Source organism: Pseudomonas sp. IT-P258, from assembly GCF_949767825.1.
In the GTDB taxonomy this organism is placed as follows: Bacteria; Pseudomonadota; Gammaproteobacteria; order Pseudomonadales; family Pseudomonadaceae; genus Aquipseudomonas; species Aquipseudomonas monachiensis.
On sequence record NZ_CATKPU010000054.1, the window covers coordinates 286,718 to 344,388 of the forward strand.

The 57,671-nt window shown below is 59.1% G+C and carries 43 protein-coding genes (2 of these 43 running past the window's edge); 15 read left to right on the forward strand and 28 right to left on the reverse strand.

Features of this window, described 5'->3' with window-relative positions; genetic code table 11:
* Both ACM6G4_RS19885 and ACM6G4_RS19890 read right to left on the reverse strand, forming a co-directional pair.
* On the reverse strand, window positions 1–273 hold the 5' portion of the coding sequence (locus ACM6G4_RS19885; protein ID WP_056724711.1) for an ATPase domain-containing protein. Its footprint begins 1,230 nt before the window's first position; only the first 273 of its 1,503 coding nucleotides appear in the window; it begins with the start codon at window positions 271–273; the stop codon falls past the left edge of the window.
* Between the two features lie 116 nt (window positions 274–389).
* The gene (locus tag ACM6G4_RS19890) at window positions 390–1,445 is read right to left on the reverse strand and encodes a tetratricopeptide repeat protein (protein ID WP_056724713.1); all 1,056 of its coding nucleotides are present in this window, start codon (window positions 1,443–1,445) and stop codon (window positions 390–392) included.
* Between the two features lie 184 nt (window positions 1,446–1,629).
* Here ACM6G4_RS19890 and ACM6G4_RS19895 point away from each other — a divergent pair, with 184 nt between their 5' ends.
* From ACM6G4_RS19895 to ACM6G4_RS19905, 3 genes are read left to right on the forward strand one after another with little or no spacing between them, the layout of a single operon-like run.
* The gene (locus ACM6G4_RS19895; protein WP_056724715.1) at window positions 1,630–3,765 is read left to right on the forward strand and encodes an FUSC family protein; all 2,136 of its coding nucleotides are present in this window, start codon (window positions 1,630–1,632) and stop codon (window positions 3,763–3,765) included.
* Entirely contained in the window at window positions 3,755–3,955 is a 201-nt protein-coding gene (locus ACM6G4_RS19900; protein ID WP_056724717.1) for a DUF1656 domain-containing protein, read from the forward strand. The genes ACM6G4_RS19895 and ACM6G4_RS19900 overlap by 11 nt, the downstream gene beginning before the upstream one ends.
* 4 nt (window positions 3,956–3,959) lie before the next feature.
* A complete protein-coding gene (locus ACM6G4_RS19905) occupies window positions 3,960–4,907 on the forward strand; it encodes an HlyD family secretion protein (RefSeq protein WP_056724719.1) in 948 nt (315 codons plus the stop codon).
* A gap of 201 nt (window positions 4,908–5,108) precedes the next feature.
* Here ACM6G4_RS19905 and ACM6G4_RS19910 read toward each other — a convergent pair whose 3' ends face one another.
* Genes ACM6G4_RS19910 through mexE form a run of 3 tightly spaced genes read right to left on the reverse strand, consistent with a single transcriptional unit; the run spans window position 5,109 to window position 10,975 of the window.
* Complete coding sequence (locus tag ACM6G4_RS19910; protein ID WP_056724721.1) at window positions 5,109–6,530, reverse strand: efflux transporter outer membrane subunit; 1,422 nt, start codon at window positions 6,528–6,530, stop codon at window positions 5,109–5,111.
* Window positions 6,530–9,709, reverse strand: coding sequence for an efflux RND transporter permease subunit (locus ACM6G4_RS19915; protein WP_414914441.1), 3,180 nt, complete (start codon window positions 9,707–9,709; stop codon window positions 6,530–6,532). Before ACM6G4_RS19915 ends, ACM6G4_RS19910 begins: the two co-directional genes overlap by 1 nt.
* 12 nt (window positions 9,710–9,721) lie before the next feature.
* The gene (gene mexE, locus ACM6G4_RS19920; RefSeq protein WP_056724725.1) at window positions 9,722–10,975 is read right to left on the reverse strand and encodes a multidrug efflux RND transporter periplasmic adaptor subunit MexE; all 1,254 of its coding nucleotides are present in this window, start codon (window positions 10,973–10,975) and stop codon (window positions 9,722–9,724) included.
* A 314-nt stretch (window positions 10,976–11,289) separates the two neighbouring features.
* Here mexE and ACM6G4_RS19925 point away from each other — a divergent pair, with 314 nt between their 5' ends.
* Window positions 11,290–12,297 (forward strand): Ldh family oxidoreductase, encoded by a 1,008-nt coding sequence (locus tag ACM6G4_RS19925; RefSeq protein ID WP_056724727.1) that lies wholly within the window; start codon window positions 11,290–11,292, stop codon window positions 12,295–12,297.
* 148 nt (window positions 12,298–12,445) lie between these two features.
* Here the strand turns inward: ACM6G4_RS19925 and ACM6G4_RS19930 are convergent, their stop codons facing one another.
* From ACM6G4_RS19930 to ACM6G4_RS20005, 16 genes are all read right to left on the reverse strand, one after another.
* On the reverse strand, window positions 12,446–14,026 hold the full coding sequence (locus ACM6G4_RS19930) for an aldehyde dehydrogenase (NADP(+)) (RefSeq protein WP_414914442.1): 1,581 nt from the start codon (window positions 14,024–14,026) through the stop codon (window positions 12,446–12,448).
* Between the two features lie 139 nt (window positions 14,027–14,165).
* A complete protein-coding gene (abaF, locus tag ACM6G4_RS19935; protein WP_056724731.1) occupies window positions 14,166–15,563 on the reverse strand; it encodes a fosfomycin efflux MFS transporter AbaF in 1,398 nt (465 codons plus the stop codon).
* A gap of 73 nt (window positions 15,564–15,636) precedes the next feature.
* Window positions 15,637–16,554: a dihydrodipicolinate synthase family protein gene (locus tag ACM6G4_RS19940; protein ID WP_056724733.1), complete on the reverse strand. Its 918-nt coding sequence runs from the start codon at window positions 16,552–16,554 to the stop codon at window positions 15,637–15,639.
* Between the two features lie 126 nt (window positions 16,555–16,680).
* Window positions 16,681–17,709, reverse strand: a complete 1,029-nt coding sequence (locus ACM6G4_RS19945) for a trans-3-hydroxy-L-proline dehydratase (protein WP_056724735.1) — start codon at window positions 17,707–17,709, stop codon at window positions 16,681–16,683.
* A 115-nt stretch (window positions 17,710–17,824) separates the two neighbouring features.
* Window positions 17,825–18,547, reverse strand: a complete 723-nt coding sequence (locus tag ACM6G4_RS19950) for an amino acid ABC transporter ATP-binding protein (protein WP_008018646.1) — start codon at window positions 18,545–18,547, stop codon at window positions 17,825–17,827.
* The gene (locus ACM6G4_RS19955) at window positions 18,540–19,190 is read right to left on the reverse strand and encodes an amino acid ABC transporter permease (RefSeq protein ID WP_223541233.1); all 651 of its coding nucleotides are present in this window, start codon (window positions 19,188–19,190) and stop codon (window positions 18,540–18,542) included. Before ACM6G4_RS19955 ends, ACM6G4_RS19950 begins: the two co-directional genes overlap by 8 nt.
* Window positions 19,191–19,200: 10 nt before the next feature.
* Window positions 19,201–19,866: an amino acid ABC transporter permease gene (locus ACM6G4_RS19960; protein ID WP_056724739.1), complete on the reverse strand. Its 666-nt coding sequence runs from the start codon at window positions 19,864–19,866 to the stop codon at window positions 19,201–19,203.
* Window positions 19,859–21,637 carry an aconitase X gene (locus tag ACM6G4_RS19965; protein WP_414914443.1) on the reverse strand — a complete coding sequence of 593 codons (1,779 nt, stop codon included), beginning with the start codon at window positions 21,635–21,637 and terminating at the stop codon, window positions 19,859–19,861. Before ACM6G4_RS19965 ends, ACM6G4_RS19960 begins: the two co-directional genes overlap by 8 nt.
* A gap of 10 nt (window positions 21,638–21,647) precedes the next feature.
* Window positions 21,648–22,466 carry a transporter substrate-binding domain-containing protein gene (locus tag ACM6G4_RS19970; RefSeq protein WP_046042020.1) on the reverse strand — a complete coding sequence of 273 codons (819 nt, stop codon included), beginning with the start codon at window positions 22,464–22,466 and terminating at the stop codon, window positions 21,648–21,650.
* 344 nt (window positions 22,467–22,810) lie between these two features.
* Entirely contained in the window at window positions 22,811–23,560 is a 750-nt protein-coding gene (locus ACM6G4_RS19975; protein ID WP_056724741.1) for an AraC family transcriptional regulator, read from the reverse strand.
* A gap of 74 nt (window positions 23,561–23,634) precedes the next feature.
* Window positions 23,635–24,891 (reverse strand): FAD-dependent oxidoreductase, encoded by a 1,257-nt coding sequence (locus ACM6G4_RS19980; RefSeq protein ID WP_414914444.1) that lies wholly within the window; start codon window positions 24,889–24,891, stop codon window positions 23,635–23,637.
* Window positions 24,888–25,124 carry a 2Fe-2S iron-sulfur cluster-binding protein gene (locus ACM6G4_RS19985; RefSeq protein ID WP_056724745.1) on the reverse strand — a complete coding sequence of 79 codons (237 nt, stop codon included), beginning with the start codon at window positions 25,122–25,124 and terminating at the stop codon, window positions 24,888–24,890. Before ACM6G4_RS19985 ends, ACM6G4_RS19980 begins: the two co-directional genes overlap by 4 nt.
* The gene (locus ACM6G4_RS19990) at window positions 25,117–26,232 is read right to left on the reverse strand and encodes an NAD(P)/FAD-dependent oxidoreductase (RefSeq protein ID WP_409079027.1); all 1,116 of its coding nucleotides are present in this window, start codon (window positions 26,230–26,232) and stop codon (window positions 25,117–25,119) included. Before ACM6G4_RS19990 ends, ACM6G4_RS19985 begins: the two co-directional genes overlap by 8 nt.
* Window positions 26,229–27,161 carry a 4-hydroxyproline epimerase gene (locus ACM6G4_RS19995; protein ID WP_056724749.1) on the reverse strand — a complete coding sequence of 311 codons (933 nt, stop codon included), beginning with the start codon at window positions 27,159–27,161 and terminating at the stop codon, window positions 26,229–26,231. Before ACM6G4_RS19995 ends, ACM6G4_RS19990 begins: the two co-directional genes overlap by 4 nt.
* 114 nt (window positions 27,162–27,275) lie before the next feature.
* Window positions 27,276–27,947, reverse strand: a complete 672-nt coding sequence (locus ACM6G4_RS20000) for a GntR family transcriptional regulator (protein WP_236709744.1) — start codon at window positions 27,945–27,947, stop codon at window positions 27,276–27,278.
* Window positions 27,948–28,904: 957 nt separating this feature from the next.
* Window positions 28,905–33,044 carry an NACHT domain-containing protein gene (locus ACM6G4_RS20005; RefSeq protein ID WP_414914445.1) on the reverse strand — a complete coding sequence of 1,380 codons (4,140 nt, stop codon included), beginning with the start codon at window positions 33,042–33,044 and terminating at the stop codon, window positions 28,905–28,907.
* A 594-nt stretch (window positions 33,045–33,638) separates the two neighbouring features.
* Here ACM6G4_RS20005 and ACM6G4_RS20010 point away from each other — a divergent pair.
* Complete coding sequence (locus tag ACM6G4_RS20010; protein ID WP_414914446.1) at window positions 33,639–35,162, forward strand: hypothetical protein; 1,524 nt, start codon at window positions 33,639–33,641, stop codon at window positions 35,160–35,162.
* A 246-nt stretch (window positions 35,163–35,408) separates the two neighbouring features.
* Here ACM6G4_RS20010 and ACM6G4_RS20015 read toward each other — a convergent pair whose 3' ends face one another.
* Together ACM6G4_RS20015 and ACM6G4_RS20020 are read right to left on the reverse strand one after the other, a co-directional pair.
* On the reverse strand, window positions 35,409–37,565 hold the full coding sequence (locus ACM6G4_RS20015) for an AAA family ATPase (RefSeq protein WP_414914447.1): 2,157 nt from the start codon (window positions 37,563–37,565) through the stop codon (window positions 35,409–35,411).
* A gap of 303 nt (window positions 37,566–37,868) precedes the next feature.
* The gene (locus ACM6G4_RS20020; RefSeq protein WP_414914448.1) at window positions 37,869–40,532 is read right to left on the reverse strand and encodes an ATP-binding domain-containing protein; all 2,664 of its coding nucleotides are present in this window, start codon (window positions 40,530–40,532) and stop codon (window positions 37,869–37,871) included.
* 364 nt (window positions 40,533–40,896) lie between these two features.
* Between ACM6G4_RS20020 and ACM6G4_RS20025 the strand changes: the two genes are divergently transcribed.
* The 4 genes from ACM6G4_RS20025 (at window position 40,897) to ACM6G4_RS20040 (ending at window position 44,185) form a co-directional block, all read left to right on the forward strand.
* Window positions 40,897–41,226 (forward strand): hypothetical protein, encoded by a 330-nt coding sequence (locus ACM6G4_RS20025; protein ID WP_102880073.1) that lies wholly within the window; start codon window positions 40,897–40,899, stop codon window positions 41,224–41,226.
* Between the two features lie 14 nt (window positions 41,227–41,240).
* On the forward strand, window positions 41,241–42,200 hold the full coding sequence (locus ACM6G4_RS20030) for a hypothetical protein (protein ID WP_414914449.1): 960 nt from the start codon (window positions 41,241–41,243) through the stop codon (window positions 42,198–42,200).
* Complete coding sequence (locus ACM6G4_RS20035; protein ID WP_414914450.1) at window positions 42,187–42,867, forward strand: hypothetical protein; 681 nt, start codon at window positions 42,187–42,189, stop codon at window positions 42,865–42,867. The genes ACM6G4_RS20030 and ACM6G4_RS20035 overlap by 14 nt, the downstream gene beginning before the upstream one ends.
* Window positions 42,868–42,970: 103 nt before the next feature.
* Entirely contained in the window at window positions 42,971–44,185 is a 1,215-nt protein-coding gene (locus ACM6G4_RS20040; protein ID WP_414914451.1) for a HEPN-associated N-terminal domain-containing protein, read from the forward strand.
* A 50-nt stretch (window positions 44,186–44,235) separates the two neighbouring features.
* Here ACM6G4_RS20040 and ACM6G4_RS20045 read toward each other — a convergent pair whose 3' ends face one another.
* Entirely contained in the window at window positions 44,236–45,354 is a 1,119-nt protein-coding gene (locus tag ACM6G4_RS20045; protein WP_414914452.1) for an XRE family transcriptional regulator, read from the reverse strand.
* Window positions 45,347–45,967 (reverse strand): hypothetical protein, encoded by a 621-nt coding sequence (locus tag ACM6G4_RS20050; RefSeq protein ID WP_414914453.1) that lies wholly within the window; start codon window positions 45,965–45,967, stop codon window positions 45,347–45,349. The genes ACM6G4_RS20045 and ACM6G4_RS20050 overlap by 8 nt, the downstream gene beginning before the upstream one ends.
* A 181-nt stretch (window positions 45,968–46,148) precedes the next feature.
* On the opposite strand from ACM6G4_RS20050, the gene ACM6G4_RS20055 reads away from it, so the two are divergent.
* Window positions 46,149–47,195, forward strand: coding sequence for a DUF4062 domain-containing protein (locus tag ACM6G4_RS20055; protein ID WP_414914454.1), 1,047 nt, complete (start codon window positions 46,149–46,151; stop codon window positions 47,193–47,195).
* Between the two features lie 46 nt (window positions 47,196–47,241).
* Here ACM6G4_RS20055 and ACM6G4_RS20060 read toward each other — a convergent pair whose 3' ends face one another.
* Both ACM6G4_RS20060 and ACM6G4_RS20065 read right to left on the reverse strand, forming a co-directional pair.
* The gene (locus ACM6G4_RS20060; protein WP_414914455.1) at window positions 47,242–47,622 is read right to left on the reverse strand and encodes a hypothetical protein; all 381 of its coding nucleotides are present in this window, start codon (window positions 47,620–47,622) and stop codon (window positions 47,242–47,244) included.
* A 587-nt stretch (window positions 47,623–48,209) separates the two neighbouring features.
* A complete protein-coding gene (locus ACM6G4_RS20065) occupies window positions 48,210–49,124 on the reverse strand; it encodes a LysR family transcriptional regulator (protein ID WP_414914456.1) in 915 nt (304 codons plus the stop codon).
* 270 nt (window positions 49,125–49,394) lie between these two features.
* Between ACM6G4_RS20065 and ACM6G4_RS20070 the strand changes: the two genes are divergently transcribed.
* The 4 genes from ACM6G4_RS20070 (at window position 49,395) to pgm (ending at window position 55,661) form a co-directional block, all read left to right on the forward strand.
* The gene (locus ACM6G4_RS20070) at window positions 49,395–50,417 is read left to right on the forward strand and encodes a zinc-dependent alcohol dehydrogenase family protein (RefSeq protein WP_056724755.1); all 1,023 of its coding nucleotides are present in this window, start codon (window positions 49,395–49,397) and stop codon (window positions 50,415–50,417) included.
* A 554-nt stretch (window positions 50,418–50,971) separates the two neighbouring features.
* Window positions 50,972–52,462, forward strand: coding sequence for a hypothetical protein (locus tag ACM6G4_RS20075; RefSeq protein WP_414914457.1), 1,491 nt, complete (start codon window positions 50,972–50,974; stop codon window positions 52,460–52,462).
* A gap of 40 nt (window positions 52,463–52,502) precedes the next feature.
* The gene (locus tag ACM6G4_RS20080; protein ID WP_223541244.1) at window positions 52,503–53,903 is read left to right on the forward strand and encodes a PLP-dependent aminotransferase family protein; all 1,401 of its coding nucleotides are present in this window, start codon (window positions 52,503–52,505) and stop codon (window positions 53,901–53,903) included.
* 111 nt (window positions 53,904–54,014) lie between these two features.
* Entirely contained in the window at window positions 54,015–55,661 is a 1,647-nt protein-coding gene (gene pgm / locus ACM6G4_RS20085) for a phosphoglucomutase (alpha-D-glucose-1,6-bisphosphate-dependent) (protein ID WP_414914458.1), read from the forward strand.
* Window positions 55,662–55,740: 79 nt separating this feature from the next.
* Here the strand turns inward: pgm and ACM6G4_RS20090 are convergent, their stop codons facing one another.
* Window positions 55,741–56,436, reverse strand: coding sequence for a pirin family protein (locus ACM6G4_RS20090; protein WP_056724761.1), 696 nt, complete (start codon window positions 56,434–56,436; stop codon window positions 55,741–55,743).
* A gap of 279 nt (window positions 56,437–56,715) precedes the next feature.
* On the opposite strand from ACM6G4_RS20090, the gene ACM6G4_RS20095 reads away from it, so the two are divergent.
* Window positions 56,716–57,671 carry the 5' portion of a UvrD-helicase domain-containing protein gene (locus tag ACM6G4_RS20095; RefSeq protein WP_414914459.1) on the forward strand. The gene runs 1,519 nt beyond the window's last position, so the window shows 956 of its 2,475 coding nt (coding positions 1–956); it begins with the start codon at window positions 56,716–56,718; its stop codon lies beyond the right edge, outside the window.

Consider the following 57,671-nt stretch of genomic DNA (forward strand, 5'->3'; position numbering starts at 1 on the left):
GAAGATATGGACGTTTTCGTCCATCTCCCAGCCATGGGACAAGGCGCCTTGGCGCAGTTCGCGTTCGGTCTCGGACAGCGTGATGTACAACGAGCGTTCACCGACTTGCGCGCCCGCCAGCAGGAAGTGCAGCGCCACGGTGGTCTTGCCGGTGCCCGGCTCGCCTTCGAGCAAAAACACATGTCCGCGGGACAATCCGCCGTCGAGGATATCGTCCAGACCTTCGATACCGGTGGCGGCCTTGGCTTGGTTCAAATCGTCGGATAGAGACAAACAAGCGTCCTCATATGGCCAGGGTCAACGAAGCAGCCGCTGCGAAGTGCCGCAACGGGCTGCTTGTTCACTTGACCCTTGGCCAGGACGACGGTTCAACGAAATTTCAGTCGGGGTCAAAGCCCTTGTTGCAACGCCGGATCATCGGGGTTCATCTGTTCGAGTTGGGCCAACAGGATCTGCACGTTTTGCAGCTGCCCGCTTTCCTTCCAGTAATTGATCAGCAGCACCCGGGCCTTGCGATCGTTCGGATGGCGCTGAACGACTTCCTGCAACTGGTTCTGTGCCGCTTCGAGCTCATGTTCACCGTGCAACGTGGTGGCCAGGTCGTAGCGGTAATCCCGGTTGTCAGGCTCAAGCTCTACGGCCTTGGACAGGCCGAGCAGGGCGAATTCGCTTTGCTCGTGATGCAGCAGCCAGAGCCCCAGCGCGTGTTGCAGGTAGGCCGAGTTGGGTTGTGTCTGCAGTTGCCTGGCCAACAGCTGCCGGGCGGCGTCGTTCTGGCCCTGTTTATCCAGCACCTCGATTTGCAGCACCAGCGCCGGCAGGTTCTCCGGCGCCAGGCGCAGGGTGTTATCCAGCGCCTGTTGCGCTTGCTTGAGCTCGGCGTTGTGCAGGTGCAACCGGGCCAGTTGGAACTGGTTTGCGGCGCTTTGCGGCTCGCTCTTGAGCACTTGTTCCCAGGCATCGATGGCTTGTTCCAGCGGCCCGAAATACAAACCCAGTTCATCCGGGGACAACCCCAGCAGCGCGTTGATCGCCGCCAGCCGCACGCTTTGTTCGCTGTCATCGAGCAATGGCCCCAGCAGCAGACTGCGCTGGCCGTTCGGTACCAGGCCACTGATACTCCTGATCGCCGCGATACGTACTTCGGGCGACTCGTTCTGCAAGTCGGCATCCGCCAGCTTCAGGGCCACCGAGCTTGGATAGTTGGGCAGCTCGGCATGCAACCAGATACGCCGCTTGGGGGACAGGTCCGGACGGGCCAATTGCTGGTAGAGCACCCGCGCGGCACCCGGTTGACCGCCCCGGGCAGCCGCCAGCGCTTCGCTGTAGCCATGCTGGATGGCTTCGGGAACCACCGGGGTGGTATCGCGCAGGGAGAACCACACAAGGCCGATGACGAGCAGGGCAAAGACGCTGATAAACAGGAGGCGGCGGGACTTGGGCATGCAGGAATCCGGAAGCTGGCAAGCTTTTGCAAAGGCGCCAGCTTCGGTCAGGCCAGGCTTTGAGTCAAACCTTGACGACGTTCACTGACGATTCAATGGACCAGCAAGCTGCGTCGACAGCAAAACCTCTCGAGGCAGCGCGGCAGTGACTACGCTTGCTGGAGGTGTCTCGACGGGTGCTTCCATGCAAGGGTTGTTACAGTACTTCAAGGCCATTCTCAACCCCGGGCCCGGGGTGTTGCTGTTTGCCCTGCGAACCATCGCAGCCGGATTGTTGACCCTGTACCTGGCGTTTTTGTTCGACCTGGACCAGCCCAAGTGGTCGATCATGGCCGTGGTCATCATCAGCCAGCCCCTTGGCGGCATGGTGCTGGCCCGCAGCTTTGGCCAGGTGATCGGCACCACGGTGGGCGCGGCCGTGGCGGTGCTGATCATGGCGATCTTTCCCCAGGCGCCGCTGCCGTTCATCACCACCCTGGCGCTGTGGCTGGCGCTGTGCACCGCCGGTGGCACCCTGTTGCGCTATACCAGTTCCGGGGCGTTTGTCCTCAGCGGCTACACCGCCGTGGTGGTGGCCTTGCTGGCGGTGCCGGACCCGGACGGCATGTTTTTGCTGGCGGTCACCCGTGTCACCGAGACGCTGCTGGCGGTTGCCTGCGTGTGCGTGGTCAGCCTGCTCACCGCCAGGCCACAAGCCGTGGCCCGGGATTACTTCGCCAGGATCGATCAAATCACCCGTTTGCTGGCCACCCACGCCAGCGCCGTCATCCGCACCGAAGAGAGCGAAGCCGAGTTCCAGCAGCGGCAAATGCAGCTGCTGGGCCAGATCAGCGGCCTGGAAGGCGTGCGCCGGCACCTGTACTTCGATGCTCCGCGCTTGCGCAGTGCCAACGGTCTGGTGCAACTGTTGGGCAACCAATTGGTGCTATTGACCGCGCGGTTGACCGCCTTGCGCCACCAGCGACTGTTATTGACCGAGCGCTGGGAGGGCGAGTTGCCTGAAGAGATTCAACGGTTGCGCGGCGAAGAACTGGCCTTTCTCGATGAACTGGCGCGGGAGGGCCGTTCGCTGTCGAGTGACAAGCGCCAGCATTTCACTTCGCTGCAACAACGCTTTGATGAGCTGGCCTACAGGGCCGAACAATTGACCGAACCGCTGCCGGCCACCTTGCGTTCGCTGGCCTGGTCGCTGCGCTGGGAGCAGGCGCGTCTGTTGCAGCAATTGGAGCAGATTCTGGAATTGAGTGATGCCATCCAGAGCGGGCGACCGGCCAGCAGCGTGTATCGCGGGCGGGAAAACCCGCTGCACCTGGACTTCACCCTGGCGACCATGAATGCCGTCCGGGCCTTTTGCGCGCTGTTGATCGCCGGCCTGATCTGGATCGAAACCGGTTGGGACGGTGCCCGAGGCGGAATGGTGCTGGTGGGGATCCTGTGTTCGCTGATGTCGACGTTTCCCCGGCCGCTGCTGGCGGTGCAAAGCTATGCCAGGGGGTTCGGGCTGGCACTGGTGGCCTCGGCGCTCCTTCAGTTCATGTTTGTGCCGATGATCAGCAATTTCGAGATGCTGGCCTTGCTGCTGGCGCCCTTGCTCTACGCGGTCGCGGTGGGGCTGGCCAGTCCAGCCACCACCGGTACCGGCATTGGCCTGGGGCTCACGACCTTTCTGTTGCTCGGCCCGTTGAACGTGGGGATTGGGCAAAACACCGCCATCCAGTGGTTTGAGTTTGCGGGTGCCTATACCTGCGCGACCGCACTGGCGTTGAGTGTCTATGCGCTGGTCTTTCCGTTCATGCCGGATTTGCGCATGCGCCGGCTCCACAAAGAGAACGGCGAGCAGGTGTATGCCTTGCTGAAAACCTCGGCGAGCGATGAACAGCAGTTTGCCTTCGAGAGCCGCATGGTTGATCGCCTGACCATGATGCTGGGGCTGCTGCCGGCGACCCGGGAGCCACAATCCCGTGAGCTGTTTCAAGTCAGCCTGGCCTGCATGGCATTGGGTATTGCCTTGAATCAGCTCAGGCAGCAGGGGCAGAACAACGCATTGCTGACTCCTGATCTGCAAAGTCGCCTGTTTTCGACAGTCCGGGAAACCGGCAGGCTGGTCGCCGGCCGGCCCGGGGTCGAAGTGGCGCAGGTGCTCGATAGCCTGCACACCCTGGGCGACGACCTGGATGCCCTGCATACCGATGTTCATGAGCACTTGTGGTCGGTGTTCCGCATGCGTGTGGCGCTGTTGATCGTGGTGTCGTTCGTCGAACGCTATCGCGGCTACTTTCAACCATCAGGCCTTGAAGGAGACCCTGTCCTTGCCCATTGATCTTGAAGTGGGCGGTGCCTATCTGCCCCCGATTGCCCAGGCGCTGCTACTGGGCCTGCCGATTTTCCTGCTGCTGGACTGGGCGTTGCGGCGCCTCGGCGTGCTGCAGTTCATCTGGCACGAGGCGTTGTTCGAAGGCGCGCTTTACGCCTGCGTCTGCGCCACGTTGATTCTGGTGATGGGAGCTTGATGCCATGAAGAACATCCTTTCCCGACTCACGACGGTGGCGGTGGTACTGCTGGCCTTTATCCTGGGCTGGTTCGCCTGGGAGCATTACACCCGTGCGCCCTGGACCCGGGATGCGCGAGTGCGTGCCGATGTGGTGACCTTGTCCGCCGACGTATCGGGGCGAATCGTCAGCCTGGCCGTACAGGACAACCAGCATGTGAACAAAGGCCAGGCGCTGCTGGAGATCGACCCGGCGCGTTACACCCTGGCGGTGGAACATGCCAAGCGCGCGGTGGAGGTGGCGAAAGCCTCGCTCGGGCAGGCCCAGGCGGCCATCATCGCCAGCGAAGCGTTGCTCAAGCAACGTCAGAGCGAGGAGCAGCGCCGGCGCACGCTCAAGGATCGTTCGGCGATTTCCGGCGAAGAGTGGGAGAAGGCCAACACCGATGTATCGGTGGCCCAGGCCGACTTGCTGCGTAACCAGGCCAATATGGTGTTGGCCCAGGCCAACGTGCAACTGGCCATTGCGGCCTTGACCCAGTCCGAGCTCGACTTGCAGCGTACCCACGTCGTTTCACCGGTGACCGGCTATGTCACCAATCTGCTGACCCGGGAGGGTGATTACGCCTCGGCCGGCGGTCCCTTGCTGGCGCTGGTGGACAGCGAATCGTTCTATGTCAGCGGTTACTTCGAAGAAACCAAGTTGCCGCGGATCGGGGAGGGCGACCTAGTCAGGATCGAGTTGATGAGTGGCGAGACATTTGGCGGCAAAGTGCAGAGCATTGCCTTCGCCATTGCCGACCGGGAAAACCTGCCGGGCGGTCGCCTGCTGGCCAGCATCAACCCCAGTTACACCTGGATCAAACTGGCGCAACGGGTACCGGTGCGGATCGAGATAGATGCCGACTATGCGGGTAAAAACAATCTGCGGGCGGGGACCACGGCTACTGTGACCGTCGAAGAACAGCGCTAACCCTGTAGGAGCTGCCGAAGGCTGCGATCTTTTGATTTTGATCTTCGCGGGTCAAGTACACAAAAAGGTCAAAAGATCGCAGCCTTCGGCAGCTCCTACAGGGATATGTATTGTGTGCAAAAAAAGCCCCGCGACCGAATGAGACGCAGGGCAAGGAAATTGGTTGGTTGCGGCCAACCAAAGGAGCGCTTTAAAACCGCATTACTTGCTGGCGACCGTCTCCGGCTGCCAGCCGCCACCGAGGGCCTTGTAGATCGCGACGATCCCGCGATACAGGTCGACTTCGGCCAGGGCCTGGGTGTCTTCGGCCGCCAGGCGTTCACGCTGGGCGTCGAGCAGCACGAGGAAATCGGCGGTGCCTTCGCGGTAGCGGATTTCCGCCAGGTCGGCGGCCGAGCGGCTGGACTCGCTCTGGCGAATCAGCGAGATCAGGCGCTGCTGGCGTTTACCGTAGTCGCTGAAAGCGTTTTCCGATTCTTCCAGGGCCAGCAACACTTGTTGCTCGTAGGTTGCCAGGGCGCCTTCGGCATCGGCATCGGCGCCGCGCAAACGGGCCTTCACACTGCCCAGGTCAAACGCCGCCCAGGTGATGCTCGGGCCCAGCGCCCAGGCGTTGGCCGCCGAGGAGCCGATCTGCGAACCGCGCCCAGCGGTAAAGCCAAGGAAGCCGCTAAGGCTGACCCGAGGAAACAGATCCGCCTTGGCCACGCCGATACGCGCCGTGGCCGAAGCCAGTTGGCGTTCGGCACTGCGAATGTCCGGACGGCGTTGCAGCAGTTCACCCGGATCACCGATCGGCAAAGCCTTGGCGATCGCCGGCAGGTCTTTCGGGCTCAGGTCCACGGTCAGCTTGTCCGGACGCTCACCCAGCAGGGTGGCGATGCGGTTTTTCTGCCGGATCTGTTCGGCCTGCAGTTGCGGCACGCTGGCCTCGACCGACGCCAGTCGCGCATCGGCGCGCTCCACATCGAGTTGGTCGCCGACACCGGCATCACGCAAGCTGATGGTGATCTTGCGCGATTCCTGCTGGTTCTCCAGGTTGGCCAGGGCGATTTTCTCCCGCAGCTGCGCGCCGCGCAGTTGACCGTAAGAATCCACCAGTTCGGCAATCATGGTGACTTGCAGTTGGTACAGGTCGGCCTCGAACGCCTGTTGCTCGGCGTTGGCCGACTCCAGGTTGCGCTGGATGCGGCCGAACAGGTCGATTTCCCAGGCCATGTCCAGGCCCAGGTCATAGCGTTCGCTGTTGACCCGGTCGGTGGTCTGGCCCGGAATCTGGCCTTTGCCCAGGTCACTGCTGACGCGGCTGGTGACAGTCGGCATGGCGTCGTTGCTGACATCATCGCGGATCGCCCGTGCGGCTTTCCAGCGGGCGAAGGCGACGCGCAAATCGCGGTTGCCTTGCAGGGATTTCGTCACCAGCTGATTGAGGGTCGGATCTTCGAACTGCTGCCACCAGATGCCTTCGAAACGCGAACGGTCAAAGTTCTTCTGGCCGGCGGCGCCATCGGTGGCGGCCGTGATGTTGGCCGCCTCGGTGGTTGGCGTCTTGTAGTCCGGGCCCACGGCACAGGCACTCAGGGCCAGTACCAGCAGGCTCGGCAGGAAGGCTTTCAAACTCATCAGTGCGACTCCAGCTTCAGGGTGGCCTTGGCAGCTTTGCGCTTCTCGCCGCGCTCGACAAAGTTACGGATCAGTACGTAGAACACCGGGGTCAGCAACAAACCGAAGAAGGTCACCCCGAGCATCCCGGAGAACACCGCCACACCCATGGCATGACGCATCTCGGCACCGGCACCGCTGGAGAACACCAGCGGTACAACACCCATGATGAACGCGAAGGAGGTCATCAGGATCGGCCGCAGACGCAGGCGGCACGCTTCCAGGACCGCTGCCAGCGGGTTGAGGCCTTCCAGCTGTTTGTCCTTGGCGAACTCGACGATCAGGATCGCGTTCTTGCAGGCAAGTCCCACCAATACGATCAAGCCGATCTGGGTAAAGATGTTGTTGTCACCGCCAGAGGCGATCACTCCGGTGATGGCCGACAGCAGAGTCATCGGTACGATCAGGATCACCGCCAGTGGCAGGCTCCAGCTTTCGTACTGCGCTGCCAGTACCAGGAACGCCAGCAGCACACAGAGCGGGAACACGAACAACGCGGTGTTGCCGGACAGGATCTGCTGGTAGGTCAGGTCGGTCCATTCGTAGGTCATGCCGTTGGGCAATTCTTCCTTGAGCAGTTTCTCGATGGCTTTTTCCGCCTGGCCGGAGCTGTAGCCGGGGGCTGCCGCACCGTTGATTTCAGCGGTGATGAAGCCGTTGTAGTGCATCACGCGGTCGGGCCCCGAGGTGTCGCTGACTTTGATGAAGGTCGCCAGCGGGATCATCTCGCCCTTGTTGTTACGCACTTTCAGCTGGCCGATCTGGTCGGATTCGAGGCGGAACTGTTGCTCGGCCTGGACGTTGACCTGATAGGTGCGACCGAAGCGGTTGAAGTCGTTGGCATACAGCGAACCCAGGTAGATCTGCAGGGTGTCGAAGATGTCGCTGACGGCCACGCCGTGGGTCTTGGCTTTCTCGCGGTCGATGGCGGCATCGACCTGGGGCACGTTCACCGTGTAGCTGGTGAACAGGCCGGCCAGTTCCGGCACGTTGTGGCTCTTGTTGATGATGTTCATGGTTTCCTTGTACAGCTCTTCGTAGCCCAGGTTGCCCCGGTCTTCGATCTGCAGGCGGAAACCACCGATGGTGCCCAGGCCTTGTACCGGCGGCGGCGGGAAGATCGCCATGTAGGCTTCCTGGATGTTCGCGTACTGGCCGTTCAAGGCACCGGCAATGGCCCCTGCGGACATGCTCGGGTCTTTACGTTCGTCGAACGGCTTGAGGGTCACGAACACGATGCCGGCGTTCGGACTGTTGGTGAAACCGTTGATCGACAGGCCAGGGAAGGCCACCGCACTTTCCACGCCAGGTTGTTTAAGGGCCAGCTCGGACATGCGCTTGATCACGTCTTCGGTACGGTCAAGGCTCGAGGCATCCGGCAATTGCGCGAAGGCCACCAGGTATTGTTTGTCCTGGCCGGGTACGAAACCGGTCGGAGTGCTGGAGAAACCGAAGAAGGTCAGGACCATCAGGCCGGCGTACAGCAGCAGGGCGATACCGCTGGAACGGATCACGCGGGCAACGGTGCCGACGTAACCATGGCTGGCCTTTTCAAAGAAGCGGTTGAACGGACGGAACAACCAGCCACCGAAAATCTTGTCCAGCACCTTGGAGAAACGGTCTTTCGGCGCGTCGTGACCCTTGAGCAAAACCGCGGCCAGGGCCGGCGACAGGGTCAGGGAGTTGAAGGCCGAGATCACCGTGGAAATCGCGATGGTCAGGGCGAACTGCTTGTAGAACTGCCCGGTCAGGCCGGAAATGAACGCCGCCGGAACAAACACCGCACACAGCACCAGCGCGGTGGCAATGATCGGGCCGGTCACTTCACGCATGGCGCGCTTGGTGGCTTCAACCGGGGTCAATCCAAGCTCGATGTTCCGTTCGACGTTCTCCACCACCACGATCGCATCGTCGACCACGATACCGATGGCCAGTACCAGGCCAAACAGCGACAGGGCATTGAGCGAGAAGCCAAACAGATGCATCACGGCAAAGGTACCGATCAGCGATACCGGCACAGCGACCAGTGGAATGATCGAGGCGCGCCAGGTTTGCAGGAACAGGATCACCACCAGCACCACAAGGATCAGCGCTTCGAAGAGGGTGTGAACCACCGCCTCGATGGAACCGCGCACGAAGATCGTCGGGTCATAGACGATGCTGAAGTCCATGCCTTCGGGGAAATTCTTCTTCAGTTCGGCCATTTTTGCCCGAACTTCGTTGGAGATTTCGATGGCGTTGGAACCCGGACGCTGGAAGATCGGGATCGCCACCGCCGGCTGGTTGTTCAGCAACGAACGCAGGGCGTACTGGCTGGAGCCCAGTTCGACGCGGGCGATGTCCTTGAGGCGAGTGATTTCACCGTTGTCGCCAGAGCGAATGATGATGTTCTCGAACTCTTCCTCGGAAACCAGACGACCCTGGGTGTTGACCGACAACTGGAAGGCCGTGGCATTCGGTGCAGGAGGCGCACCCAGCGCACCGGCCGCGACTTGACGGTTTTGCTCGCGAATCGCGGTGACCACATCGGTCGCGGTCAGGTTGCGCGAAGCGGTCTTGTTCGGATCGAGCCACACTCGCAGCGAGTAATCGCCCATGCCGAACAGCTGCACATCACCGACACCGCCCAGGCGCGCCAGCTCATCCTTGATGTTGAGCAGGGCGTAGTTGGACAGGTACAGCATGTCGTAGCGTTTGTCCGGCGAGGTCAAGTGCACCACCATGGTCAGGTCGGGCGACGCCTTGTCCACGGTGATACCGATGCGCGTCACTTCCTCGGGAAGTTTCGGCTCGGTGCGGGTCACACGGTTCTGCACCTGCACCTGGGCGTTGTCCAGGTCGGTACCCAGGGCAAAAGTGATGGTCAGGGTGATCTTGCCGTCAGCGGTCGATTGCGAGGACATGTACAGCATGTTCTCGACGCCGGTGATGGCTTGCTCCAGGGGAGCGGCCACGGTTTCACCGATGACTTTCGGGTTGGCACCCGGGAAGTTGGCGCGGACCACCACGGTCGGCGGCACCACTTCCGGGTATTCGCTGATCGGCAGCTGGAACAGCGAGATCGCACCGGCGATCAGGATCAGCAGCGAAAGAACCGCCGCGAAGATCGGCCGCGAAATGAAGAATTGGGAAAAATTCATCGTAAAAATCCCTTAACCGCGTGGGGTCGTGGCAGCCAGTTTCACAGCCGTACCCGGCGCGACCTTGGCAGGCGCGACTTGGGGCAGGTTGCTGGCTTCCAGCGCTTGGCGTTGTTGTGCGAGTGCCGCGAGGGTTTGTTCACTGGCCATCGGAATCACTTCAGGGGTGACCGGTGAACCAGGACGTACCCGTTGCAGGCCCTTGACGATGATGGTGTCGTCCTTGTTCAGGCCGTTGCGCACGATACGCAGGCCTTCGATCTTCGGACCCAGCTCCACCGCGCGGTAGGCGGTCTTGTTGTCGGCATCCATCACCAGCACGAACTTCTTGCCCAGGTCGGTGCCGACCGCTTCATCGTTGATCAGCATGGCGCTGTAGGTACCGCTGCCCACCAGTTTCAGGCGTGCATACAGGCCCGGCGTGTAGCTGCCGTCGCTGTTGTCGAACACGGCGCGACCACGAATGGTGCCGGTCTTCGGGTTGACCTGGTTGTCGACGAAGTTCATCACACCCTGGTGCGGGTTGCCGTCCTCATTGGACAGGCCCATGTAGACCGGGGTGGTGGCGCCGCGCTTGCCCTGGCGAGCGAGCTCGGTGTACTTGAGGAATACGCGCTCGTCGGCGTCGAAGTAGGCGTACACCTTGTCGGTGGAGACCACGCTGGTCAGCGGGGTGGTGTCGGCGGTCACCAGGTTGCCGGCGGTGATTTCGGCACGGCTGACGCGGCCGCTGATGGGAGCAGTCACGCGGGTGAAGCTCAGGTTCAGCCGCGCTAGATCAAGCTGCGCTTGCAGGGCGCCGACGGCGGCGCGGGCTTCTTGGGCGGCGCTGGTGCGCGAATCGGCCAGCTCGGCGGAAATGGCGTTGCTGGTGCGCAGGCGCTCACCGCGCTGGGCTTCGTTTTCGCTGCGGGTGGCGTTGGCGCGCGATTGTGCAACCAGGGCTTCGAGGCGGCGGACCTCAGCCTGGAACGGACGCGGGTCGATCTGGAACAACAGGTCGCCTTTCTTGACCAGGGCGCCTTCAGTGAAGGCCACTTCATCGATCTGGCCGGAGACCCGTGGACGAATCTCGACGGTTTCCGGCGCTTCGAGGCGGCCGGTGAATTCGTCCCACTCGTTGACCGGTTGTTCCAGCACCTTGGCCACGCTGACCTTGGCCGCTGGCATACTGGCGGCGGTTTCCGGGGCCTTGCCGCACGCGCTGATCACCACGACGGCCAACAGAGCCAACGGGAAGCGCAAATGTTTGAGTGACTGTTCCATGGATGCATCCGCCAATGTGTTGAGATTGGCGAATGATGCGCGGCGGGTTTGTATCTCACGAATCGAATGGGGCGAAGGTAACTATCATCCGGAATGATATAAGACCCAAGCCAGCCCTCTAGCCTGCGCCTTGCGCTTGGTCGTCATCAACTGGATTGATGACAATTGTGTGTTGCTTTGGATGCAATAGACAGTTGGTTCAACGGGCCACAACGGCCCGAACTGTGCCAATTTCGTCACCGCCAATGCCCAAACCCATCAAGCCATGACGCCTCGGATAGACCACTCTGACCGGTCTGTCCAAGGAGATGACCATGATCCGACTGACCCTGATCGAAGCCCGTGAGTTGGCCGAATCGATCCTGTTGCACAATGGTTTTAATCTGGCCCATGCACAAGCGGTGGCGGCGACGGTGATTGCTGGCGAACGTGATGGCTGTGCCTCCCACGGTTTGTACCGGATTCTGGGGTGTGTCAATTCCCTGCGGGCCGGCAAGGTGTCAGCCGATGCCGAGCCACAGGTGATCGACCAGGCGCCGTCGATTGTACGGGTGGATGCAGGCGGTGGGTTTTCGCAGTTGGCGTTTCAGGCGGGGTTGCCGTTGCTGGCGCAGAAAACCCGGGCCAACGGCATTGCGGCGTTGGCAATCAACCGCTGTGTGCATTTCTCGGCGCTGTGGGTGGAGATCGAGCAGCTGACGGCTGCCGGTCTGGTGGCACTGGCGTGTAATCCGAGCCACGCCTGGGTGGCGCCGGCCGGAGGACGACTGCCGGTGTTCGGCACCAATCCCATTGCCTTCGGTTGGCCCCGTGCGGGGCAAGATCCGTTTGTGTTCGACTTCGCCACCAGCGCGATTGCCCGTGGTGATATCGAACTGCACCGGCGTGCCGGCAAGGCGATTCCCGAGGGTTGGGGCGTCGACGCCCAAGGCCAGTCGAGCACCGACGCCAACGTGGTGCTCGACAGCGGCGCGATGCTGACGTTCGGCGGGCACAAGGGTTCGGCGCTGGCGGCGATGGTGGAGTTGATTGCCGGGCCGCTGATTGGTGACCTGACCAGTGCCGAGTCATTGGCTTACGATGGAGGCAGCAAGTCGTCGCCGTACCATGGCGAATTGATCATCGCCCTGGACCCTCGGCGCTTTCTGGGGGACGCCACTGAAGAACATTTGGCCCGGGCCGAAACGTTGTTCCAGGGCATTGAAGGGCAGGGCGCACGCTTACCGTCGCAACGACGTTACGCGGCGCGGGTACGCAGCCTGGTGGAAGGCGTGCAAATTCCCGAGGCGCTGTACAACGACCTCAAGGCATTGCTCGCCTGATTGAATCAACGTGCCCGCTTCCACATTTGATTGGTGGCGATCACATATTTTGCGTAGGAGCTGCCGAAGGCTGCGATCTGTTGATCTTAAAAATCAACATCAAAAGATCGCAGCCTGCGGCAGCTCCTACAGGTATTTGTGTGGTTTTCTAGATTGAGTCGCGTTGGCTGCTGCCATCCACCAACCGTGCAATCCCCAGCGGGTTGGCGTTTTTCAAGGCGTCGGGTAGCAAGGCGTCCGGGCAATTCTGGTAGCACACCGGACGCAGGAAGCGCTCGATGGCCAGGCTGCCAACCGACGTGCCACGGGCGTCGGAAGTTGCAGGGTACGGCCCGCCATGGACCATGGCATCGCAGACCTCGACCCCGGTGGGGTAACCGTTGAACAGTACCCGGCCGACTTTTTGTTCCAGCAGTATCAGCAGGTCCGCATGGGTCTGAAGATCCGATGCTTCGCCAATCAATGTCGCAGTCAGTTGCCCGTGCAAGCTGTTCAACGCCTGCCGCAGTTCAACCTTGTCCGCCACTTCAACGACAATGGTGGTCGGCCCGAACACTTCTTCCTGCAGCAGCGGATCCCCATTGAGCAGCAGGCTGACGTCGGCCTTGAACAGTTGCGGCCGCGCCTGATTGCCCTGCTGGTCGTGGCCCGCCAGGTGCGTCACACCCGGATGCTCGAGCAAGGCCCGCAGCCCTTTTTCATAGCTGCCGAGGGTGCCGGCATTGAGCATGGTTTGTGCCGGTTGTTCGGCCATCAGGTTGCTTAGTCGCGCAATGAACGCCGTCCATTCAGGGGCGCGAATGCCAATGACCAACCCCGGATTGGTGCAGAACTGCCCGCAACCCTGGACCACCGATGCCACCAGTTCACCGGCGATTTTCTCGCCGCGCGCACGCAAGGCTTCGGGTAACACCAACACTGGATTGATGCTGCTCATCTCGGCGAACACCGGGATGGGTTGTTGCCGTGCGGCGGCCATGTCGCAAAGGGCACGGCCACCTTTGAGCGAGCCGGTGAAACCGACGGCCTGAATCGCCGGGTGCTTGACCAGCGCTTCACCGACACCCGCGCCGTAGATCATGTTGAACACACCCTTGGGCATGTCGGTCTGCTCGGCGGCGCGCAGGATCGCATTGGCCACGCATTCGGCGGTTGCCATGTGCCCGCTGTGGGCCTTGAACACCACCGGGCAACCGGCGGCCAGGGCCGCTGCGGTATCGCCGCCAGCCGTCGAAAAGGCCAACGGAAAATTACTGGCGCCGAACACGGCCACCGGGCCGACGCCGATCCGGTACTGGCGCAGGTCAACCCGTGGCAGCGGCTGACGCTCCGGCAGGGCACGGTCGATGCGCGCGCTGTAGAAATCGCCCCGACGCAGGACCTGAGCGAACAGACGCATCTGGCCGCTGGTGCGGCCGCGCTCGCCCTGTATCCGGGCACTGGGCAGGGCGGTTTCACGGGTCACCAGGGCAACGAACTCGTCATCCAGGGCATCCAGTTGTGCGGCGATGGCTTCAAGGAATTGCGCCCGGCGCGTCGCCGGCAGGTTGCGAAAGGCCGGGTAGGCGGCCGCAGCGGCCTGGACGGCCGCGTCGACTTCTTGCGCGGTGGCTTGCACGAAAGAGTAGGGCAGTGCTTCGCCGGTGCTGGCGTCATGGCTGTTCAGGATGATTCCGCCGACGGCGCTGCGCGCTCCGCCGATGTAGTTGTGGCCAAGGATTTCGAGCATTGAAAATCTCCGGTCTGGAAAGATAAAGGGCAAAAGATCGCAGCCTTCGGCAGCTCCTACACTGACCGTATTCACCCGGCATTAACGGATGGACACCATTTCTGTAGGAGCTGCCGAAGGCTGCGATCTTTTGAGGCACTCAAGCCAACGAATCACCCCGGCACGGGGTGGCTGGCAAGGCTGCGTCCACGGCAGCAACCCGCGCCGCCGACTCGGCATCCACCTGGCGCAATGACTTGCCACGGGTCTCGCGGGTCAGGCCGACCGCCACCACGGAAATCAGCGCGGCGCCCACCAGGTACCAGGCGATCGGAGTCGAGCTGTTGTACTTGTTGAGCAAGGTGATGGCGATCAGCGGTGCCAGGGAACCGGCGAAGATCGGCGCCACCTGGTAGCACAGGGACAGAGCGGTGTAGCGTACGTGGGTCGGGAACAGTTCAGCCATCAGCGCCGAGTAAGGCGCATAAGTCATCGATTCGATGGCCAGGCCCAGGGTAATGGCGGCCATGATCAGCCAGTTGTTGCCGGTGTCCATCATCGGGAAACCGATGAAACCCCAGAACGCTGTGAGCACCGCGCCGGTCAGGTACACCGGCTTGCGCCCGACAATGTCCGACAGATAGCCCATCAGCGGAATCAGGAAAAAGTGCACCAGGTGCGCGCCGAACATCAGCAGCAGAATTTGCGAAGTGTCCTTGTGCACCACCAGTTTCAGATAGGTAATCGAGAACGTCACCACGGTGTAGTAGAGGATGTTCTCGGCAAAGCGTGCACCGATTCCCACCAACACCGAGCGCCAGTGATGACGCAGCACCTCCACCACACCGAGCTGTTGCTGTTGGGTCTGTGCCTGACGGGCCTGGGCTTCCTTGAAGATCGGCGCGTCATCGACGCTGGTGCGAATCCAGTAACCGATCAACACCACTACCGCCGAGAACCAGAACGCCACGCGCCAGCCCCAGGCCAGGAACTGTTGCTCTGACAGGTTCGACGACAACAGCAGCAGGGCGGCCGTGGCCACCAGGTTGCCGGCCGGCACTCCGGCTTGCGGCCAACTGGCCCAGAAGCCCCGACGATTGTCCGGGCAGTGTTCGGACACCAGCAGAATCGCGCCGCCCCATTCGCCACCGAAAGCGAAGCCCTGGATCAACCGCAACAGCACCAGTAGCACCGGCGCTGCGTAACCGATCTGGTCGAAGCCAGGCAGGCAACCCATCAGGAAGGTGGTGATGCCGACCACGACCAGGCTCAGTTGCAGCAGGCGTTTGCGGCCGAATTTGTCACCGTAGTGACCGAATACCAACCCGCCCAACGGCCGGGCGAGAAAGCCGACCGCGTACAAGGCGAAGGCGGCGATGATGCCGTCGATGGGGCTGTCGGTCTGGCGGAAGAACAGCCTGCCGAAAACCAATGCCGAGGCGGTGCCGTAGAGAAAGAATTCATACCATTCGGCGACGGTGCCAGCCATGGCGGCGGCTACTACGCGTTTGAGTCCGGAGGGTGAGGTTGCGCTTTGCGTGTGTTGAGGATTCGACATGCTGACGTACCTTGTTAAGGCGCAAAAAAGCGGGCAGCCGGGCCGGGCCGGTAAAGGCCCGCCCGACAATCACTCAGAGACCGACGTCCGGCAGTTCCGGGCGGTTGGCCAGTGCCTTGGCCATGATCTGCTCGACGAATACGCGGTCGGCTTCCGGCAGGGCCAGGCGTGGCGGACGGGTCAAGGCACTGCCGCGACCGGCGATGGCTTCACACAGCTTGATGCACTGCACCAGGTCGGCACGGGCATCGAGGTGCAGGATCGGCATCAGCCATTCGTAGATCGGCATGGCTTCGGCGAAACGCCCGGCCTTGGCCAGGCGGAAGATGGTTTCGCCTTCTTTCGGGAACACGTTGGACATGCCCGAGACCCAACCTTCGGCACCCACGGCGATGCTTTCCAGCACCACGTCGTCGAGGCCGGCGAACAGCACGAAACGGTCACCGACTTCGTTGCGCACGTCGATGAAGCGGCGGGTGTCGCCGGAAGAATCCTTGAAGCACACCACGTTGTCGCAGTCGGCCAGGGAAATGAGGATGTCCGGGGTGACGTCATTCTTATAGATAGGCGGGTTGTTGTAGACCATCAGTGGCACGTCGGCGTTTTTCGCCACGTAGCGGTAATGCTCGGCGGTCTCGAACGGCTTGGAACCGTAGACCAGCGCCGGCATCAGCATCACGCCATCGACGCCGACCCGGCGTACGGCATTGGCGACCTTGGCCGCTTGTATGCTGGTGAACTCGGCCACGCCGCAAATCACCGGTACGCGACCGCGGGAGGCATCGACAGCGACTTCGGTCACGGCGATTTTCTCTTCGGCGGTCAGCGAGGTGTTCTCTCCCACCGAACCGCAGACCACCAGGCCTGAGACGCCATCGCGAATCACATTGGAAATCACCTGGTGTGTCTTATCCAGGTTGATCGTGAAGTCATCGTTGAATTGAGTGGTCACTGCAGGGAAGACGCCACTCCAGTTAATGCGCTTGCTCATTGTTGCCTCCGGTTCGTTAATTGTATTTCGTATACGATATTTAAAATGACAAATTTCGGCTAGTGCTTTTTTCAGTTTTCAGGGGTTGTTTATGCGCCGTTGGTCCGGTGTTCAGGCATGCCGCGATCAGGCGCCGGGCCAGGTATCGGACAGGCGATAGCCTTGTGGCCACGGATCGCTTGGGTCGAGCAGCAATTGATGGGTGCCGGTGATCCAGGCCCGGCCGGAAATACACGGGTAAATCGCGGCGCGGCCGGCGACTTCGGTCAACGAATCAATGCGGCAGTGGAACTCGGAGCCGATAATCGAACGGCCGATAAAGCGCTCGCCAACCTGCATCAAGCCTTTGGCCTGCAACACCGCCATGCGCGCCGAGCAACCAGTTCCGGTGGGGGAGCGGTCGATTTTGCCTGGTTGGATGACCACCGCATTGGCACCGGTGGCGATGCCGTTCTCATGGACGATGGGCGCAGCGATCTGGCAGAAGGAAATGTGCGACCACTCGGGGTTCAGCGGATGCACGAAGCCCAGTTGTTCGTTGGCCGCTCGAGTGATTTTCAGACCGACCGCCACCAGATCGGCGGCTTCATCCGGGCTGATGGAAAAACCCAGGCCTTTGGCATCGGCAATCACAAAACTGTCGCCACCATAAGCGGTATCAACCTTCAGCGAGCCGATGCCTTCGACCTCAATCCACGCATCCAGGCGATCAGCGAAGGACGGCACGTTCTTGACCTCCACTCGCTGGACCTTGCCATCGCGGCAATCGGCCACGGCTTCGATCAGGCCACCGGGCGCTTCCAGCACCAGGCGGGTTTGCGGCTCGGTCATGGGCAGGATGCCGCTGTCGAGCAATACGGTGGCGACGCACAACGAGTTGGAGCCGGACATCGGCGGGGTGTCCGCCGGTTCCATGATGATCCAGGCCATCTGCGCCCGTGGGTCCTTGGCCGGGACCAGCAGGTTGACGTGGCGGAACACGCCGCCGCGGGGTTCGTTGAGGACGAAGTTACGCAGGGTTTCGTCCCGGGCGATCCAGCGCGACTGTTCCCACACGGTGGCGCCGGGCGGCGGGGCGACACCGCCTACGATCACGTCGCCGACTTCGCCTTCGGCGTGGCAGCTGACTACATGAATGACTTTCGATGAACGCATGGTTTGCTCCTTGTTTCGCCTGTGAAGGCCTCATCACGAGCAAGCTCGCTCCCACAGGGTTTGCGGCGTACACAGATCAGGGTGGGAGCGAGCTTGCTCGCGATGGGGACAGTGGCTATTTCACTGATTTCAGAAACTCTGCAGTCTCCGCACGCACCGGATTGCCAATCACCTGATCCGGCGAACCAATCTCATGCACCAGGCCATTGCGGAAGAACGCCACACGGTCGGACACGTCCCGGGCAAAACGGATTTCGTGGGTCACCAAGACCATGGTCATGCCGTCTTCGGCGAGCATGCGCATGGTGTCCAGCACTTCACCGACCAACTGCGGGTCGAGGGCCGAGGTGGCTTCGTCAAACAGCATGTAGTCCGGTGACATGGCCAGGGCGCGGGCGATGGCCATGCGTTGTTGCTGTCCACCGGACAGCTTGCCGGGGAAGGTCTTGAGCTTGTCGCCCAGACCGACGTGGGTCAGTTGCTTGACCGCCAGTTCTTCAGCTTCAGCCTTGCTTTTGCCCAGCACTTTGCGCGGCGCAAGCATGACGTTTTCCAGTACCGTCAGGTGCGGGAAGGCATTCCATTGCTGGAACACAATGCCGATTTTCTGCCGCAGGCGATTGAGGTCGGTGGCGCTGTGATGGACCTCGACGCCGTCAACGCGGATGTTGCCTTTCTGGATCGGTTCCAGACCGTTGATGCACATCAGCAAGGTCGATTTGCCGGAGCCGGAGCCGCCGATGATCGACACCACTTCGCCCTTGTTCACCGTCAGGTTGACGCCCTTGACCACTTCGAGGTTGCCGAAGGATTTATGTACGTTGTCGATCTCAATCATTTTCTTGCCACCTTCTTTCCAGACGAGCGCCCAGGCGTGCGACCACCAGGCTCATGACGTAGTAGATAAGGCCCGCGATGCACAGCACCAGCAACGGTTCCTGGATGCGGGTGACGATGGTTTGCGAGGCGCGCAGCAGTTCGACGATGCCGATCCACATCACCAGCGCGGTGTCTTTCATGACACCAAGTACCAGGTTCAGCCAGCCGGGGAACGCTACCCGGGTGGCCATCGGCAGGACGATCCAGCGCAAGTCCTGCAAGAAGCTCAGCCCCAGCGAACGGCTGGCCCGGCGCACGGTGAACGGCACCGCCAGCACGCCGGCCCGCACGATCTCGGTGAAGTACGCCGCCGCGTAAACCCCCAGCACAATGCAGCCGACGCTGAAGGCGCTGATGTTCAAGCCGACGATGCTTTTGAGTGAGTTGAACAGCACGAACTGGATCAGCAACGGCACGCTGCGAAACACGTCCAGCACCCAGGCCAGCGGCAGGCTGGCCCGTGGCAACAAGGCCCTCAGCAGGCCGAAGAACAACCCGGCGAAGGAGCCGAGAATGATCGACCAGAACGTCAGTTGCATCGTGACCCACGCACCGTTGAGCAGGAACATCAGGTCATTCGAGGAAAAATCGGTGAAAAACATGGACAGCTCCTCAGTAACGGAACAACCGCCAGGCCATCAGCCGGGCTGCAGCGACGATCGCCTTGGCAATCAAGTAATACAGCACCGCTGCGATGGCGAAATACTCGAAGGTGCGGAAGGTTTTGACGTTGTATTCCTGGGTCACGCCGGTCAGGTCATTGTTCAGCCCGACGATCACCCCCAGCGACGTCATCAACACCGCCCAGACCATCTGATTGGTCAGCGGGTAGAACACGATCCGCAGCAGTTGCGGGACGATGATCATGCGGTAGGCCTGGAAGGCACTCATGCCCAGGGAACGCGCCGCACGCACCTGCGTGTTCGGCACGGCCTTGAGGCCGCCGCGAAAGTTCTCCGCCAGATACCCGGCATTGTTGAAGGTAATCCCGGCCAGCAGGGCGAACCAGGAACTGACGTGCAGGTTCAGCGAGCCGAGGCCGAAGTAGAGGATGTAGATCTGGAACAGCGACGGGGTGTTGCGGGCAATCGATACCCAACCGTTGCCGAACCCGCGCAGTAATGGGTGTTTGGCCTCGCGCATCACCGTCAGCGCCAGGGCGATCAGCACGCCGAAGATCATCGACAGCGCGGCGGTTTCGAAGGTGACGATGGCACCGCCGAGCATGTCCGGCAGGGCGCGCAGGGCGGCGCGCCATTGGAAGCTGTAGTCAAACATGCGCAGGGCTCTCCAGTAGGGCAGCAGGTTGTAACCAGGCCGGCAAACGTCCGCTGGCCGTTGCGGTGCAGGCCGCGTCGACGCATTCGGCAAGGCTGGCGAAGTGCACCTTGCGGCCGACCAGGCCCGGTGCGTAGTGGGCGTATTTGCCCGAGTTGGTCATCAGGGTTTTGGCCGCCAGGGGGATTACGGGTTCGCCGAGCATGCACCAGCAGGTGTCGGTGACCAGGGTCGCGCCAAACCCTTGGATCACGGCGATGTGCCCGGCCTCGCGGGCCTGCTCCAACACGGCACGGCCGCAGGTGATGGCAAGCACCACATCCGGGTGTCTTTGTCGTCCCCGGCACAGTCGCGCCAGGTGAGCGAACTCGCTGAGGGAAAAGTGCGGGTTACCCAGCGACACCACATCCACCCGGTTATCGCGAGCACTGTTGAGTGCGCGCCAACTCGACAGCAGGTCCTTCAGGCGGATCTTTTCCACGGCAATGGAAATGTCCGCATCCAGCACCTGTGCCGGGTCAATGGCCTCCGGGGTGACCCCGGCGATGTGGAACAGTGGCGCCGCAGAGGTGGTGGCGAAGGCCGCGCCAAAGGCTTTGAGGTCGTCCAGGCTCGGCTTGCGTTTTTCCAGTCCCCGCACCAGCGGCACGCGACTGCCGGCCAGGGCACCAATGTGGTAACCCAGCAGCGGGTAGAAGGCATCGTCCAGTTCACCGAGGGCAGGCAACTCGATCTGCAACCGGGCCTTGCGTTGCGTGTCCAGGTGGCAACCGATCAGCGGCGCGCGACCGGTGAGGGCGATGCAGATGTCCAGGTAATCCGGGTATTTCAGGGTGCGTGCACCGAGCACGCTGTTGGCGTAGACCACTGCGTTGGATTCCGCCCAGACGATTTGTTCGCCAGCCTTCGGTGCAGTGTCGAGCAGGTACGGGGCGCAGGTGAAACTGAGCTGTGCGCCCATCGCCATATAGGCATCGCCCAAGGCACTGGCCGGTTCACCCAGTGCCGGGTCGATCCCCAGTTCGCGCCAACGGCGCTGGTCGACGGAAATTGAATTGAGGGTGGTGGGCACTCGCACTTTTGCTCCCCATTGCACCAGTTGCCCGGCAAAGCGCAGGCTCGCCGGTCCCGTGTAAATGCAGCCGTCGATGTGTGCTTGAGTGACATCCACCAAGTGCTCGGCACCCAGCAGTTCGGCCATGCGCAGGACGATCTGCATGGCCATTTGCGCGGCCTTGCCATGCCGACCATCGAGCAGCGCCCGATCGTGCTCGGTGAGCCGGATCGAGGCGGTGCTGTCAGTGTTTGGCAGTGGGCCGTCGAGCGCCTGCCAGGCGTCGCCCGGCAGGTGATCGAACAGGCTCAGCGTTGTATTTTCGACCCGGGCGAAGGCCTGGCCGCGCAAGGCGGCGAAGGCCTCCCGACCGATGCACAGCACCGGCAGGGAACGGGCAAAAATGGTCTGCGCCACCAGCACGCCCAAGGTCAGGATTTCGTCGGCTTCGGCCAGCACCAATGCCGCCGGTGCATGGCCGTTGCTGATCAGTTCCATCAACACACTGCTGCCGGTGCACGAGCCGCGACCACTGGGAATCGCCAGCACGCGGCCGGCCAGGTGTTGGCCGCTGAGCGGGTGATGGCGGTCGATGACTTCACCCGTGCAGGGATCGACTCCGCCCCAGAAACTCAAGCCGACATCGGCGACCAGCAGGGCGCCTTGCGCGGCACCCGCCACCAGGCTGCGCCCGGTCAGAGAAATTGGCCTAGGCATGCCGGACATCTCAGTAATAGACCTGAGGCACGGTCAGGTTGGTCGGCGGGATCTCGGTGCCGACCCATTTAACGAACAGCTCCTTGTAGCGACCGGTGCGCACCTGTTGGTTGACGAACAGGTTGAGGTAGTTGAGCAGGCCGAACTCGCTGCGCTTGGCACCCAGGGACACATAGTCGATGACGTACGGGGCGTTACCGGCGACTTTCAGGTTTTTGTATTTGCCCGACTTGAGGGTGGCCGCGGCCACGGTGTTGGTGACCACGGTGGCATCGATGTGGCCTTGGGCGACCGCTAGCAGGGTATCGCTCTGCGACTGGTAGGCTCGGAAACTGCCCGAGCCCCAGTTCTTCACGTCTTTCTCCAGGGCGATGGCCTCATAGGTGCCGCTGGTGTTGCCCACTGCTTTGCCCTTGAGGTCGTCGAAGCCGTTGATGCCGGTGTCGTCGCGGGTCAGCACCACCATCTGGAAGGCAAAGTAGGGCACGGTGAGGCCAACGGTCTTGGCGCGTTCGAGGGTGTCGGAGGTGGATGCGACGATCACGTCAGCCCGCCCGGAGACCAGTGCCGGAATGCGATCCGGGAAGGGCGTTTCCACCACTTCGGCCTCGACCCCGAGGATCTTCGCCAGGTCGCGGCAATAGTCCACATCGAAGCCGGCCGGCGAGTTGCTGGCATCGCGAAAGCCCATGGGCGGGAAGTCCAGGGTCACGGCGCAGCGCAGCTTGCCCGAACCGATGATGTCGTCGAGCTTGTCGGCCTGGGCAGTGGCGATAAAGGAGGTACTGAGAACAGCGCTGAGGGCTACGGCAAATGCGGGGTTTTTCATAGAGGCCTCGTTGATGTGGAGTGCTGTTAAATATCGTATTGGGGATTTCGTATACGATATTAACAATAGCAATCAACGTGCCTATTTCCAGTCCGATGGGTGAATTAGTTGTCAGGCCTTGGCGTAGAGGTTTTATAGCGGTGCAACCCGAGATGTGGTGACGCCAAGGTATCGGGGGCAGGTGTTACATATGGGAGCAGCGGTAGCGCGGGCGCCCCTTTAAGGAACACTGGCTGTCAAAAGATCGCAGCCTTCGGCAGCTCCTACGGGATTGGTGTACGCCCTTTAATCACGGGTGTACGCGGTCGGCGTAGGAGCTGGCGCAGCCTGCGATCTTTTGATCTTCAGCGCTGATTATCGCGATACTGGCTCGGCGACAAACTGGTCAGCGCCCGAAACTGCCGGCTGAAGGCACTGTGGTCGGTGTAACCACAGCGCAAGGCAATCTCGGTGATCGGCAACCCGGTGTGCAGTAACAACCGCGAACCTTCTTCCAGGCGCGCCTTGTGAATCATTTGCCGCGGGGTGAGCTGGAACACCCGTTTGCAGTGCCGCTCCAATTGCGCCACGGAATAGCCAGCGATGGCAGTCAGTTCGGCGAGGCTGATGGAGCGGGCGAAGTGGCGACGGATATGGGCATCCACGGCGGCGAGTTTCTGGAACGCCGGATGGTTCGACTGCGGCGATTGCAGGTCGCGGGAGATACCGGCCAGGCCGACGATTCGACCCTGTTCATCCTTCAAGGCGAGTTTGTGGGTCAGGCACCAGATCGGCTGATTGCCATAATACAAATGCAACTCCAGCTGATCGGCCAGTTCGCGACCGCTGGACAGCACTCGCCGATCCTGCTCGGTGTACAGCGGACCGAAGCGTTCCGGGAAGACCATTTCGGCGGTGCGCCCCAGCAGCTCGTCCCTGTGTTTGAAACCACAACGCCGGGCCAGGGTCTGGTTGACGAAGGCGTAGCGGGCCTCGCCGTCCTTGATGAAAAACACCACGTCCGACAGGGTATCGAGCAACGGCGCGATGGGCTGAAGGCTGTTCAGCAGCGTCGGCAGATCGCAAGGTTTAAAGGTAGTGAGCGAGGGATACATGGCGCCGGGGGTCTGAGGGTGACCCCCGGGATCATAGAGGCTCGCCAGCGTGGCCGAAAGCCCTGGCGTGGTCATCACGCTGGCGGGGTATCGTCCAGGGACATCAAGGTTTCGATCCGCGCCGGGCTGAAGGGTGGGCGCGGTGCCGAGGGCTGCCAACCAAACAAATGCTGCACAGCACCGCCACACACCCGGCCCTGGCAGGCGCCCATGCCGCAGCGACTGGCGAGTTTGGCTTCGCGCCAGTCAGAGTGACCGGTCAATGCCGCGTAGGGTACGTCTTCGCAGCGGCAAACCAGGGTGTCGGGGCGGGCCAGGGACTTGAGTCGCGGGTCGAGGGCGAACGCGCTGTTCAGCGCCTTGGCGAAACCCTGCCAGCGCGCCCGGCGCGGCCACAATTGCCTGGCGGCTTGCAGATTGCCGACCGCAGCGTGGCCGGCAATCGCACCCTCCACCAAGGCCAGTTCACTGCCGCCGAACCCTGTGCATTCGCCCGCCGCATAATGATCGGCGCGGTTGCTGGCCTGCCAGGTATCCACCGCGATAGCTTGATCTTCGATGGCGCAACCCAGTGCCTGACCCAACTGGATATTGGGAATCAACCCGAATCCACAGGCCAGCCGATCACATTCCAGTTCGACGATGTTGCCTTGTTGTTGCAGGCGCACGCCTTCCACTCGGTCGGTGCCGAGCGCCGCCAGTATGTGGGTGGCGGTGCGGTAATGGTGGTCGAACAGGCTGAACGATTGCAGCCATTTGCCGGGCCAGCGCGGCAGTTGCGCGGCGAAACCGGCGACGGCGCCAAGGCTGGCTTGTTCGGCAATGCGTTGCACTTGCGCGCCATGCTGTTTGGCGGTGGCGGCACTGGCCAGTAACAGCGGGCCGCTGCCGGCGATCACCACGCGCTCGTTCTGCACCGGCAAACCGGCCTTGATCAGCGCCTGCAAACCACCGGCACCGGTGACGCCCGGCAGGGTCCAGCCGGGGAAGGGCAGCAGCAATTCACGGGCACCGGTGCACAGAATCAGTTTGTCGTAGCTGATCAACCAGCCGTGGTCGTCATCTTCCACCAGCAGTTGTTTCGCGCCGGGGTTGGCGATCACCCGGGTACCGGCGTGATGGCGGATGTTGTTGCACGACGCCAGACGCTCGCGCAGGCGCCGGGCCTGACCGGGCACGTTGGCTTGAGGTCCGTCGCGCCAGATTTGCCCGCCCGGCAGCGGGTTATCGTCGAGCATGACAATGCGGGCGCCGCTGGGGGCAGCGGCAAGGGCGGCGCTCATCCCGGCAGGGCCAGCGCCAATGATCAACAGATCAGCGTATTCATTCATGGGCGAGTCTCCACCTGCATGCCGTCACGGCACAGGGTCTGGCAAGCCAGGCGACGCCGGCCATCGATGATCACCCGGCATTCCTGGCAAATGCCCATGCCGCACAGCGGCGCACGGCGCTGACCGCTGACCGAGGTGCGCGTGCAGCCGTCACTGGCCAACGCCAGGGCAGCGGCGACGCTGGTGCCTTCGGCGACTTTCAGGGCGTGGCCGTCCAGCAACAATTCAGGCATAGACCGGTTCTCCGAGAAAACGCTGGGGCAGATAAGGTTGTGCGGCCAGTGGCGGGGTTTCGTTGAACAGTTGCGCCACCAGTAAATCGGCGGTGCCGGGGGCGGTGGTCACGCCCAATCCTTCGTGACCGACTGCCAGCCACAAGCCTTGACGTTGTGGATGTTGGCCCACCAGCGGCAAGCCGTCGGGGCTGGCGGCGCGGAAACCGGTCCAGGCACGGATGCCATTGAGCCGGGCCAGCCCCGGCATGTACTCGGCGGCACGCTTGAGCATTTTCGCGAGCATCCAGCCTTCGACTTGCGGGTCGGTGGTGCCGAATTGCCGCGAGGCGCCGATGAACAGTTGCCCGGTGGGGCGCGGCTGGATGTTGCAGGCGGTCGACGGCCCCGTGGCGTTGTGGGCACTGGTGACGTAACCCAGTTCCACCAGCGTATGGGTGACGCTGCCGGGGTAACGGTCAGTGATCAGCAGGTGGCCTTTTTTCGGCTCGATGGGCAATTCCGGGCACAGTTCGTTGGCTTGGATACCGTTGGCCAACACCACGGCATCGGCACTCAACCAGTGACCATCATCGAGGCAGACGCGGTTGCCATCGACCGCATTGACCCGTGCCCGGCGCTGGCGGATGTTCGGTGTTTCGAGCATCCATCCGGCTGTCGCCGGGGCGTATAGAATGCCGTCGCCATTGATCAGCAAACCGCCTTCCAGTCCTTCGCTCAGTTCCGGTTCGCGCTGGCGCAGGGCACTGGCGCCGATCAGTTCGCAAGCCACGCCCTGGGCCTGCAGGTTCAGGAATTTGCTGTGGGCCACCGCCATTTCTTCGGCATTCGCCGCCAGCCACAGCGTGCCGTTGCAGCGATAGGCACAGCTGTCGGGCAGGTCCGCGCCCAGTTCGCGCCAGCGCTGCAATGAATATTGACTCAGGGCCAGTTCGGCGGGGTTGTCGTCGAGTACCAGCAAGTGGCCCATGCCGGCGGCCGTGGCGCCGTGCAGGCCGGCGTCCAGCACCAGCACCTGCAAGCCGCGACGGGCCAGCGCCTGGGCACAGGCGGCGCCGATAATGCCGGCGCCGATCACGATCACATCGGCCACCTGGCCCTCGTTCATGGACGAATGCCCCAGGCGAACGGGTCGTCCTGTTCGATGATCAGGCTCGCCTCGGCACTGATGAACGCGCGACCACGAATGGTCGGCACGATGCGCTCACCCTGCAGTTCGTAGGCCCCCTCGAACTCGCTGCCGATGACGCTGGCCTGGCGCCAGATCTGCCCCGGTTGCAACTTGTCGTCGGCCGCCAGGCATGCCAGTTTGGCACTGGTGCCGGTGCCGCAGGGCGAACGGTCATAGGCTTTTCCGGGGCAGAGCACGAAGTTGCGGCTGTCGGCGTGATCGTCATCGGCGAACAACTCGACGTGATCGATCAAACCGCCGTCTTCACCGCGAATGCCTTGGGCTTCCAGGGCTTGCTGCACAGCGAAGGTGTAAGCGGTCAGCGCTTCGAGGTTGTCGCCGGCCACCCGCAGTCCATGCTCGACGATCAGGAAAAACCAGTTGCCGCCCCAGGCGATATCACCGACCACTTGGCCGATGCCCGGCACCTGCACCGCCAGCGCCTTGCGATAACGGTAGGCCGGCACGTTGCGCACACTCACCGAATGGTCTTCGTGCAGGGTTGCCTGCACCGTGCCCACAGGCGTTTCGATGCTGTGCACACCGGGGCCGATCTTGCCCAGGTGCGCCAACGACGCCACCAGGCCGATGGTGCCGTGGCCGCACATGCCCAGATAACCGGTGTTGTTGAAGAAAATCACCCCGGCACAGGCGCCAGGGTCCACCGGCGTGCAGAGCAGGGCGCCCACCAGTACGTCGCTGCCCCGTGGTTCCAGCACACAGGCGGCGCGCCATTGGTCATGCTGTTCGGCCAGTACCTTGCGCCGTTCGGCCATGCTGCCAGTGCCCAGGTCAGGAAAGCCGGCGGTCACCAGGCGGGTCGGTTCGCCGCCGGTGTGGGAGTCGATCACTGAGATGCGTTTCATGGGAGGGCCACGTCCATTCGGTTGAGTGAACGCAAGAGTGGCCCGTGCGGCGGGGTGTCGGCTTGATGGATTTAGTCTGTGTCGATGACGAAATCGGCACAGCATCCGTCGCTGTCAGTGGCTATGGGGCAGGTGCTCGAACAGGGTCGTGCAGACGCCGGCAATGTGCTCGTCCAGAAGCTTCACCGCCAGGTCCACATCCCCGGCGCGGCAGGCCGCCAGGATCTCGCGGTGTTCGTGATCGGCCCGTTCCTTACCGGCCGACAAGCTCATCTGCATGCGTAGATAACGTTCCAGCTTGTCGTTGACCGAACGGATCAGACTCACCAGAAACGGTCGCTGCGCCGGCTCGTACAGGCAGGAATGCAACTCCCAGTTGAGCTCGGCCCAGCGCCCCACGTCGTCCTCGCCGACAAACTCCTGACAGATGCGCTCGGCACGGGCGAAGGTCTCTTCGGTCATGTTCGGAATGGCCAGGCGCAGAATCTTGTCCTCCAGCAGCATCCGCACTTCGAACATCTGCGCCAGTTCCGCATCGGAAACCCGCGTGACCATCGCCCCGCGATTGCGCTGGAACATCACCAACCCTTCGGCCTCCAGCCGCTTGAGGGCTTCGCGCACCGGGATCTTGCTGACATTGAACTGGCGGGCGATGTCGTCCTGGCGGATCGGCTCATCCTCGGCAAAATGCCCGGCGACAATCGCATCGCGCAGATGGCGGGTGATGATTTCCGAAGTCGAAGGCGTGTTACCAAGGTCGGGTGCGTTGAGTTTGGGTAAGTTCACGGCGGCGGTCATTTGGAGTGAGATAGCGTTAGGGTATACGAAATTCTTTTGCTGATCTTCCCCGGTTCGACGTCGATGCACCCAGTGTCGGTCATGCAACCCGCGACAACAAAACGGGCGCCTGTAAAGGCGCCCGTTTTCATTCAGGCCTGCGTCGCCTTCTCAGAGGCTGTCCGGATCCCCGAAGAACATTTTGACTTGGCTCTAGGGCGGTAGTTACAGCCTGAAAAAATAGAATTGTGCCCCCAGTTTTGCCCCCATTTGCACTGGGTGTGCGAGCGATCGCGAATGGCGATTTCTGAAGCGGGGCGGGGTGGACGTGACTGGTATTCAGCGCGCCTCCGTGTACTGGATCAGCAACCCAAGCTGCCTAGAGTGTCGGCGCTGATGCGATTTTGACCCAGGTTGCTGATTTTGACTGACCCACACGCTGCCTCCGAAATCACCCGCAAGGTCATCATTTCTTGAGTACTCGAGTGGGTCAATGAATTCCGGTAGCCTGCGTCAAAATCGCATCAGCGCCAACAAGCAGAGGTCTGTCTGCAGCGCCTGCGTAGTCTGCGAGGACTGGGGGGGCTATGTGCGCGAGCAGAAATGCTACGGGTAGCTAGTTTCAGTTCTGGCACACCTCCATCGCGCTCACAATACTCTCCGCCATATCGCGCCAGCACGCTTTCTCTGAAATTTGCCTGGCTAGGCCGAACAACTGATGCCTGGGTGCGAAGCCTCCGCCTATCAGCCTGTAGCAGCTCAAGCTCTACCGTCGGTGAGTTTATTGGTGAGAATGCCGCGTCCTCGATCTCCAGCGGCAGGGTATTGGTGAGCTCCCGCACCAGTTCGTGAAAGGGCATTGCCCGGTAGGAAGGTTTGGTCGACGATTCGCTCTTTAGGGCGCGAAGGATGGCCTGCGTTTCCGCCGCGGCCTCAAGCGACGAAAAGCTGACGGGCAGTTGCGGGTCACTTAGCTGACTGGCTACGTGTCATATTCAGCACCACCACCGCCACGCGTCCCTGCGTGGCAGCCTTGCTACGCTCGACCAGCATCATCTTCAGCTGCTCCGGGGAGCTGGGGGGCGGGCTTCCGTCTGCTGGACGGCGAGGTTTTTTGGAGTGCTCGCCAAACCACAGCACAAGGTAGATGCCCAGGCCCGAGCCACTGTGGAAGCTGACATAGCCGTCATCGAGCTGCTGGTCGGCCGCGTTCCAGAGTTGCCCGTTCCAGGCACGCTTGATTTCGATGGGCAGTGTGATACCCATGGTTTCGCACATGATGTCCACGCGTTTTTGGTCGACCACGTGTCTTTCGGGATCGAATCGGATACCTGCCGTTGCATGTTCGAACATACCGATCAAACGATCTCGGCAACGTCCTTCTAGTTGTGGTGTCTCGCCGTCGTCCATGTAAAACAGCTTCCAAGAGCTGAGCTCGTCATTCTTGATCCGGCGCTGTACATCTTCCAGTTGTTCGAGAATGAAGGCCAGCAAATCGGCCCCGGTGCGCGGTGGTCCGTCACACTTAATTGCCAGCAACATCTCCAACGTGAGTTGCTGGTATGCTAGTTCTTGGCCGTTCTGGCGTTGCAGGGTGCGGCGTTCACACAGGTAATCGGTGTAACTGTCACGGGAGGCTTCGCACAGTAGGTCCATGGCCGAGTGTGCTTCGTTGGTTTGCTGCTCGCTTAGTTGGAAGATTAGGTGTTGCAGGTATTCACTTGGCGGTTTCGACCAGTCTTCATCGATCAGGTTGCCCTTGAGCCAGCCGATCATGGGATACCAGCCCCGGAATCTTTCGATGATCCAGATGGTGGCGGCCACATCGGGAGTGAGCATATGAAACTCACTAAGTGCCAGCAGCAGTTCAGGGTTCACGGGTGTGCAGTCGAGTAGCGCCGACTTTTCCTCGAAGTTCACGATGAGTTGCGCGGCTTCAATGAACAGCGGCATGGTGCGAAATTTTCCGGGGCCCCAATGCCGCAGAGCTCGGGGGACTGTGTCTGGCTCATTGAGGGCCAGATGCTTCAAGCACCAGCTCTGCGAGGTTTCGGGCAGGTCCGGTCGGCACTCCAGCCAGTCGCTTGCCAGTTTCGTCAGGATTTTCTCGGTTTGCTTATAGGGCTCCGGGTTATCTGGATAAAGCTGCGGGATGAGCTCGCCGATAAGCAGGCAGGGTTCGAACCAGAGCTGTATGGCCTCCATCAGAAGGCTGCGTTCGCCTAGCGTCTGGTACACCAGCGTTTCCAGCGTGTCAGGTGCCGTGAAGGGGAGATGTTTGAGCGAAAGAAAGATGGCGAACAGCGCTTCGGTCGTTAAGCATTCCAAAGACTTTCGGGTGCGTACGTGCTCGATTGCCGCAGCCAGGATGATCTCTGCGGAAAGCTCTGCCAACGCCACTTCCTGGTCGTTGCGTTCGTACCGGCTGAATCGGGCGAAGTACTGGCTTATCGCTTCAACCGATAGGCGTGTTTGAATGTTTTGTAGGTAGTTTTCGAAACCTTGGAAAACTGCGGCTGCCAATTCGTCACCTGCCCACTGCACGACAGCGCCATTTCCGGCCCCTGCATCAAGGCTATGGCGAGATACGCGCAGGTAGGCTTGCGCCGGTATCATCAGGTACTGGTGATCACCTTTGCTTATGGAGGCCATTGCTGCCTTGTGCTCATTCAGCCGGGCAACGGCGTCGTGACGGTCCTGTTCCGCGCGGGTCTGGTTTTCGCTCCGTTGTCGTTCCCAATTCGCTTGACGGCTGAAGTCCAGTTCAATGTTGCCTGCCCACGCCAGCCTTTGCGGGTGGCTGCCGGCAAACCGCAGCGCGGCGGCGCGAATTTGTACACCGTGCTCGTTGTCGTGATGCATTAGGCTTACAAGAGCCTTCCAGCGCTCGTCCTCTAGATCGTCGGCGTCTAGCCTCGTCAGCATCTCGATCGCGTCGTTTTCCGAGCAGTCAAGACCGATCTCTTGCAGCCGCTCATGTCGTTGGTCAAGGCTCTCGCCATTTGTGCGGTCGAACAGCACATGTTGTTGAACGGCGCGGCGAAAGGCGTGGTCTGCGGCCAGACGCTCAGTAATGGTGGGGTCCAGCATTGGGTAGAGCGGAATTGAGCAGAGGAAGCTGAACGCTCGCCAGGCTTGAGCCGGAGAGAGCGTATTGTCCGTCATCGCCGCTAAGGTCAGCGCAGTAAGCAGTTCGCGAAACTCGTCAACCTGCCGAGTATAGAACTCGGTACAGGACAGCCCTACGGGAGCCTGGTCGATCAGGCAATTCAACAGTGGCGTGCGTCGCGACGCCGGGAAGTCGGACTTGAGAAGGGCGAACTTGTCCCACAGCTCACCGAAGCGGTCGTTCTGGTCTGAGCAGCCGATGATCAGGCCGGCAAGTAGTTCATTTTCGACACCGACGAAATCGACCAGGCAAGAAAGGTCGAAGGCTAGCCTGACGGAGTCCGGGTCGGCACATGCATGCATGACGCGGATGCACTCAAGGGACTCATCGCCTGACAAGAGGGTAAGCAGTGCTTGAACTGCTGCTCGGCGAGCGCCATACACATCCGTGCTGTCGAGCATGACGGCCAATAACCGCTTCTTGAACGGCTCGAGCTTCGCCGAAGCCTCCAGCGATTCGAGAACAAGCAGGCGCAGATGCACTGGCTTGCTTCGATCCGTGCCGATGTCTACCAGCTTGCCCAGCAGGCCTCTGCTAGCCAGTTCAACGGCGGCGCTGGGGCGCCACCAGGAAAGTGCCATTGGGTTACTCGAATAGCACTCTTCCAATCGATTGAGTAACAGGGTAATGGAGCCTGGATCAAGCCCGGCCAAGTCCGCGTTCTCGATGACGCCTGCTGGGTCCATGCATATCACTCTTTGGGCCAGTTTCGGGCTCATGCACAGCCATGCGTGCATGCCGCGCAGGCCAGAGGGCACGATGCCATGCTGATGGAACATCGCAAGCAACCGGCGCTGGCTTCTGCGAGGCAGCGGTTCGTGTACCAGCCAGTGAGCGGCCAGGTATTCGGCGATGCTGCGGTGGATGCATTCGAAGCGATTGGCATCCAGCGCCCTGAACAGGCGGGTGCCCAGCAAGTCTTCGACCCGATCGGCGTTTGGCAGTCGCTTCAGTGCGATGATGGAGACATCGGTCGATCGGGCAGGTTGTGATTGGCGTGAAATAGCTGTGTGGCCTGTCAGCAGAAGTGCCGCGCAGACTGCGCCGGCCAACTCGAAGGCGTCATTGATGGCGAACGCGTTTTTTGTCTTCAGGTCATTATGTTCGCTCACCAGTTGTTCCACGGCGTGTCGGAACAGTTCGGAGCGACTGTGGGGAAGTTTGCCATGTGCGGTGCTTTCGGCAATCAGTTTCAGCGTGTGTGGATTGCCAAGCCAGTGGGTGAGGCCGACGCGCTCGAGGTGTGACTGAAGCGTGATGACCTGCTCGGAGGGAAGGTATGCACGCAAGAGTGCCTTGATACATTCATCACCGAGTGGTTGCAGGCGCAGCACTGTGGGTTCTTGGCCGTAGGCGGCCTGGATCCAGCGTGCATGCTTTGTGTGCGACCAATCAGAGGCACGGCAGGACATAATGAAGGGCGGGCGGCTGCTTCTCTTCAATTCCTGCAACACCGCCTTCAGCGTACTATCGACGTCAGCGGCTGTCGTTTCGTCGAGCGCATCTATCAGCATGACTGCCGAAGCAGGGTTGTCAACCAGATCGATCTCGTCGGCTCGCACGATGTGCCAACCTGGTTGTGTAGCTAGTTGTGCGAGCAAGCGGCTTTTCCCCATCCCGGCCTCGCCCAATACCACGATCGGGGCTTGATGTGGGTCAAGCTCACTATCACGAAGGGGGCCGTGGCGCCCATGTTGGTGCACCAGGGTACGCGGGATGAAAGGAAGTTCCTTTTCCATAGCCTGTTTCTTCAGCCAAAAAAATTCCGTGTAGGTTAACCCGCACGCCGACGTCGATGAAGTAGCGGCGTAACCGTCGCAGGAAAACTCGCCATCATCACCAGTGCCGGCTCCGGTATCGGTCGCGCTACGGCGAAACTGTCCGCCGAGAAGGGCGAGTGTCTGGTGCTCAACGCTCGGCGCCGGCCCGAGGTACAAGCAGTGGTCGACCAGCTTATGTCGTGAGCAAGGCCGGGCTGTCCCAGTGATCACTACCGAATGCGGCGAGCGGGGAATCCGCGCCAATGCCATGCTGCCCGGCGGTACCTATCCGCCAAAGGCCCGGGTCCAGATCGCGGTACTATGTGCCCCCCCCGACGCTTATCTCGGCCCGAGGAGATTGCCCGGGCGGCTCTGTTCCTCGCGAACGTGCTCAGTTTCGTGAGCGTGATGGTCACCTTATGAAACGGGCACGTAGGCTATTGCCTGTCTTTCCTATAGGGTTCCTTTGAGTTTCCCATGGAGTCTTGCGATGTAGCTTTCCCTGTTTTCTGTCATCGTCGGCGGCAGCGCGGGTTGTGTGCTGCACTGGCTGCTCGGCTTGCGCCTGAACGGCCTTTTCCCGGGCATGCCACTGTGCATCCTGTTGGTCAACCTAGTCGGTGGCTTCATCATCGGCGGTGCGATGGCGCTGTTCTTCCGCTGGCCGAACCTCTACCAGCGCAATGCTTCAACATATTGCCCCATCTTGGGATGCCGACGCGCAGCGTACAGATACCGCGGCGCTGGCTTTTAGAAAATGGAGGAGTTGCCATGGTTGAGTCACTTTCTCGCGGCGAAATCGAAGGCAGACTCGCTGAACTGCAGGCGCGCATCGGCGTCACGCTGGCCTCCTTTGACGCGAGATCGGCCACGTGCTGCCTGCTGGACACGCTGCGGGCCGTCGAGGAACTAATCAACCTGCACACCGTTGACTGGGAGGATGAGTTCGAACAGCAGCTTTTCGGGTTCCCCGTCATGCGGAGCGCTGAGGACTTGCTTTTACTCACGCGTATCCGCAAGCGTTTGGCTACGCGATTGGAGCAACCCCTCGTCGAGAGACTTACTTTGTTGATCGTCCAGGGATCAGACATCGGTGTGGCTTTTAAGCGTCATGGCGTCATTGAGGCGGCGAGTGGCTTTCAGACTTTGGCGGCAATGATTGGCTACCTACAGTCCCGGCGACGACATTTGGTAGGATTACTGCACTTCATTCCTGCGGCGTGCCGAGGAACGAAGTCTATCAGGCGAGAGGATGCGCTTAACGTTTTCCTGCCTATTGTGGAGTTCAGCGGAGCTCCGATGATGGGGGCTCAATATGCTCTGATGGTAAAGCTTGCACAGGAACGACTGGGCATCCCGGATGATGCCAACGCCGAGACGGCCATGTTGAATGGACTATTCCTAGAGCCAGAGCGCGCTCCAATTTTCGAGATGCCCAACTCGCCAGAGGGTTGGCAGATACTGGAGGCCATGGAGCAGGTCCGGGCCGATCGACTATTTTCGGCCGCAGAGCTGAGAAACGACATTCTCCTCTGTGAAGCGGTCTACGCCGAGTTTGACCTAACAAGTACCGAGTTCGCCGTCGCCGCGTCATTGATACGTCGCCTGTCCAAGGAATTTATAGAGGACGACTACTGGATTCGCATCTCCCCCGAGGATCTGACGTTGATCACCGTGCAGGAAGGAACTTCGCCGCTGCTCGCGGCGGCGTTAACCTGCGGTGCCGACACTTATATGGAATGCTTGTCGACCTACGCGCCGCTGGTGCTGTCTGGCGACCACTATTTATCTACCGTTACGCTGCTGAGCCGCTTTGCCTACAACTGGCGGGCGCAAGTACTTGATCGCCAGAAACGGTATCAGATTAGGGCAGGCTTCATCTTTGAGGATGTGGTCAAGGCAGCGCTGGAAGCCCAAGGCTTCATCGTCCAGGATATTGTGCGTATCAGTCGGCAGGAGTTTGACGTAGTGTCGTTACGCGATGGCATTATCTGGAATGTCCAGTGCAAGAACAACTTCGTCGATCTCAAGCGCATCGACTCGGATGCGGTCGCCTTTGCCCGCTACAACCGCGGACTCGTGCGAGCATATGAGAGGGCCTTGATGAAGGAGCGAAATCGCGAGCACCTTCTGAAGATGAAACTGGACGTCGAGCCCGTGCAGCACATGCTGGTCTCGCGCTTTCCGGTAGTGACGGACAACCCGCGTATCGTTGTCTTCAGCCGCATCGCCGAGTTCACGGTGCGGGCCGATGGGGTCTTGGCAGCCTCTGAAGGTGAGTCCGCCCATGTCTGAAGACTGTTGGCGGTGATGCAGAATTGTCCTCCCTGCTGGGGCAAGACTGCCCCAACATGGATAGGTAGATACCCAGCACAGGCGGCCGTAGCCTTGAACGTTGCTCGGGTCAGCGTTTTTTCGGCGGATGGGTCAATTCTTCTTCAGCGCCTACAGAGCAACACCACCCTGGCGGCGAGAGGATTGCGCGAATAGCCGATGAGACGGCGCACTCTTCACATTACGAATGCCCGTCCCATGTCGGATTTACTTACTCATAGCTTGGTAGTGCTCCGCGTACCCACACTCTTCAAAAATCAACCTCAGACCATCTTTGAATACATCATGATCAAATTCCTTTATGTCAAAAATATTTTGACCCAAGGAATGTGACTCGCGGTTCATGTACCTGTAGAACGTCGTGAATTTATCAGTCGACAGGGCTGGCTTTTGGAAGACGTTATTAAAATCCTTTTTTTGAACAAAATTGAAGAAATATTCGATAATGTTCCGCATGCAGTTAGCAATCAGCGCAGGCGGTGAGGCCTGGTCCTTTATGATTGACCAATAGGACTGGTAGTCATTCTGGATTTCCTCATACTTCATTGGAACTACAGAGCTTCCGTTTGTATTTTTGAAAATTCTGAATAGCTGCTGTGTCTCCGCGCGTTTCTCTTTATTAGTGTGGGTCAGCTCGTAGAAGAAATACAGACTATGGGTGAGAACAAATACCTGCGCATAGAGTTTGTCGTTAATGAAATATTTCTTGATCAGCTGTCCAATGTTGAACACGTAGAGGTGAGAAAGGCTGGAAATGGGATCATCAATCACAACCACTTTCGACTGAGGCACCGCAGTGGCCGTCTTCTGCCCTTTGCAAAGCTCCATGAAGTATAGAAAACTAATGACGGTTTTCTCACCCTCGCTCAGCGAGTGAAATGCATTCGCTTGATCGGTAGTCCTGGAAACTCGGTAGAAATTTTCACCGTACGGCACCACAGAAAATCCATCGATGCCTATCTCTACAAGCCCAGCGTTGATGTTCTCAATTGACTCTTCGATGTTGACCGTTTGCTTCCTGAGAGCAGCAAGCTTGCCGTAAGAGGCTGTGACATCAGTATTTATTTTGGTGGCTTCCTGGCTTATCTCGCTAGCCTCATCTTTGAGATCTGAAGCTGATTGAGAGTAGGCAGAAATTGTTTGATCGTAATCCCAGCGCATCAACGTCCAAAAGCGCGATCTTATGTCATCTCGAGTTTTCTTTTTATTCGCCAACTTGTTGTTATGTGTCTCAATCAGCTCATTCAGGCCGTCGATCAAACTGTTGATCACGTCGACGGCGGACTGAGTATCGGTGAGGGCAACAGGCGTGCTCGGGCTTTTGATCTTGTTGCCAATGTGCAAAATATTTTCGCGAATTGACGCTTTCAAAACCTCACAGGCAATGCTCCAAGCTTCCACAAGCTCTTTGCTGGCAAGCGGGGAATTTGAAATATCTTGTAGATTCAGGCTGGAGGTTAGCGTCTCGTAGCGGGTCTTGATTGACTCCAGCTGCTTAATATCTTGCTCGTAGGCTTCGTCGAAGACTTGGCGGATGGAATAGATGAAATTTTTAGTGATCGTTTCTCGCTGGCAGAAAGGGCAGGCTTGAGGATCCTTATCATCTGAAATGAACTGGAGCCCTTGCTTCACCCAGTCAGAATTGCGAGCTTTATTGATGAACTCTGCAACTGAACCTTCTTGACTACCTACAATGATTTTCGACCAGAGGGAGTCCCCTTCAATGGTCAGCCAGCCAGCCGAAAGGGTTGAGATTTTCGTGAATGGAGCTGCACCCTCGCCTTCAATGGACGACGCCTCAGTCTTCAGATCATCTACGGTGTAGCTGGGTGCATTTTCCGGCAGAGGTAGTCCAATAATATGCTGGAAAAGAAGTTCTGTTCTTTTGAGACTTTCCAGGCAAAACTCCAGAACGCGATCCCCTCCTGAGAAATTCGTCTTGATTTCCCAGACTTTTCCACTTGCTTTGGTCTTTTCCTGATCGAGTTTGCCGGCGTTTTCAGTGGCCAGTTTTGAGTTCTCTTGCTGAGCGCTCAAATGCTTCGCCAGCTCTTTTGTTTCGGCTTCGATTTGCTGGAGTGCAAACTTGTTCTCTTTCGAGAGGGTGAAAATTCCTTTTAAATTGTCCTCTTCGTAAAAGTAGTCGTTAAGGAAGCTTTGATTGTACACCAAAATTTCACATGGCTGACTGGTTTTCAAACTGCATTTAGTAAAACGAGGTTCGGTATGATTGTACAGAAACTCGGAGATGGTGCTCTTACCTGCACCATTTAGCCCGTAGATGAGAGACGTCTTGTTGGTGGGCGAGAGAGTAGACCTGGATTTGTAACTGGCGACGCCATCTATATTCAATTCCGTGATCACAACCTGACTCCTAAGTGTTAAGTGGCTTGGCGCCATCTCTGTTGGCGAGAAGGAGCATAGGCGAGCCAGGAGCTGCCTACCACACCGACTTTAGGCTACTTCCTGAAATCCATCGCTGGCCTGGCTGCTCTGGTCTATTTAGATGTCAAGGTTGAAGTATTCGGTCCTTAATTCGAAATATCGTTTTACAGTCGGGAATCTTCGACTGTGAGGGCTTTGAAACCGTGTACCTTTGGGGGGCATTTAGAATGGTTGCTCCGCCGGATCAAATCTCCTTTGAACCGGCGAAAGCATTTGCCAGGCCTACCAGCGCTGGGCGAGGGCAGGGCGAAGGTTCGACAAGGCAGGTGGCAGCTCCTGATGACAGACCATGCCGAGGTAAGTCGCTGCCCGGGTGGCACCTACATACAGGAATCGCTGGAACAGAGTAGGTTTCGCTTCGACGAGCTCATCCAACCCGATGAAGAACACGGCTTCGAACTCGAGCCCCTTGATGTGCTGGACATCAAACACCCGGATATCGGACTGGTTACCCAAAGACTGGCCATCGACACAAGGAACCGCGAACAGACTCCTGCTCTCTAGTTTTTTGGTGAGCGCTTCGGCAACGGGTCTCACGTGCGCCTCGGATGCGACCAGGACGGCAATCGTAGGCACCGGCTCATTTTTGGAGCGGATCTGATCTTCGATCTCGAAGATCCTGTCGGCGACCCAGGTGACGACGTCTTCACCCCGGAGGTTTTCCCCTAGCACCGGCGGTACACCTTCGTGAGAGGAGTGCTCCGGCAGGCTGCCTACTGCTTCAGTGTCTCCATCCATGTGCTCGAGCAGTTTGATGGCAAAGCTGTTCAATAGGCGACTCTGCCGATACACCGTGTTGATTCGCTGAGGCTTGAGGCGAGGGGAAATCCACTCAAGCTGATCGAGGTGTTTGAGGCCAACCCCTGTGATCCGTTGGTTGAAATCTCCGCAGGCGAAGAACGATTCAATAGCAGGGTCAGTCAGGCTCTCCATGCAAGCAAGCTGGAGGAGCGAGAAGTCCGTGGCTTCGTCTACTAGGACTTGCTGCAGGAATTGGCTCGAGATCCTGGCAAGCTCGGTGAAGCGAGGTTCGTCTATATGCCGCTTCACAAAATCCTGGCGGATGAGTTCGCGAGCGGATCGAAGCATGAGGAGAAGAATGGCGTCGAGCTCTGTCTCATCAATGTGGGAAGCGTGCTCTGGCCGCTCATAGCGGTACCGATCAAGCGTTACGCTGTCGCGACGGAACGCTCTGTAGCTTGCCGGGACATCAAGTATGTACCGTTTCCAGGCGTCCCTGAAGCGCCGCAGCGCGTTCTGGAAGCACATCTCTCGCCCAAGCGTTTCAAGCCATTCATCTGAGGGGACTCGATCTCCAAGCCAGTCTCGTAATTGAGCTGCACGGCTTGTCTTGCCTAGATTGCTGTTACGATAGCGAGTGCGCGCATAGGCCTGAAGGAACTTTCGGTAAGCCGCGAATGCTTTGAGCTCTGCGCTGTGCGACGGCGTAGCAGTACCATCGTCAGCAGTATCGTCATCAAATTCGGCACCTTCCTCGTCCTCATCATCATTTTGGCCAAGGCTATCAAGGAAGGTGGCCATTTCTGCGAAGACGACTTTGTTCCGGTTGTGAAGGAGGTTGCCTTGCTTCTTGATCAGATCGTCTGTGGTTGAGCGACTGGCTTTGAGCATAGGATCAATCCGCGTCTCGAGATTGTTCCACTCGGCATACGCGCTCAGCAATCCTTCTGGTCGAAGTCCATCTGACATTGCAAACAGCTTGTGCACCACTGCGTCTACTAGGTTCGGGGCAGAATCCCGCAGCAAAATTGCTCCTTCCTTCAGAGAGGAGAGGAGGCGGCTTTGGTGTAGAGCTTTAAAATCGGCAAACCACTGGCGCGGATCATCGTTGATGTCCACCGGGGCGAATTGATGATCTTCCTTGAGAATGCATGTGCCACTGTTGCCCGTCTTGAGGATGCCAAATGTAGACCTTGCCAGTTCATGTCGGCGCTTGCTCCAGGTCTTGATATGCTCGTCCGAAGCCGGCACGTTTTCACGGTTGAAGGCCTCTTTGACGTAATGCTTTAAGAGGTCTGACGGCGTGAACATCATCCAGCGTGAGCGCTTAGACTGGGGGCCCAGCAAGAGGCGCTCGTCCTGGCTAAGCGCCTCCCAGTCGAGCTTCTGGCCGAGACGTTTAATCAGGGTGGTTGTTTTGCCTGTCCCCGGTGGGCCAAGGATGATTAGCTGGTGGTCTACTGAAAGGCGGAAAATTTCGTCCTGAAATTTGTCAAGAATCGCTTGGTCTCGAAGAGCCATAGCGTTTCGGATCTCGTGACGCACACCTTCGCGGATCTTCTCAGTTTCGGACGTGCCGGCGAGCATGGCGAAAAACGAATTGCTGTCGTCGGGCTGTATAACCTTGCGAAGAGACGGGATCGTCTGAGGTGCTGAGCTTTCTTGGCGCCAAATGCTGTCGATTGAGTCCCAGAGCTCAGCGCTTTTCTGAGGCTTTAACTCGAGTTTGTCCAAGACCCGGTAGCTGACTTTTTTACCCGCGATCTCTACATCAACGTCCTCACCTGCGCCGTGGGCAGCCAAGCGACCGAACGGAGAGCGGTAACCAGCTAGCTTGCCGTTATTGAGGACGAATCCTCCTGTGGTGCGGCAGATGTAGTAGGTCTCAACCTGGCCTTTCTCGTTTTCCACCACGATCCGCGAGACAGCTGGCTCTCGGATGAGGCTAACCAGTGATTTGGTCACATCGTCAGAGATGGATGCGATCTGCTCAACGGCAGCGGCACCGGTGAAGGTATTCACAAATGCTAAGGCATCAGAGGCTTCGCGACTCCCCGATGTGAGCTGTTTGGAAGCAATTTGTTCGATCTGGTGAAACGAGTCTAAAGCGTCGTTGGCAAGATCCAACGCATCATTGGCACTCATTGAAGCACTCCCTGTTTCAAATGTTCATGACTTCGTCTGCCAGACATGCATGTGCGTAGATTCATGTACTCATGGCGATGTTCATCGGCTGCCCCAGATCCTAAATCCTGATGGCTTTTGTTGCTAGCAGATTGCTATGAATCTGGTATTGTCCGGGCATTGTCGCCTTTCGCGACTCGCCGGCACAGGAGACGCCAGCTTGGGAACTCTGCAGAAATCGTCGCCCTTTCTATCTAGATTTGCGACGCCTAGAACAGGAGAGGACCGTATCCCGGGCTTCTATTCCCCGGAGCTCCAGATGTGGGCCGTTGAGGCTCCTGATGGAGTAGTTCCAATCATCGCTGACGGGGCCCTGAATGAGCTGATGACCAAGACCAAGGTCAACGCTGAGCAGGATGACGAGGCGTGCTGGCAGGTTGAGCTGTTGACCAAAACCTACCAGAGAGTCGAAAGCGATGACGACGATCCCAGTCCTTACCGAGGCCAATCGGCTGATTCAGGCTCCCCGCGTCGATTCGACTCGAGCAATCACCTGCTGCAGCTGGTTACCAAAACCGATGCGACGACTGAGCGCGATGATCAATGCAGTGCCAATCACATCCTGGAGCTGATCACCAAGACTAATGTCGAGCTGGAGCGGGACGACAATGGTGATCCAACCTTTGGGCTAGATGCTCGTTACTACTCGGACTGAACTGGAAACGCTTCATGTTGCTGTTGGTTACAAATTGTCGTGACATCACAATGGACTACGTGGTTGCTGAGCTCCGTCGACGTGGCCAGCCTTTTTTCCGGCTGAATACCGAACAGTTGCCCCAAGCGTTGTGCTCGATGGCAGGGTTTCCCCGGGACGCGTGGTCTATTTCGCTAGACGGGGTAGTAGTCCGCGGGGCAGCGATAACAGGAGCTTATTTCCGTAGGCCGGGAGCTCCAGTTGTACCGGACACGGCAACGGATCCTGGAGAGCGGGCCTACATCGAAGCGGAGTGGAGTAGCTTCCTCAAAAGCCTTTACTCCCGTTTAGAAGGCCGGTGGCTGAACTCTCCCACCAAGATCTTCATGGCTGAGGACAAGCCGATGCAGCTCCTTCTCGCGCAGGAGATCGGCTTCCATGTACCACAGGCATTTGTGACGAACGACATCTTATGCGCTAGGGCTATCTCTGCTCTTGGCCAGGCCATTGGCAAGCCTCTTCGACAAGCGGTGTTAGCAGGCGAAACGGAGCGAGTCATCTTCACCTCTCGACTCGCTGAGATTGAGGATGAACAGGCGGAGGCCATCAGGCTGAGTCCTTTCATTGTGCAATCAGAGATCTTGAAGCAATACGATGTCCGAGTGACCGTCGTGGGCGAGCGGGTTTTTGTGACCGCGATCTGGTCACAAGATAACGAGGAAACGATAACTGACTGGCGCAAGGGTAGTCGTCCTGATCTTCGCCACGAAAAGATTGTTCTTGATCGACGCGTTGAACGTCAGTGCGTGAAGCTCGTCCAGCGCCTAGGCCTTCGTTACGGGGCGATCGATTTGGTTTGCGATCAATCGGGCAAATTGTGGTTCTTGGAGATAAACCCGAATGGGCAGTGGGCCTGGATCGAGAATCTCACGGGTTACCCAATCGCTGCTGCAATCGTAGACGAGCTGACGGTGAACGCCATTGCTCAAACTTAAAGACTGGCTTCATTGGGTATGGCCGACCCTCATCCCGTTGTCGCCTGGTCAGCAGGCTGAAGATGTGGAATGGAAGCAGGGTATTGCTGCGTCTGTTCAGGCGGGGGATTGGTCGACAGACAGCGACGTGGTGCTGGACGAATCACGCCGTCTTTTCGATGCAGAGGTTGACCGCCGGAAGGGAGCTGACGCGAAAGCCGGTATCTACCTAGCCGCCATTACGGCGCTGATACCCGTCCTAGTCTCACTGCTGCCCACTCTGTGGAGCGACAAGTCGAGCAAATGGCTAGGCTGCATTGGTCTCGTCCTGTTCGGATTGGCAGTGGCCTTTCTGCTACGCGCAGGGGCGTGGGCATTCAGAACGTTGAAAGTCGCAGGGTTCGCTCAGCTTGGCCCAGGAGAGCTAGCCAATACCTGGAAAGAAAGCTCGCCTAAAGCGGGCTTAGCCAAACAGCTCGCCCGCGCCGTTCTGCATAACTACTCGCTGGTCAACGAAAAAGTGACCGGCATCAAAATGACCTATGAGTATCTGCTTCGGGCCTTTTTGACCTTCACTATTCTCCTTGTGCTTCAGGTGATGTGGCCGTTTGGCGCGTGGGTAGTCGAGAAGAGCGCCAGGTTGATCGAGGCTCCCGTCCCAGCTCCATTGATCATGTGCTACTCATGACGGTACGAATCCGAACGATCTATCCCTGAATATGCTACGTATCCAGTACTTTTGAGATGTTTGAGCATGCATTTGAGGCGGTGCTATGGGCGGAGTCAAGAGAATGATGGAAGAGGACATGGAGCGAGGTTTCTCGCGAGTCGAGGACACGTTCGTGTGCTTACACTGCGTCGAAGATGACGGCCTCAAAGCTTTCATCAAGGATAATTCGGTGAGAGGAACCTGCAGCTATTGCGATGGAAGCCGACGCGTCGCGGACATGAATGACGTGATTGAGCACGTTTTCAATAGCCTCTCAATAGAGTGGGGCGAAGCTACGAATGAGGGGCTCGCTTACGAAACCCGTGAAGGAGGCTGGCAGGGCCGCGTATGCGGCACTTGGGAGCTTCTCTATTATCACGGCCCCGAGTGTGCGGAAGAAGTGTTCGACACTATCGCCGGATCCATACACGACGTGGCGTGGTGCGAGAGAGATCCGTATTCGTTACCCATAGATCGAACGCTGGTCTACGGATGGCAGAGCTTCAGTCATTTCATCATTCACACAGCACGATTCGTGTTTTACAAAGCTGTGAACACCTCATATGCGGCTGATCAGCACGATGAGATGAACCCGGTCGAAATTCTTGAAACGCTGGGGAGCGTCGCGAAAAAGCTCGACCTAATTGATACAGTGCCTACAGGGCAGTCGATCTTCCGCGTTCGCATCGTCGATCCTGAGGTTCACCTCAGCCGAGCTAGTGAGCTTGGGCCGCCACCAGCCGCGCATGCGAACATGCCGAACCGGATGAGCCCCGTGGGAATCCCTATGTTCTACGGGGCGTTCGATCAAGACACCGCAATTCGTGAAACCTACGATCCTGCTGAGGAAGCCCTTAAGAAGGCAGCCACCGGCGAGTTTTCGCCTATCAGGGATCTGCGGGTGGTTGATCTGTCCCGCTCGTTTTATGTGCCGAGCCTTTTCGATCCTGAACTGCAAACGCTAAGGCCATACTTCAGCTTCATGCGTGACTTCGTCGAGGATTTCACCAAACCGATCGAGCGAAGCGATCGAGCTCACGCGGACTATGTCCCGACCCAGGTGGTGACTGAGTATTTCAGGCACGTCTACCGTACCGATGACGATCATCAAATTGATGGGATCATCTACCCGAGCTCGAAGACTGGGAACAAGGCGATCGTTATTTTTGCTGATGATTCAGGCTGTATCGACGCTGGGGATACGTCTAGTGATCGAACGCTGTTGCGGCTCGACAGAGCATTCGACGTTGACCTGGCCGACTTCGCGGCAGGCGAAGATGACGATGAGATCTTCTGACTATCTGCAGATGCCCTGGGGAAGCAGGGCATCTGTTGAGTGGCTTGGGATTACCCCTGGGAATCGCCAGTCTTTATAAGCCTCAACGGAGAAGCAGGCACCTTGAGCATGAACTGGTTCTCGACCATCTGGCTGGTCAGTCCAGCCCCTGCGAGAACCCGGCTCCAAGTCGAAAAATCCAGGAGATCGATTGCTCGTTGCACAAGCAGGGGAGACTCCATTGGGATGAGCTCGTCGAACTCCTCGTGCTTAGTAAACCCTTTCCGAGCGAGATAAGTGAAGCCGCTCTTGGCTTGGTCAGCGGTGAGAAGATCCAAAGCCCGTGCACGATAAATCAGCGCCTTGAAACTGACCTTCCAGCGAAGCTTCAAGTCTTTCAGCGCTGGCCAGTTGAGATACTTACCTCGCATTGCTGGGAACTCAGCCGCGAAGCTAGCCCTTGGCATGAGTAAAGCGCTGGCGAACTGATTGGCTTGCTCTTCCGTTTCCCGGCAGCCGGTTTCCACCCCTTGATGCATCACAAGATGACCGAGCTCGTGGGCCAGATCGAAGCGCTGCCGTCCAGGGTTCACCTTTGAGGTATTCCGGACGATCAATGGACGTTTGTTGAACAATGAAAAGGCGTCAACGCGATCGTCCGCGTCCGCCAGGTTGACGACGAGCACCCCAATTTTTTCCGCAAGCTTGGTAACGCTCGAAAGTGGGCCCAAACCTATTCCTTGCTCTCTCCTAAAACGCTCGGCCACCTGTTCAATTTTTCCGGCACCTGTGACTGGCTCCTCGATGGCATGGAAATCGACGGAGGGAAAAGCTACCTCCTTGTCCAGCTCATCAACGAGAAGCTCGAAGATCTCCACTTGGGCTGCGATTGTTTTCTTGAGCGTTTGGGTCGAGGCTCGCACGCTACGAAAGTGGCATTGTTCAAGCTCAACACCACTTTTGCGCGGAACGAAGAAGAAGCTCTCCTTGACGTTCAGGATTCCGCATAGCTGCTTCAACTGTCCAGGATTGGGAAGTGAGTTGATCTCAAGCTTGTGTGCGTATTGTCTGGTCACGCCAAGGAGCTCGCCGATTTCAGCAAGGGATCGCCCCGAGGCGCACCTTGCAAGGCGGAGCTTGTCGGGTGAGAACTCATCACCCAGAGGCAGAAGGCCTGTTGTGTCATTCATCTTTCAAGTCAGCGTCTTTCGTTTCTTTCTGCGCAGCGTCCTTATCGCGACGAACTGGCAGAGAATCATCAATTTCAACAATAGGGGAAAGCTCGGTGACGCGGACAGAAACCAGAGGTTCGTAGTTATGTGTCCACTTGCTAACGACATTTCGGTTGGTGTCGAAGCCCAGGACAGACACGGTGAGAGTCGGGCCATCTGGATTTCGATCGCTGTCTACGTACAGCCGCCACGTTACGTTCCCGTCAGTAGCCGGCCCTAGAAGGCTGTCGTGGTAAAGCTCAACGACGTTCTTCTCCACTCGATAGCCTTTTTTGCGAGTGTCGGGATCATCCGTGACCACCTGCATCAAAACCCCATCAATGCTGACCGTGAAATCCAGCGTGTTGTTGACGAGCTTGAACCAAGGGAGGTCAGCCTGGAGATGTAAACGCTTGAAGCGGCCATGAATGCGACCGTAAGGGAAGATCCCTCGAGTCCAGTTAGTGTCATCGTCAGTGGAGGTAGCCTCGAGTGCTTTGTAAGCAGCATCCAATAGGTTGTTGCAGACGACATCAAGGTGAGCGCGGCTGAGCTTCGGCTCAAGCTCGCTTGGATGCTGGTAATCAGGCATGCATTTCTCCGAAAAGCGTGCAAATAATCTGTAGTGTCAACCGGGATTTTTGTGCATAATTCTGAGAATGTCAACCTCTGGCATAGTGGTCAGAGTGATCAGTAGCCATGCTAACAAGGCGTGCGCTTTGGCTGCTCAAACTCATGCGAGCTTGGCGAATCTTGGGGTGATTGGGGGTTTTATGAACGTTTTCATCAGCTCTGTCGTTCGAAACTTTGAGAGCTATCGGGCGGCAGCCAAGAAAGCTGTCACGCTGCTGGGGCATGTGCCAGTGATGTGCGAGGATTTTGGGGCGCGGCCTTATTCCTCTCAAGAAGCTTGCATGACTGAGGTCGAGCAGGCAGATGTGGTGGTGCTGGTGCTAGGTGCAGATTTCGGATTCAGAACTGCATCTGGGGAGTCAGTGACACAGCAAGAGTTCCGGCGCGCTCGTGCTGCAGACAAGCCCATCCTCGCGTTCCTGCACGATGTGGACGTGGAGGGGCCCCAGCAGGAGTTTCGCTGGGAAGTATCGGATTATGTCGACGGCCTTTTCCGCGCGACATTCGCCAATGAGCAGGAGCTTTCGGATGGTATCGTCCGGGCATTAAACCAGCTGAATACGAACCGAAGTGCAGTTAGTGAGGAGGAATTTGAGAAACAACTTCAGATTCGGAACGCCAACGGTCGGTGGGGTGGCAGAGACCACGAAACACGGATCGAGCTGGCCTTCCTCCCTCAGCCTGCTAGCCCTAGCAGTCTGCGTGCCATCCACGCGGAGCATGAATCGTATTTCTTGAAGTTTTGCCAAGCTGGACTCAGCACGGTCAAAGCCGGCTATGTGGACTTCGACAGGGATGAGCTTACTGGAATTGATGCTCCAGGCTTGATCTGGCGGCATCACGATCGTGGACTGTCCTGGTTGTCGATGACCTTGGCAAACCCAGTCCGCACGTCTAACCACTTTGACGGGTACTACATATCGCCAACACAAGTGAGACGCTTGGCAGAGGCTGCGCATGAGATTCTTTGCCAGGGCCGAGGAGGGTGGTTTCAACTGTCTCTCTATGGCGTTTCATACAAGGTATTTGCTGAGCCGCCTGCGGTTGCCACCAGCAGTTTCACTATGTCGCACCGGTCGGAGCAAGAGGTGGAGGAACGCCGGCTGCTCGTCCCAGCTACCCCTGCGACTTATGGGCGATGGCTTGATGACGTGATGTTCAAGTTCAAGCGTAAACTGTCGTCATAGCCTGTCTTTGCGCCTGGCATAGGGCTACCAGGCGCGCCTCGCGTACTTAGCTGGAAGAAATATGAAGGATCATCCCGCTCTCAGCCACCTCTTCAAGTTTGAAGAAACGACCAGCCACCTTGAGGGCGGGGAAAACAACACAAGCGGCGTAGGGGTCACTGTATTGAGTGGATATTCCTTGGACGTCGAACACTATCTGGCCGGGTGGAAAGCCTAGGTTTTGGGCACGCGTCAGGTTGTGAAGTGCTCCCTCCCTCTCTCCATTTGCCTCTGCAACCTCAATCACTTTCAGGCGGAGAGTGTCCACGTCGTCGTCAATCACTTCGGTGAAAAACTGCTGCCTGCGATGCTTTCCGAAGCCGAATCCTGCTGAGTTGGCAGAGCCAATACGATTGAGCGCGATGCATGCAACGGTAACCAGTTCCATACCACTTCCTTGGTTTGCCTACGGTACTCATTTCATAGATGAAAAATGGTTGGAACGCCAGGAAGCTCAAGAGGTTAAGCGGAACCTTCCAATTTCTTGGCGAGCCCGCCGAACTGCTGTGCGGGCTCCACGTACCTCAACGCCGATTTCAGATCGCCCCAACCTATGAATGATTGCTATTCAGTTAGTACTTGTTGGTCGTTTGGATTTTCAATCTTCGGGGGTAGAAGGGCCCTTACGGGCTTTTGAAAACCGGCGTGATCATGGGGCGACGGTTGTCCTGCAAGCGATGCCTGTGTCAGCCACTGCGACATCAACCCAGCAAGCGCTCAGACTGCTCCAACGGCAATGAGCACTCTGCGTATTTGAGCTGAGGTGATCCGATAGCATTCAACGGCGATAGGGAACTGTCGCAGGTGATTTTTCGAGAAGAAGATTGTTGAGCCTTAGGCTGGGGGCATCCTTTTCAAACCATCCAAAGCATGCCCTCAGATATGCCCCCATGTAGCAATTTTCTGGAAGTGGATGGATCTCCATGGTCTATGAAAAGGCAGAAATGATCAGCTAAACAGCCTGCCCGACAACGCCTAAAGACTCTCAGGGTCGCCGAAGAACATCTGAATCCGCGAACGCAACCAGCGTTCGCCCGGATCATTATCCTGCGAACCACGCCAAGCCATGTGCAACTCGAAACTGCGCACCGGCAGCGGCGGATCTTCAGCCCGCACACCGCCCGCGGCGGTCAGTGCCTCAGCTGTGTAGTCCGGCACCGTCGCCACAATATCTGTGCCCGCGAGCAGGGTGCTCAACCCGTTGAACTGCGGCACAGCCAGCACCACATGCCGTTTGCGCCCGAGTTTTTCCAGTTCTTCGTCAATAAAGCCGCTGAGGTCGCCGGCGAATGACACCAGTGCATGGGGGCGAGCGCAGTAATCATCCAGGCTCAACGGCCCCGGCACGGTGTCGGCGCGCAACAGCTTCGGCTGGCTGCGGCGCAGTACCTTGCGCTTGGCGTTGGCCGGCAGGTCGGTGGTGTAGCTGACACCGATGGAGATCTCGCCGGATGCCAGCAGTCCCGGCATCAGGATGTAGTTGACCCGACGCACCACCAGCACGATCCCCGGCGACTCGGCACGCAGGCGCTTGAGCAGCATGGGCAGCAAGGCGAACTCGACGTCGTCCGAAAGGCCGATGCGGAACACGGCGGTACTTGTGGCAGGATCGAACTCGGCCGCACGGCTGACGGCGGTGGAAATCGAATCCAGTGCCGGCGAGAGCAGGGCGAAGATCTCGACCGCTCTGGCGGACGGTTCCATGCTGCGGCCGGTACGCACAAACAAAGGATCATCGAACAACCCGCGCAGGCGCGAGAGCGCCGCACTGATGGCAGGCTGGCCGAGGAACAGTTTTTCCGCAGCGCGGGTCACGCTGCGTTCGTGCATCAACGTTTCGAAAACGATCAACAGGTTCAGGTCGACACGACGCAGGTCATTACGATTCATCTGGAGTCCTGGCAGAGTCAGCAAACTTGACGTGGGCGGCCATATGAGAACAATGGCCAGCAGGAATATTACGGGGAAAGGCTGGTACTCTGCACCGGGTAATTCAGTTTTTCCTACATAGGCTGCTTCGGTTTCTTACGACATTTGACGATGTTGCCGCCGCTGCGGAATCAATGACAGGCATGTCGACTATTAATAGCCACAGATAGTGTTGGGTTGAAAGCCCAGCTAGAGTTCAAGGCATTAGAGGTTCATTTGGCGAGGTTTGCGATGTCCCGCACGATCCGTTTTCACAAGTTTGGTCCAGCCGAGGTGCTCAAATGCGAAGAGCATGCGACGGCTCTGCCTGCACCGGGCGAAGTGCAGGTGCGCGTCGAAGCGATCGGCATCAGTTGGTATGACACTCTCTGGCGCCAGAACCTGGCCCCGTCCCATGCCCGTCTGCCTTCAGGCCTTGGCCAGGAGATGGCCGGTATCGTCACCGCTGTCGGTGATGGCGTCGATGACCTGGAAGTCGGTGACAAGGTCGCCAGCTTCCCGGCCCAAAGCCCGAACGACTACCCGGTCTACGGTGAGCTGATCGTTCTGCCACGCTCGGCGGTCACCCGTTATCCGGATGTGCTCAGCCCGATTGAAGCCAGCGTGCACTACACGCCGTTGTTGATTGCCTATTTCGCCTATGCCGATCTGGCACGGGTCAAGCCCGGGCAATTCGCCCTGGTGACCGACGCCAGTCATTGCGCCGGACCTTCGTTCGTACAACTGGGCAAGGCCTTGGGTGTTCGAGTGATCGCCGCGACCAAGACCGCGGAGGAACGTGAATACCTGCTGTCGCTGGGTGCCGATAAAGTGATCGTCACCGAGGAAGAAGATCTGCTGATGCGGATCAACAAGATCACCGATAACCGCGGCGTGGACGTGGTGTTCGATGGTTTGGGCGGTCCGCAGATGTCGTTGCTGGGCGATGTGCTGGCACCTCGCGGCAGCCTGGTGCTGTACGGCCTGCAAGGTGGCAACCAGACGCCTTTCCCGGCCTGCGCAGCGTTCCAGAAAAATATTCAGTTCTTCGTCCACTGCATTGGCAACTTCACGGGCAAGCCGGAACTGGGCATCACCCAGGACCAGGCCGCACTGCAACGTGCCTTGCGCGACATCAATCAGCTGACCGCCGACCGCGTTCTGCTGCCGCTCAAGACCCGGGTCTTCCCGTTTGCCGAGTTTGTCGAAGCACACCGCTACATGGACGAATGCCCGTGTCGCGAACGGGTCGCGCTGCAGGTCGAACCGGCGTAGCACTTATCCAACAGTCCTCCCAAGAGTCCGTGCCCGCACGGACTCTTTCGTTTCAACCCCCCCGAAACCCGTCGATCCGCAGGCCGGTCCAGCAACTGAACTGGTTTTTGCCCGTAATCTGTAGCTTCTAATCAGCCACTAAGCCCTGATAATTGAATGATTACTTTCATCTCAAGGAATGAGTCATGGCTGGGTATCAGGCTGGAACTTTTCACTGTGCGCCATCGGTGCAAATCTGCAAATTAGTTGGTTGTTTTTTAGTTGCCAAAAAGACAGCGACAACTTTCTTCCTTATTTCTTGTATTAAGTGTCTGTGGGACCTTGTCGGACATTTCCTAGGACTCCCGTTTAAAACGAGCAAGCCCTTGCCAGCTGGGCACTCCGGCCTTTCCTTTGTCTTTAAAACGAGGGGGCGCTGCGAACGTTTCAAATAATTTCAAGAAAATTCAAGTGTTAGCATTTGGCAATAAAGTCCATGACTCCATTCGCGCCGACAGTCCAACGGGATTTGCTGTCTGCACGATATTGAACTTACGAGTATCAGGTAAATAAAGATGACCAGCATCCATGACCAAGCGATGAACTATGTCTATCAACAAGTGCTGCAGCGATTACTGGGTTTTTTCTCCCGGGCCGAACGCACTGCATTGCAATTGTTGATTCAGCGCCTGGCGGTAGCGGCCGGGGGCATGGAGCGCATTGGCGATTACAAGGTGTTGGCGATCCAGTCCGGGGCTCGTGACAACTGTTACACGCTGGCGCTGTTGCGTGCTGCGCAGTTGACCATTGCTACCCGTACACCGGCGACATTCCAGTTGCGCATCGCCTCGTTACGGTTGAACGGAGCAAACTGCGCGGCCGTGGAAAACATGCACCGGACCAACAGCGCATTGTTTGTCTATGACGATCCCCGGGTCGAGGTGTTGATGGTCGATGATCGGGAGGTATTGCCGTTCAATCATCTGACGCCGGTCTCCGACGCCGGTCGCGAGTCCGGCCGCCTGAACCTGCTGCTGATCGGCCATCGCCGGGAATGGCGCGGCGGGTTCGACCTGTGGGATGACGGTTATCTGGCCACGGGAGAGTTCTACGGACAAATCGCCCGCTGGGACGGAGGTGTCGACGCGTTGCTCATCAGTGACACGCCGCGTCAGCAGAAGCAATTCATCGAGGGTTTGAAACGTGCCGCCACCAAGGCCGGGCTGCAGTTTTCCCACACGGGCGAGGCCGGTTATGCGGGGTTGTTTGCATTGCTCGATGAACTGGGCAGCGACTGTTATCAGGGGTTCTACGCCGATTACGCCCAGGCCCCGTGGCGTCCGCAAGAGCGCTTCGAGACCTGTCGCCGTACGGCCTGCATCGACATTCACGATTTGCTGGTCAGCAACCTGGAAGAACGCTGGCCAATGCTGACTGAATTTCTCGGCTTCCAGCCCGACGAACTGTCCGCGCAGATCAGCGATAACGAGTTTGTCAGCCCGTCGATCTCGGCGCACGTCAGGGGGTTGCAAGCGTGCTACGTGCAGGGCCGCAATTACGAATCCGGCATTGCGCAATACCTGCAACGCGCCCTGGTGATGATGCGCCGCAAGCGCTTGCCCGAGCGTTTGTGCGAGCAGGCCATCGAGGTCTTCGGCAATCCGGCGACAATGACCGAACTGCGCGCCCGGGCGGCAGCCGAGGCGCAAAAGAACCTGGGCCTGAGCGAAGCACAACTGGTGTGCCTGCTGTTTTCGCCTTTTATCGATAAAGGCGCGGGGCTCGAGCCTTTTCTGCGTCAGTGCCATCCGGGCATGCTGGTGGCCATGCCCGAGTTGCACAAGGCCATGCAGGGGCACCCGGTCGCCGAACAGATCATGCAATGGATGATTGATGTCAGTGGATTACCCCTGAGCCTGATTGGCCAGCTTTACCGCATGGAGTGGACGCCCGCAGTCGATGGCGGGGCGCCTGGGGCAATCATCCAAAGGGCTGCGTCGCACAATACGCCGGACGATCCTGACGCCGGCATCACGATGGAGGATGAATGGTCAGCGGGTCACTGAGCGTGGGCGGATTTTCAGCCAGCGTGGCTGGCCTTCGCCGATGAAAGGTCCACGAGAAACGGATTTCGCCTATCAGGCGGTTTATCGATACCTGGTCAGCCTGATCAACGAGTCTGAAGGGGATTCGCGCATCCGCCTGCCGTCGCTGCGGCATCTGGCTGAGCGCCTCAATGTGTCGATTTCGACCATTCAGTACGCTTATTCGCTGCTGGAGAAAGAAGGGCGCGTCTATTCGGTGGCCAAGTCCGGCTACTACGCGTTGCCGGTGTCCTCGATCAACCTGCAGGACAGCGGCAGCGACTTGCTGGAAGCGGTCTACGTCAATGCCAGGCGCCCGGGGATGCTGGTCCTGAGCGCCGATGAACCGGCGTTGCTGCAACCGCTCGACAGTCCTTTGTTGCTGCTGGAGAGGGAGTTGCTGCGCCAGTATCCCCGCCAGCCGCAGTCGCCTTCGCAACCCTGCGGCGAACTCGAATTGCGTACCGCCCTGGCAGCACGCTACACCACGTCTCCCATGCGTTACTGGCACGCCGACGATGTCTATATCGGCGCTGACCTGCGCGGTGTACTGGAAATCCTGATCGCCGTGCTGGGCTTGAAAGACGCCACGGTGGTGGTCGAATCGCCGTGCGACTGGACGATCCTGCGTTTGTTCCAGGCCGCCTGTGTGCGGGTGATCGAATTGCCTGTGCAAGCCGATGGTGGCCTGGACCCGGAACGGTTGAAAATGCTCCTGGATACCGAGCCGGTAAGGCTGGTGCTGTTGTCATCGGCCCTCAACATGCCCCGTGGCAGCCTGGCGCCTGACGACAACAGGCAGACCATTGCCCGACTGTTGGCCGCGCACGACAGCTGGGTGCTGGAGAACGACTGTTATGGCGAACTTGGATTCGACCTGGGCGGCGTGCGCTTTCGAGACTTGCTGGACCCTGAACGGCTGATGGTGTTTTCCACGTTCGAGAAAATCATCGGGCCGGAAGCGCCCTATGGCTATCTGCTTTCAAGGCATTTGAGCGCTGATCTGCAACGGCACTTTCTGCTGCGTTCCTTCCGACTCTCGCCGATTCGCCAGAAAGCCATCGCACGCTTGTACAGCAGCGGTCGCATCGATCAACACCTGCTGGTGCTGCGGCGGCTGCTCAATGAACGCAAGAATCAACTGACCCAGTTGTTGCAGGAGCGCTTGGGTGATGCCTTGCGTTTCGTCGAGCCAGAAGGTGGTGCAACGGTCTGGGTGCGCTCTTTGCGTCGGGTCAATGTCCGTCGTGTGTTCCAGCGTCTGCTGGCGCATCAGGTGGTCATTGCACCGGGGGAGCTGTTCAGCCTCCACGGTCTGCACGGACAGCATTTTCGCCTGAGCCATACCTTCGGTGGCGATCACAACCTGGCGGCCGCGCTGGGACTGCTGGGGGATGCGCTGCGCCTGGAATCGATCGAGTGAGTGACAAAAAATAACAACCGCCACTGTGTTGGATCGATCCCATCGCCTTGCGGTCCAACTGCCAGTAAACTGCGACCCAACTCCTGAACCACTCTATTCCAGAGGTTTTGCATGACACTCAGTCCTTTTGCGGGTAAACCGGCACCGGCACAATTGTTGGTCGACATCCCGCGACTGGTAACGGCCTATTACACCGGCCAGCCTGATGCCGCGATTTCGACCCAGCGCGTTGCCTTCGGCACGTCCGGGCACCGGGGCAGCTCGTTCGACTTGAGTTTCAACGAGTGGCACGTGCTGGCGATCAGTCAGGCGATCTGCCTGTACCGCGAAGCTCAAGGCATCGACGGCCCGCTGTTTGTCGGCATCGACACCCACGCACTGTCCACGCCGGCCGGCGCCAGCGCCCTCGAAGTACTGGCGGCCAACGGCGTGACCGTGATGATCGCCGAAGGTGACGAGTACACGCCGACACCGGCCATTTCCCATGCGATTCTCTGCTACAACCGCGGACGCACCAGCGGCCTGGCCGACGGCATTGTCATCACGCCGTCCCACAACCCGCCGCAAAGCGGTGGCTATAAGTACAATCCAACCAACGGTGGCCCGGCCGATACCCACATCACCAAGTGGATCGAAGCCAAGGCCAACGAACTGCTGGCCAACAAGCTCGCTGGCGTCAAGCGCATCAGCTACGAGCAGGCACTGAAGGCCGGCACCACCCATCGCCACGATTACCTCAACACCTATGTCGCCGACCTGATCAACGTGATCGACTTCGACGCCATCCGCGACGCCAAGCTGCGCCTGGGTGTCGATCCGCTGGGTGGAGCAGGGGTGCGCTACTGGTCGGCGATTGCCGAGCATTACCGCCTGGACCTGGACGTGGTGAACAAAGAGGTCGACCCGACCTTCCGCTTCATGACTGTCGACTGGGATGGCCAGATCCGCATGGACCCATCGTCCAGCCACGCCATGCAAGGCCTGATCGGCCTGAAAGAACGCTTCGATGTGGCGTTTGCCTGCGATCCGGACCACGACCGCCATGGCATTGTCACCCCGTCCGGTGGCTTGCTGGCGCCGAACAACTACCTCGCCGTGGCCATCGACTACCTGTTCCAGAACCGTCCGCAATGGCGCGCCGATGCTGCCGTGGGTAAAACGGTGGTCAGCAGCGGCCTGATCGATCGCGTGGCCAAGCGCCTGGGTCGTCGCCTGTACGAAGTGCCGGTCGGTTTCAAATGGTTTGCCGATGGTCTGTTTGACGGTTCCCTGGGTTTCGGCGGTGAAGAAAGCGCCGGTGCCTCGTTCCTGCGCAAGGACGGCGGCGTCTGGAGCACCGACAAGGACGGTTTGATTCCGGCCTTGCTGGCCGCCGAGATGACCGCCCGCACCGGTCGCGACCCGAGCCAGGCGTACCGTGCCTTGACCGACGAACTGGGTGAGCCGTTCTCGGTACGGGTCGACGCCAAGGCCAATCCGGAGCAGAAGGCGCTGTTGAGCAAACTCTCGCCGCAACAGGTCACCTCGACCCAGCTGGCCGGCGAGCCGATCCAGAGCATCCTCAGCCACGCACCGGGCAATGACCAGGCCATTGGCGGCCTCAAGGTCATGACCGAGAACGGTTGGTTCGCGGCGCGTCCGTCGGGCACGGAAGACATCTACAAGATCTACGCCGAAAGCTTTGTCAGCGACGACCACCTCAAGCAACTGGTGGCCGAGGCGCAAACGCTGGTCGATGGTGCCATTTCCGCGAAATAAACACACAACCCTGCAGCAACTAAAAAGGGGCGACCATTCACGGCCGCCCCTTTTTTTGTGCCGCCCGGCATTTACCGAATCAGGCCAGATCCACCAGAACAATCTCGCTGTCCTCGATGGCCGTCACCCGCAGCACTTGCTCATCGGCAACCGCTACACCGTCTCGAGCTTGTACACGCAAGCCATTGACTTCAATGATCCCGGTAGCCGGCACCAGGTACGCACGACGCCCCTTGTCCAGCGGGTATTCGGCAGACTCACCGGCCTTCAGATTGGCCGCTACCAGCCGGGCATCGGCGCGAATACGCAGGCTCTGGTCGTCGCCTTCCTTGCCGCTGGCCAGGGTGACAAAGCCTTCGCGGTCGCCTTTCGGGAACGGCTTGGCGCCCCAGGACGGCGCCAGGCCGGACTCGTTCGGGATGATCCAGATCTGGAAAATCCGGGTCGGCGTCGCTTCCAGGTTGTACTCGCTGTGGGCGATCCCGGTGCCGGCACTCATGACCTGGACGTCACCGGCTTCGGTGCGGCCCTTGTTGCCAAGGTTGTCCTGGTGGGTAATGGCGCCTTCGCGGACATAGGTGATGATTTCCATGTCGCGGTGCGAGTGTTGCGGGAAACCGGTGCCCGGGGCGATCACGTCGTCGTTCCAGACCCGCAGGTTGCCCCAGTTCATGCGCTTGGCATCGTAGTATTCGGCGAACGAAAAATGATGGTGGGCATCCAGCCAGCCGTGGTGAGCGCCGCCGAGGGAGTTGAAGGGTCTGAGTTCAAGCATGATCGTCTCCAGGAAAGGTTCGTCATGGGGCCAGGTGCCTGAGCCACGAAGCGAGACCGGTGAGTGATGACGGCCATCATCCAACAGGTAACAATCGATAAAAAGCGTAAAAAATGCAGCATTCCCATCGAATGGATTGATATAAAACGAGCTCGAAATTTTGTCATCCAGCTTTCACTTCATCGCATAAGCCAATGAGACATAAGCAATTGACTAGAACTCGACGGCAAATGCAGACACCATAGCGCCCAACAGCCTCACACCCTGGAGTCAGTCCGCGTGCCGCAACACACCCCCGATCTTCCGCCTGAACTTCGCCCCCTGGCAGAGATGCCGCTGATCAAGCGATTGCTCGCCCGATTCTTCGGCTACAGCCTGACCCGCCTGCACGCGCAGCATCGTGCGTCGTGGCTGCATGGCCAGGCCGACGGTTTTCGCAGCGGTCACAGCGCCGGGGTCGATTACGGCTACAAGGAAGGCAAGCTCGAAGGGCTGGAAGAGGGCCGGCAGGTCCTGCTGATCCGTGACTCCCGTAGCACTGAACACCGACCGCCGAATGTCGATGACCTGCTGTTCGACGATTGGCGCCTGCCGTTGAGCGCCGAGTTGAAGAAACGCATGAAGGCCGATGTCGCCCGCTTGTTGCCGGCCCATGCCCAGCCCAGCGCCGCACAGTGGAAAATGATCTTCAGCGATACGCCGTCCACCTCGGTGATCGCGGGTGCCGGTGCTGGCAAATCGACCACGTTGGTGCTGCGAATCCTGCTGTTGACCCACTACCTGGGCTTTGAACTGAGTTCGATGACGGTGGTGACCTTCACCCGCGAGTCGCGCAAGGACTTCATCAACAAGCTGATCGAACTGTTTGCGCTCTGGGGCCGCGCGATCAGTTTCAAGGAGGCACGTGATCTGGTACGCACCTTTCACTCGCGGATCCTGCCGATGGTGCGCAGCCTTGCGGGTTTCGAGCGTTTGCAGGCTTTCGAGAACCTCAGCCTGCGGGCCGCACAGGGCGATGAGGAGGCCGACAGCAATCCGTTCGATCTGCGCATCAACGACGCTCAACGCCAACAGCTCAACGCCTGCTATCACCGCCTGCACAGTGTCGATGAGCGTTTTCGCGAGTTGATCAAGCCACTGTCCCGGCATGCCCTGCAACTCAAGGAACTGGAGCGCGATCACCCCGATGTGCAGAAACGCATGGGGGTTACCGAACTGGCGGCCAAACGCGATGA

Excerpts from the sequence above, each read along its gene's own strand:
- ACM6G4_RS20060 (WP_414914455.1), bottom strand. The coding sequence starts at position 47,622 with ATGGAACTGGTTACCGTTGCATGCATCGCGCTCAATCGTATTGGCTCT.
- pgm (WP_414914458.1), top strand. The coding sequence starts at position 54,015 with ATGACACTCAGTCCTTTTGCGGGTAAACCGGCACCGGCACAATTGTTG.
- ACM6G4_RS19960 (WP_056724739.1), bottom strand. The coding sequence starts at position 19,866 with ATGTTTGACTACAGCTTCCAATGGCGCGCCGCCCTGCGCGCCCTGCCG.
- ACM6G4_RS19930 (WP_414914442.1), bottom strand. The coding sequence starts at position 14,026 with ATGCTCGAAATCCTTGGCCACAACTACATCGGCGGAGCGCGCAGCGCC.
- ACM6G4_RS19985 (WP_056724745.1), bottom strand. The coding sequence starts at position 25,124 with ATGCCTGAATTGTTGCTGGACGGCCACGCCCTGAAAGTCGCCGAAGGC.
- ACM6G4_RS19940 (WP_056724733.1), bottom strand. The coding sequence starts at position 16,554 with ATGAGCAAGCGCATTAACTGGAGTGGCGTCTTCCCTGCAGTGACCACT.
- ACM6G4_RS20075 (WP_414914457.1), top strand. The coding sequence starts at position 50,972 with ATGACCAGCATCCATGACCAAGCGATGAACTATGTCTATCAACAAGTG.
- ACM6G4_RS20070 (WP_056724755.1), top strand. The coding sequence starts at position 49,395 with ATGTCCCGCACGATCCGTTTTCACAAGTTTGGTCCAGCCGAGGTGCTC.
- ACM6G4_RS19995 (WP_056724749.1), bottom strand. The coding sequence starts at position 27,161 with ATGAAACGCATCTCAGTGATCGACTCCCACACCGGCGGCGAACCGACC.
- ACM6G4_RS19910 (WP_056724721.1), bottom strand. The coding sequence starts at position 6,530 with ATGAGTTTGAAAGCCTTCCTGCCGAGCCTGCTGGTACTGGCCCTGAGT.
- ACM6G4_RS19890 (WP_056724713.1), bottom strand. The coding sequence starts at position 1,445 with ATGCCCAAGTCCCGCCGCCTCCTGTTTATCAGCGTCTTTGCCCTGCTC.
- ACM6G4_RS20065 (WP_414914456.1), bottom strand. The coding sequence starts at position 49,124 with ATGAATCGTAATGACCTGCGTCGTGTCGACCTGAACCTGTTGATCGTT.
- ACM6G4_RS20055 (WP_414914454.1), top strand. The coding sequence starts at position 46,149 with ATGAACGTTTTCATCAGCTCTGTCGTTCGAAACTTTGAGAGCTATCGG.
- ACM6G4_RS19925 (WP_056724727.1), top strand. The coding sequence starts at position 11,290 with ATGATCCGACTGACCCTGATCGAAGCCCGTGAGTTGGCCGAATCGATC.
- ACM6G4_RS19955 (WP_223541233.1), bottom strand. The coding sequence starts at position 19,190 with ATGTTTTTCACCGATTTTTCCTCGAATGACCTGATGTTCCTGCTCAAC.
- ACM6G4_RS20025 (WP_102880073.1), top strand. The coding sequence starts at position 40,897 with ATGACCAAGACCAAGGTCAACGCTGAGCAGGATGACGAGGCGTGCTGG.
- ACM6G4_RS19970 (WP_046042020.1), bottom strand. The coding sequence starts at position 22,466 with ATGAAAAACCCCGCATTTGCCGTAGCCCTCAGCGCTGTTCTCAGTACC.
- abaF (WP_056724731.1), bottom strand. The coding sequence starts at position 15,563 with ATGTCGAATCCTCAACACACGCAAAGCGCAACCTCACCCTCCGGACTC.
- mexE (WP_056724725.1), bottom strand. The coding sequence starts at position 10,975 with ATGGAACAGTCACTCAAACATTTGCGCTTCCCGTTGGCTCTGTTGGCC.
- ACM6G4_RS20090 (WP_056724761.1), bottom strand. The coding sequence starts at position 56,436 with ATGCTTGAACTCAGACCCTTCAACTCCCTCGGCGGCGCTCACCACGGC.
- ACM6G4_RS20020 (WP_414914448.1), bottom strand. The coding sequence starts at position 40,532 with ATGAGTGCCAATGATGCGTTGGATCTTGCCAACGACGCTTTAGACTCG.
- ACM6G4_RS20030 (WP_414914449.1), top strand. The coding sequence starts at position 41,241 with ATGTTGCTGTTGGTTACAAATTGTCGTGACATCACAATGGACTACGTG.
- ACM6G4_RS20080 (WP_223541244.1), top strand. The coding sequence starts at position 52,503 with ATGAAAGGTCCACGAGAAACGGATTTCGCCTATCAGGCGGTTTATCGA.
- ACM6G4_RS19975 (WP_056724741.1), bottom strand. The coding sequence starts at position 23,560 with ATGTATCCCTCGCTCACTACCTTTAAACCTTGCGATCTGCCGACGCTG.
- ACM6G4_RS19915 (WP_414914441.1), bottom strand. The coding sequence starts at position 9,709 with ATGAATTTTTCCCAATTCTTCATTTCGCGGCCGATCTTCGCGGCGGTT.
- ACM6G4_RS20045 (WP_414914452.1), bottom strand. The coding sequence starts at position 45,354 with ATGAATGACACAACAGGCCTTCTGCCTCTGGGTGATGAGTTCTCACCC.
- ACM6G4_RS19945 (WP_056724735.1), bottom strand. The coding sequence starts at position 17,709 with ATGCGTTCATCGAAAGTCATTCATGTAGTCAGCTGCCACGCCGAAGGC.
- ACM6G4_RS19965 (WP_414914443.1), bottom strand. The coding sequence starts at position 21,637 with ATGCCTAGGCCAATTTCTCTGACCGGGCGCAGCCTGGTGGCGGGTGCC.
- ACM6G4_RS19950 (WP_008018646.1), bottom strand. The coding sequence starts at position 18,547 with ATGATTGAGATCGACAACGTACATAAATCCTTCGGCAACCTCGAAGTG.
- ACM6G4_RS19990 (WP_409079027.1), bottom strand. The coding sequence starts at position 26,232 with ATGAACGAGGGCCAGGTGGCCGATGTGATCGTGATCGGCGCCGGCATT.
- ACM6G4_RS19895 (WP_056724715.1), top strand. The coding sequence starts at position 1,630 with ATGCAAGGGTTGTTACAGTACTTCAAGGCCATTCTCAACCCCGGGCCC.
- ACM6G4_RS19905 (WP_056724719.1), top strand. The coding sequence starts at position 3,960 with ATGAAGAACATCCTTTCCCGACTCACGACGGTGGCGGTGGTACTGCTG.
- ACM6G4_RS20010 (WP_414914446.1), top strand. The coding sequence starts at position 33,639 with ATGGTTGAGTCACTTTCTCGCGGCGAAATCGAAGGCAGACTCGCTGAA.
- ACM6G4_RS20040 (WP_414914451.1), top strand. The coding sequence starts at position 42,971 with ATGATGGAAGAGGACATGGAGCGAGGTTTCTCGCGAGTCGAGGACACG.
- ACM6G4_RS20050 (WP_414914453.1), bottom strand. The coding sequence starts at position 45,967 with ATGCCTGATTACCAGCATCCAAGCGAGCTTGAGCCGAAGCTCAGCCGC.
- ACM6G4_RS19980 (WP_414914444.1), bottom strand. The coding sequence starts at position 24,891 with ATGAATGAATACGCTGATCTGTTGATCATTGGCGCTGGCCCTGCCGGG.